The 56,564-nt window shown below is 65.2% G+C and carries 54 protein-coding genes and 1 tRNA gene (1 of these 55 only partly in view); 38 read left to right on the top strand and 17 right to left on the bottom strand.

Annotated elements, in window-relative coordinates:
- Positions 1–62: 62 nt before the first annotated feature.
- The 5 genes from H8B03_RS10280 (at position 63) to guaB (ending at position 6,630) form a co-directional block, all read left to right on the top strand.
- Positions 63–1,043 carry a carbohydrate ABC transporter permease gene (locus H8B03_RS10280; RefSeq protein WP_193141660.1) on the top strand — a complete coding sequence of 327 codons (981 nt, stop codon included), beginning with the start codon at positions 63–65 and terminating at the stop codon, positions 1,041–1,043.
- A gap of 1 nt (position 1,044) precedes the next feature.
- A complete protein-coding gene (locus H8B03_RS10275) occupies positions 1,045–2,178 on the top strand; it encodes a carbohydrate ABC transporter permease (RefSeq protein WP_193141659.1) in 1,134 nt (377 codons plus the stop codon).
- Positions 2,179–2,193: 15 nt separating this feature from the next.
- Positions 2,194–3,879: an alpha-glucosidase family protein gene (locus tag H8B03_RS10270; RefSeq protein ID WP_193141658.1), complete on the top strand. Its 1,686-nt coding sequence runs from the start codon at positions 2,194–2,196 to the stop codon at positions 3,877–3,879.
- Positions 3,876–4,964 (top strand): ABC transporter ATP-binding protein, encoded by a 1,089-nt coding sequence (locus tag H8B03_RS10265; protein ID WP_193141657.1) that lies wholly within the window; start codon positions 3,876–3,878, stop codon positions 4,962–4,964. Before H8B03_RS10270 ends, H8B03_RS10265 begins: the two co-directional genes overlap by 4 nt.
- A 214-nt stretch (positions 4,965–5,178) precedes the next feature.
- Complete coding sequence (gene guaB, locus H8B03_RS10260) at positions 5,179–6,630, top strand: IMP dehydrogenase (RefSeq protein ID WP_193141656.1); 1,452 nt, start codon at positions 5,179–5,181, stop codon at positions 6,628–6,630.
- Positions 6,631–6,703: 73 nt separating this feature from the next.
- Here guaB and H8B03_RS10255 read toward each other — a convergent pair whose 3' ends face one another.
- On the bottom strand, positions 6,704–9,844 hold the full coding sequence (locus tag H8B03_RS10255) for an efflux RND transporter permease subunit (RefSeq protein WP_193141655.1): 3,141 nt from the start codon (positions 9,842–9,844) through the stop codon (positions 6,704–6,706).
- Between the two features lie 6 nt (positions 9,845–9,850).
- Positions 9,851–10,993 carry an efflux RND transporter periplasmic adaptor subunit gene (locus H8B03_RS10250; RefSeq protein ID WP_193141654.1) on the bottom strand — a complete coding sequence of 381 codons (1,143 nt, stop codon included), beginning with the start codon at positions 10,991–10,993 and terminating at the stop codon, positions 9,851–9,853.
- A 188-nt stretch (positions 10,994–11,181) separates the two neighbouring features.
- Here H8B03_RS10250 and H8B03_RS10245 point away from each other — a divergent pair, with 188 nt between their 5' ends.
- The 5 genes from H8B03_RS10245 to H8B03_RS10225 all read left to right on the top strand — a co-directional run bounded on the left by H8B03_RS10245 (position 11,182) and on the right by H8B03_RS10225 (position 19,062).
- Entirely contained in the window at positions 11,182–12,351 is a 1,170-nt protein-coding gene (locus tag H8B03_RS10245) for an RsmB/NOP family class I SAM-dependent RNA methyltransferase (protein ID WP_193141653.1), read from the top strand.
- Between the two features lie 93 nt (positions 12,352–12,444).
- On the top strand, positions 12,445–14,748 hold the full coding sequence (locus tag H8B03_RS10240; protein WP_193141652.1) for an ATP-binding protein: 2,304 nt from the start codon (positions 12,445–12,447) through the stop codon (positions 14,746–14,748).
- Positions 14,749–14,909: 161 nt separating this feature from the next.
- Positions 14,910–15,980 carry a recombinase RecA gene (gene recA / locus H8B03_RS10235; protein WP_193141651.1) on the top strand — a complete coding sequence of 357 codons (1,071 nt, stop codon included), beginning with the start codon at positions 14,910–14,912 and terminating at the stop codon, positions 15,978–15,980.
- Between the two features lie 128 nt (positions 15,981–16,108).
- Positions 16,109–18,778, top strand: a complete 2,670-nt coding sequence (alaS, locus tag H8B03_RS10230; RefSeq protein WP_193141650.1) for an alanine--tRNA ligase — start codon at positions 16,109–16,111, stop codon at positions 18,776–18,778.
- On the top strand, positions 18,775–19,062 hold the full coding sequence (locus H8B03_RS10225) for a DUF1330 domain-containing protein (protein ID WP_193141649.1): 288 nt from the start codon (positions 18,775–18,777) through the stop codon (positions 19,060–19,062). Before alaS ends, H8B03_RS10225 begins: the two co-directional genes overlap by 4 nt.
- 34 nt (positions 19,063–19,096) lie before the next feature.
- Here H8B03_RS10225 and H8B03_RS10220 read toward each other — a convergent pair whose 3' ends face one another.
- Entirely contained in the window at positions 19,097–19,369 is a 273-nt protein-coding gene (locus H8B03_RS10220; RefSeq protein WP_193141648.1) for a hypothetical protein, read from the bottom strand.
- 236 nt (positions 19,370–19,605) lie between these two features.
- Between H8B03_RS10220 and fabF the strand changes: the two genes are divergently transcribed.
- From fabF to cysE, 21 genes are all read left to right on the top strand, one after another.
- On the top strand, positions 19,606–20,874 hold the full coding sequence (gene fabF, locus H8B03_RS10215) for a beta-ketoacyl-ACP synthase II (protein ID WP_193141647.1): 1,269 nt from the start codon (positions 19,606–19,608) through the stop codon (positions 20,872–20,874).
- Complete coding sequence (gene mltG / locus H8B03_RS10210) at positions 20,874–22,022, top strand: endolytic transglycosylase MltG (RefSeq protein ID WP_193141904.1); 1,149 nt, start codon at positions 20,874–20,876, stop codon at positions 22,020–22,022. Before fabF ends, mltG begins: the two co-directional genes overlap by 1 nt.
- A gap of 398 nt (positions 22,023–22,420) precedes the next feature.
- Positions 22,421–22,762, top strand: a complete 342-nt coding sequence (locus tag H8B03_RS10205) for a hypothetical protein (protein WP_193141646.1) — start codon at positions 22,421–22,423, stop codon at positions 22,760–22,762.
- Entirely contained in the window at positions 22,671–24,041 is a 1,371-nt protein-coding gene (locus tag H8B03_RS10200) for a DNA-packaging protein (RefSeq protein WP_193141903.1), read from the top strand. The genes H8B03_RS10205 and H8B03_RS10200 overlap by 92 nt, the downstream gene beginning before the upstream one ends.
- A gap of 83 nt (positions 24,042–24,124) precedes the next feature.
- On the top strand, positions 24,125–25,336 hold the full coding sequence (locus H8B03_RS10195; protein ID WP_193141645.1) for a phage portal protein: 1,212 nt from the start codon (positions 24,125–24,127) through the stop codon (positions 25,334–25,336).
- Between the two features lie 5 nt (positions 25,337–25,341).
- Complete coding sequence (locus H8B03_RS10190) at positions 25,342–25,602, top strand: hypothetical protein (protein WP_193141902.1); 261 nt, start codon at positions 25,342–25,344, stop codon at positions 25,600–25,602.
- Positions 25,599–26,162: an HK97 family phage prohead protease gene (locus H8B03_RS10185; protein WP_193141644.1), complete on the top strand. Its 564-nt coding sequence runs from the start codon at positions 25,599–25,601 to the stop codon at positions 26,160–26,162. The genes H8B03_RS10190 and H8B03_RS10185 overlap by 4 nt, the downstream gene beginning before the upstream one ends.
- 34 nt (positions 26,163–26,196) lie before the next feature.
- Positions 26,197–27,402, top strand: a complete 1,206-nt coding sequence (locus H8B03_RS10180; protein ID WP_193141643.1) for a phage major capsid protein — start codon at positions 26,197–26,199, stop codon at positions 27,400–27,402.
- Positions 27,403–27,568: 166 nt separating this feature from the next.
- Positions 27,569–28,165: a hypothetical protein gene (locus tag H8B03_RS10175; protein ID WP_193141642.1), complete on the top strand. Its 597-nt coding sequence runs from the start codon at positions 27,569–27,571 to the stop codon at positions 28,163–28,165.
- Positions 28,162–28,500 carry a head-tail adaptor protein gene (locus H8B03_RS10170; RefSeq protein ID WP_193141641.1) on the top strand — a complete coding sequence of 113 codons (339 nt, stop codon included), beginning with the start codon at positions 28,162–28,164 and terminating at the stop codon, positions 28,498–28,500. Before H8B03_RS10175 ends, H8B03_RS10170 begins: the two co-directional genes overlap by 4 nt.
- Positions 28,497–28,913 carry a DUF3168 domain-containing protein gene (locus tag H8B03_RS10165; protein ID WP_193141640.1) on the top strand — a complete coding sequence of 139 codons (417 nt, stop codon included), beginning with the start codon at positions 28,497–28,499 and terminating at the stop codon, positions 28,911–28,913. The genes H8B03_RS10170 and H8B03_RS10165 overlap by 4 nt, the downstream gene beginning before the upstream one ends.
- Positions 28,914–28,931: 18 nt before the next feature.
- Positions 28,932–29,345 carry a phage major tail protein, TP901-1 family gene (locus tag H8B03_RS10160; protein WP_193141639.1) on the top strand — a complete coding sequence of 138 codons (414 nt, stop codon included), beginning with the start codon at positions 28,932–28,934 and terminating at the stop codon, positions 29,343–29,345.
- Positions 29,345–29,671: a gene transfer agent family protein gene (locus H8B03_RS10155; protein WP_193141638.1), complete on the top strand. Its 327-nt coding sequence runs from the start codon at positions 29,345–29,347 to the stop codon at positions 29,669–29,671. The genes H8B03_RS10160 and H8B03_RS10155 overlap by 1 nt, the downstream gene beginning before the upstream one ends.
- Positions 29,668–29,862: a rcc01693 family protein gene (locus H8B03_RS10150; protein WP_193141637.1), complete on the top strand. Its 195-nt coding sequence runs from the start codon at positions 29,668–29,670 to the stop codon at positions 29,860–29,862. The genes H8B03_RS10155 and H8B03_RS10150 overlap by 4 nt, the downstream gene beginning before the upstream one ends.
- Positions 29,863–29,868: 6 nt before the next feature.
- Positions 29,869–30,531 carry a phage tail tape measure protein gene (locus H8B03_RS10145; protein WP_193141636.1) on the top strand — a complete coding sequence of 221 codons (663 nt, stop codon included), beginning with the start codon at positions 29,869–29,871 and terminating at the stop codon, positions 30,529–30,531.
- Positions 30,532–30,545: 14 nt separating this feature from the next.
- Positions 30,546–31,175: a DUF2460 domain-containing protein gene (locus H8B03_RS10140; protein ID WP_193141635.1), complete on the top strand. Its 630-nt coding sequence runs from the start codon at positions 30,546–30,548 to the stop codon at positions 31,173–31,175.
- Positions 31,175–32,062, top strand: coding sequence for a DUF2163 domain-containing protein (locus tag H8B03_RS10135; protein WP_193141634.1), 888 nt, complete (start codon positions 31,175–31,177; stop codon positions 32,060–32,062). The genes H8B03_RS10140 and H8B03_RS10135 overlap by 1 nt, the downstream gene beginning before the upstream one ends.
- Positions 32,059–32,499, top strand: coding sequence for a peptidase (locus H8B03_RS10130; protein ID WP_193141633.1), 441 nt, complete (start codon positions 32,059–32,061; stop codon positions 32,497–32,499). The genes H8B03_RS10135 and H8B03_RS10130 overlap by 4 nt, the downstream gene beginning before the upstream one ends.
- A gap of 2 nt (positions 32,500–32,501) precedes the next feature.
- On the top strand, positions 32,502–36,425 hold the full coding sequence (locus H8B03_RS10125) for a glycoside hydrolase/phage tail family protein (RefSeq protein WP_193141632.1): 3,924 nt from the start codon (positions 32,502–32,504) through the stop codon (positions 36,423–36,425).
- Positions 36,418–37,128 carry a DUF2793 domain-containing protein gene (locus tag H8B03_RS10120; RefSeq protein ID WP_193141631.1) on the top strand — a complete coding sequence of 237 codons (711 nt, stop codon included), beginning with the start codon at positions 36,418–36,420 and terminating at the stop codon, positions 37,126–37,128. Before H8B03_RS10125 ends, H8B03_RS10120 begins: the two co-directional genes overlap by 8 nt.
- A gap of 69 nt (positions 37,129–37,197) precedes the next feature.
- The gene (gene cysE, locus H8B03_RS10115) at positions 37,198–37,995 is read left to right on the top strand and encodes a serine O-acetyltransferase (protein WP_193141630.1); all 798 of its coding nucleotides are present in this window, start codon (positions 37,198–37,200) and stop codon (positions 37,993–37,995) included.
- A gap of 14 nt (positions 37,996–38,009) precedes the next feature.
- On the opposite strand, the gene H8B03_RS10110 is transcribed toward cysE, so the two are convergent.
- The 4 genes from H8B03_RS10110 to H8B03_RS10095 all read right to left on the bottom strand — a co-directional run bounded on the left by H8B03_RS10110 (position 38,010) and on the right by H8B03_RS10095 (position 42,065).
- Positions 38,010–38,300, bottom strand: coding sequence for a septum formation initiator family protein (locus H8B03_RS10110; RefSeq protein WP_193141629.1), 291 nt, complete (start codon positions 38,298–38,300; stop codon positions 38,010–38,012).
- An 88-nt stretch (positions 38,301–38,388) separates the two neighbouring features.
- Positions 38,389–39,597, bottom strand: a complete 1,209-nt coding sequence (locus tag H8B03_RS10105; RefSeq protein WP_193141628.1) for an MFS transporter — start codon at positions 39,595–39,597, stop codon at positions 38,389–38,391.
- A 251-nt stretch (positions 39,598–39,848) separates the two neighbouring features.
- Positions 39,849–40,775 (bottom strand): class I fructose-bisphosphate aldolase, encoded by a 927-nt coding sequence (locus tag H8B03_RS10100; RefSeq protein WP_193141627.1) that lies wholly within the window; start codon positions 40,773–40,775, stop codon positions 39,849–39,851.
- Positions 40,776–40,874: 99 nt separating this feature from the next.
- Positions 40,875–42,065: a phosphoglycerate kinase gene (locus H8B03_RS10095; protein WP_193141626.1), complete on the bottom strand. Its 1,191-nt coding sequence runs from the start codon at positions 42,063–42,065 to the stop codon at positions 40,875–40,877.
- A gap of 213 nt (positions 42,066–42,278) precedes the next feature.
- On the opposite strand from H8B03_RS10095, the gene H8B03_RS10090 reads away from it, so the two are divergent.
- The 3 genes from H8B03_RS10090 (at position 42,279) to H8B03_RS10080 (ending at position 44,197) form a co-directional block, all read left to right on the top strand.
- The gene (locus H8B03_RS10090) at positions 42,279–42,791 is read left to right on the top strand and encodes a peptidylprolyl isomerase (RefSeq protein WP_193141625.1); all 513 of its coding nucleotides are present in this window, start codon (positions 42,279–42,281) and stop codon (positions 42,789–42,791) included.
- Positions 42,784–43,341, top strand: coding sequence for a peptidylprolyl isomerase (locus tag H8B03_RS10085; protein WP_193141901.1), 558 nt, complete (start codon positions 42,784–42,786; stop codon positions 43,339–43,341). The genes H8B03_RS10090 and H8B03_RS10085 overlap by 8 nt, the downstream gene beginning before the upstream one ends.
- Before the next feature lie 490 nt (positions 43,342–43,831).
- Positions 43,832–44,197, top strand: coding sequence for a hypothetical protein (locus H8B03_RS10080; protein WP_193141624.1), 366 nt, complete (start codon positions 43,832–43,834; stop codon positions 44,195–44,197).
- Here H8B03_RS10080 and H8B03_RS10075 read toward each other — a convergent pair.
- Positions 44,161–45,132, bottom strand: a complete 972-nt coding sequence (locus H8B03_RS10075) for a GNAT family N-acetyltransferase (protein WP_193141623.1) — start codon at positions 45,130–45,132, stop codon at positions 44,161–44,163. The genes H8B03_RS10080 and H8B03_RS10075 overlap by 37 nt on opposite strands.
- Before the next feature lie 45 nt (positions 45,133–45,177).
- On the opposite strand from H8B03_RS10075, the gene H8B03_RS10070 reads away from it, so the two are divergent.
- Complete coding sequence (locus H8B03_RS10070; protein WP_193141937.1) at positions 45,178–45,327, top strand: hypothetical protein; 150 nt, start codon at positions 45,178–45,180, stop codon at positions 45,325–45,327.
- Between the two features lie 93 nt (positions 45,328–45,420).
- On the opposite strand, the gene tyrS is transcribed toward H8B03_RS10070, so the two are convergent.
- Positions 45,421–46,674 carry a tyrosine--tRNA ligase gene (gene tyrS / locus H8B03_RS10065; RefSeq protein ID WP_193141622.1) on the bottom strand — a complete coding sequence of 418 codons (1,254 nt, stop codon included), beginning with the start codon at positions 46,672–46,674 and terminating at the stop codon, positions 45,421–45,423.
- A gap of 99 nt (positions 46,675–46,773) precedes the next feature.
- Here tyrS and H8B03_RS10060 point away from each other — a divergent pair, with 99 nt between their 5' ends.
- From H8B03_RS10060 to H8B03_RS10050, 3 genes are all read left to right on the top strand, one after another.
- Positions 46,774–47,895, top strand: a complete 1,122-nt coding sequence (locus H8B03_RS10060) for an anhydro-N-acetylmuramic acid kinase (protein WP_226925850.1) — start codon at positions 46,774–46,776, stop codon at positions 47,893–47,895.
- Positions 47,896–48,000: 105 nt separating this feature from the next.
- On the top strand, positions 48,001–48,402 hold the full coding sequence (locus H8B03_RS10055) for a hypothetical protein (protein ID WP_193141621.1): 402 nt from the start codon (positions 48,001–48,003) through the stop codon (positions 48,400–48,402).
- Between the two features lie 30 nt (positions 48,403–48,432).
- Positions 48,433–48,606, top strand: coding sequence for a hypothetical protein (locus H8B03_RS10050; protein ID WP_193141620.1), 174 nt, complete (start codon positions 48,433–48,435; stop codon positions 48,604–48,606).
- A 28-nt stretch (positions 48,607–48,634) separates the two neighbouring features.
- Here H8B03_RS10050 and H8B03_RS10045 read toward each other — a convergent pair.
- The 8 genes from H8B03_RS10045 to H8B03_RS10010 all read right to left on the bottom strand — a co-directional run.
- Positions 48,635–48,708 (bottom strand) — tRNA-Gly (locus tag H8B03_RS10045).
- 304 nt (positions 48,709–49,012) lie between these two features.
- Positions 49,013–50,416 (bottom strand): M20 family metallopeptidase, encoded by a 1,404-nt coding sequence (locus H8B03_RS10040; protein ID WP_193141619.1) that lies wholly within the window; start codon positions 50,414–50,416, stop codon positions 49,013–49,015.
- Between the two features lie 8 nt (positions 50,417–50,424).
- Positions 50,425–51,831: an amidohydrolase gene (locus H8B03_RS10035; RefSeq protein ID WP_193141618.1), complete on the bottom strand. Its 1,407-nt coding sequence runs from the start codon at positions 51,829–51,831 to the stop codon at positions 50,425–50,427.
- A gap of 20 nt (positions 51,832–51,851) precedes the next feature.
- Entirely contained in the window at positions 51,852–52,856 is a 1,005-nt protein-coding gene (locus H8B03_RS10030; protein WP_226925849.1) for an ABC transporter ATP-binding protein, read from the bottom strand.
- Positions 52,853–53,830, bottom strand: a complete 978-nt coding sequence (locus tag H8B03_RS10025; RefSeq protein WP_226925848.1) for an ABC transporter ATP-binding protein — start codon at positions 53,828–53,830, stop codon at positions 52,853–52,855. Before H8B03_RS10025 ends, H8B03_RS10030 begins: the two co-directional genes overlap by 4 nt.
- Positions 53,827–54,750 carry an ABC transporter permease gene (locus H8B03_RS10020; protein ID WP_193141616.1) on the bottom strand — a complete coding sequence of 308 codons (924 nt, stop codon included), beginning with the start codon at positions 54,748–54,750 and terminating at the stop codon, positions 53,827–53,829. Before H8B03_RS10020 ends, H8B03_RS10025 begins: the two co-directional genes overlap by 4 nt.
- Positions 54,747–55,724, bottom strand: a complete 978-nt coding sequence (locus H8B03_RS10015; RefSeq protein WP_193141615.1) for an ABC transporter permease — start codon at positions 55,722–55,724, stop codon at positions 54,747–54,749. Before H8B03_RS10015 ends, H8B03_RS10020 begins: the two co-directional genes overlap by 4 nt.
- Before the next feature lie 60 nt (positions 55,725–55,784).
- Positions 55,785–56,564, bottom strand: the final stretch of a protein-coding gene (locus H8B03_RS10010; RefSeq protein ID WP_193141614.1) for an ABC transporter substrate-binding protein. 801 nt of this gene lie beyond the right edge of the window; 780 of the gene's 1,581 nt are visible here — the last part of the coding sequence; its start codon lies off the right edge, out of view — the gene reads right to left on this strand; it ends in the stop codon at positions 55,785–55,787.

Below are 56,564 nucleotides of genomic sequence, written 5' to 3'. Positions count from 1 at the left end.
GTCTCTGACGGGGCCGGCCTTTTCGGGCCGGTCCCAACCCTCTTTTCCCGAAAGGACAGGCCATGTCCCCGCTAGTGCAAGGCGCATTGACCATTCTTCTGGGGGTCGGCGGTTGTGTGGGCTATTTCTACGGCTCCAACCTGTTGCTCGACAAGGTGCTGTTCCCGGCGCGCGGCCCCAACATTGCCCGCAACATCAACCGGGCAAACCTGATCCGACCCTGGCTGTTCCTGTTTCCGGCCATCTTCGCGGCGGGTCTCTACCTGGCCTATCCGGTGGTCGGCTCGTTCATCCGGTCGCTTTACAACCGGGCCGGCACCGATTTCGTGGGGCTGGGCAACTACACCTTCCTGATGGGTGACGACGGCTTCCGCACCGCGTTGTTCAACAATTTCCTCTGGCTTCTGTTCGTCCCGGCCGCGGCCACCGGCTTTGGCCTGCTCGCGGCCCAGCTGACTGACCGGCTGCGCTGGGGCAACATCGCCAAGTCGCTGATCTTCATGCCGATGGCCATCTCTTTCGTCGGTGCCTCGCTGATCTGGAAATTCGTCTACGCCAATGACGCCGATATCGGCCTGATCAACGCGATCCGCGCGGCCCTTGGCGCCGAAAGCGCGGTGGACGTCCTGCAAACGCCGTTCTGGAACAATTTCTTTCTGATGTTCATCCTGGTCTGGATCCAGACCGGTTTTGCCATGGTGATCCTGTCGGCTGCCCTGCGCGGAATCCCCGAGGAAACCATCGAGGCGGCGATCATCGACGGTGCCAACCCGTGGCAGGTCTTCTTCCGCATCAAGGCGCCGCAGATCATGGGCACCATCGTGGTGGTCTGGACGACGATCACGCTGCTGACGCTGAAGGTCTTCGACATCGTCTACACGATGACCGGCGGCAACTTCGGGACCGAGATCCTGCCCAGCTACATGATGTCCTTCATGTTCCGCGACGACGGGCGGGCGACGGCGGTGGCCTTCGTCATCATGATCCTGGTTCTGCCGGTGATGATCTGGAACATCCAACAGTCCCGCAAGGAGATGCGCTGAGATGGACAATATCGCAGGACAGAAGTCCGGGCTGAGCTGGGCCGTCAATATTTCAGTGGTGGTCATGGTGGTGCTATGGCTGATCCCGACCGTGGGGCTGTTCGTGTCCTCCTTCCGGGACCGTGACCAGATCTCGGTCTCGGGCTGGTGGCAGGCGCCATTTTCCATCGAACAGACCTACCGGGGCCGGGTGTCCACGGACACGCCCACCCGCGAGGGCGATCTTTATGTGCTGACCGGCAACATCTTCGAGGAAGGGGAGGCCAAGGGCACGCTGAATGCGTTCGGCATCAACGGCCGCGCCCCGACCGAGTTTCCCGCCGGCACGACCGCTGATCTTGGCGACGGCGCAACCCTGACCATCGCGACCAACGGCGACTATCGCTTTGCCTCGCCCGAGGAACCCGGCAAGCGCGGCCAGAGGATCTATTTCGGGGCCGAGACACCGCCCGATTTCAGTCTTGATAACTACCGCACGGTGCTGAGTTCCGACGGCATGGACGTGGCCTTCATCAACACGCTGACGGTGACGATCCCGGCCACCATCATCCCGATCCTGATCGCGGCCTTCGCCGCCTATGCGCTGGCCTGGATGGAGTTTCCCGGTCGCGGTTTGCTGATCGCGGCCGTGGTCGGGCTGCTGGTGGTGCCGCTGCAACTGGCGCTGGTGCCTTTGCTGAACCTGCACAACAAGGTCGGCATCGGGCAAAGCTTCGTCGGCATCTGGCTGGCGCATACGGGGTTCGGTCTGCCGCTGGCGATCTACCTGTTGCGCAACTACATGGTCGGCCTGCCGCGCGACATCATCGAAAGTGCCAAGGTCGATGGCGCCACCGATTTCGAGGTCTTCACCAAGATCGTCCTGCCGCTGAGCTTCCCGGCGCTGGCCTCTTTCGCGATCTTCCAGTTCCTGTGGACGTGGAACGACCTGCTGGTGGCCAAGGTGTTCCTGCCCTCGGCGGACGAAAGCAAGGTGATGACCGTCAAGATTGCCGACGACCTTCTGGGTTCCCGCGGCGGGGACTGGGGCATTCTGGCGACGGCGGCCTTCGTGTCGATCGCCGTGCCGCTGGTCGTCTTCTTCACGATGCAACGTTATCTGGTGCGCGGTCTGCTGGCCGGCTCCGTCAAATAGGAAGGGCTCTGCCTGATGAGCTTCATCGACTCGCAACCCGGCCACGCCGGGCAATCGGACGGGCCGGTCGACAAGGACTGGTGGCGTGGGGCCGCGATCTATCAGATCTATCCGCGCTCCTTCCAGGACAGCAACAACGACGGTATCGGTGACCTGGCCGGGATCATCCACCGGCTGGACTACGTGGCGAAACTGGGCGCGGATGCGATCTGGATCTCGCCGTTCTTCAAGTCGCCGATGGCCGATTTCGGCTATGACGTCAGCGACTATCGCGACGTGGACCCGATGTTCGGCACGCTGGGGGATTTCGATGCGCTGATCGCGCGGGCGCATGATCTGGGCGTCAAGGTGCTGATCGATCTGGTGCTCAGCCACACCTCGGCCGAACATCCGTGGTTCCGCGAAAGCCGCTCCAGCCGCGACAACGCCAAGGCCAACTGGTACGTCTGGGCCGATGCCAAGCCGGACGGCTCGCCGCCCAACAACTGGCTGTCGATTTTCGGCGGTTCGGCCTGGGAATGGGATGGCGAGCGGATGCAGTATTATCTGCACAACTTCCTGACCTCGCAGCCGGACCTGAATTTTCACGAACCTGAAGTGCAGGAGCAACTACTGGACGTGGCCCGCTTCTGGCTGGAGCGGGGGGTGGACGGGTTTCGTCTGGATACCGTCAACTTCTATGTCCACGATCAGGAACTGCGGGACAATCCCCCGCTGGCGCCGGAAGACCGCAACGACAGCACCGCACCTGCCGTGAACCCCTATAACTTCCAGAACCATCTGTACGACAAAAGCCGGCCCGAAAACCTGGCGTTCCTGCGCCGTTTCCGCGCCCTGATGGAGGAATTCCCCGCCATCACCGCCGTGGGCGAGGTTGGCGAAGGTCAGCGCGGCATGGAAGTGCAGGCCGAGTATACCGAAGGCGATGACCTGCTGCACATGTGCTATGGCTTCGATTTCCTGTCAGGCGGCAGGCTGACCGGCACCAGGGTGGCCGATGTGCTGGGGCGCTTTGATGCCATTGCGCCCGACAGCTGGGCCTGCTGGGCCTATTCGAACCACGATGTGGAACGGCACGCCAGCCGCTGGGATCTGAGCGGTGATGCCTACAGGGTCTACACCGGCCTGCTGATGGCGCTGCGTGGCTCCATCTGCCTGTACCAGGGCGAGGAACTGGGCCTGACCGAAGCCTATGTCGGCTACGAGGATCTTCAGGATCCCTACGGCAAGCGGTTCTGGCCCAAGTTCAAGGGCCGCGACGGCTGCCGCACGCCGATGCCCTGGACTGCAGGTGCCAGCAACGGCGGGTTTACCGAAGCCAAGTCCTGGCTGCCCGTCGCCGCCGAACATCTCGACCTGGCGGTGCACGAGCAGGAGGCCGACCCCGACAGTACGCTGGCCTTCTATCGCGCCATGCTGGCCTTCCGCCGGGACCAGACCGCCTTGCGCAAAGGCAAGCTGGAGATTCTGGACGCGGACGACGGGCATCTGTCCTTCCTGCGCAGCCACGGCAACCAGATGATCTTCTGCGCCTTCAACTTGACCCCAGAGGAACAGCCGCTGAACTTGCCAGATGGCGACTGGACCATTGTCCGGGATCTGCCCCTGCACCCCGAAGACGGCGCAGACGGGCTGGTCCTGCCGCCCTATCAGGCCTGTTTCGCCCTTCGCCAGACCGATGAACCGGGAGAGTCCGCATGACCGAACTCAAGCTGAACGACGTTGCCAAGGCCTATGGAGATGTCCAGGTTCTCAGCAACATCAACCTGGACATCGCCGAGGGAGAGTTGATCGTTTTCGTTGGCCCCTCGGGCTGCGGGAAATCCACCCTGCTGCGGATGATCGCCGGGCTGGAAAAGATCACCGGGGGCACGCTGGAAATCGGCGGCGCGGTGATGAATGACATCCCGCCCGCGCAGCGTGGCATTGCCATGGTGTTCCAGTCCTACGCGCTGTACCCGCACATGACGGTGCGCGACAACATGGCCTTCGCCCTGAAGCTGGCCAAGAAATCCAAGGACGAGATTTCCGCCGCCGTCGACAAGGCCGCGCAGATCCTGCAACTGACCCCCTATCTGGATCGTCTGCCCAAGGCGCTGTCGGGGGGGCAGCGGCAACGTGTGGCCATCGGCCGGGCCATCGTGCGTGACCCCAAGGTCTTCCTGTTCGACGAACCGCTGTCGAACCTCGATGCGGCGCTGCGCGTGGCGACGCGGATCGAGATCGCCCAGTTGAAAGAGGCGATGCCCGACCGCACCATGATCTATGTGACCCACGATCAGGTGGAAGCGATGACGCTGGCCACGCGCATCGTGGTGCTGGCCGGCGGCGGCATCAGCCAGGTCGGCACGCCGATGGAACTGTACCAGAAACCCGAGAACACTTTCGTGGCACAGTTCATCGGCTCGCCCGCCATGAACCTGATGAAGGCCGAGATCGTGGCCACCGGGGAAAACACGCGGGTCAAGGTTGCCTCGGGGGCCGAGGTGGAAACCAATATTCCGTCGCGCGGCGACATGATGGGCGCCACCGTGGAACTGGGCGTGCGCCCCGAGCATCTGGCCATCGCGCCGGAAGGGCAGGGGTTCCTGGATTTCGAGACCGAGATCTCGGAACGGCTGGGCGATGTGACGGTGCTGTATTCCACCGTCGATGCCGATGGCGCGCAGATGATCGCCAAACTGCCGGGGCTGGTGCACAGCCAGCGCGGCTCGAAGGTGCGGCTGTCCGCCGAATCCGGCGACCTGCATCTGTTCCTGCACGGCAAGTCGCTGCTCTATCCCTGAGATGCCCGCAACGGCGCGCGGGGCTCACCAGAAGCCCCCGCCCGCGCGATTTTTTCCAACCTCGGAAAGCCCCGGCGCAGGTCGGGGCTTTTTGCCATGCAGCGATCCCTCTGCCGCGCGGGCCGAAACTGTGCCCGCGAGCGCATCCAAGCCTTTCCTTTCGGGGCGGTCCATGAAATAGGGACGTGCCAAACGACCCCTCCGGGAGATGATTATGGAGATTCGCGAGGCCCTGACCTTCGATGACGTGTTGCTGGTTCCTGCTGCCAGTTCGGTTCTGCCGTCCGACGCCAATACGTCGTCCCGTGTTACCCGCTCGATCAGACTGAATGTGCCGCTGCTCAGCTCGGCCATGGACACCGTGACCGAAAGCCAGATGGCGATCACCATGGCGCAATTGGGCGGCATGGGAGTGATTCACAAGAACCTCGATGTGGAAGAACAGGCCCGGCAGGTGCGCCGTGTGAAGCGGTTCGAATCCGGCATCGTCTACAACCCCATCACCCTGACCCCGGACCAGACCCTGGCCGACGCCAAAGAGTTGCAGGAACGCTATCGCGTGACCGGGTTCCCGGTGGTGAATGGCGACGGTCGAGTCGTGGGGATCGTGACCAACCGCGACATGCGGTTTGCCAGTGACGACAGCACGCCGGTCAAGGCCATGATGACCAGCAACAACCTGGCCATGCTGCGCGAACCGGCCGAGCTGGAAGAGGCCAAGAGCCTGATGAAGGCACGCCGGATCGAGAAGCTTCTGGTGGTCGATGGCAACGGCAAGCTGACCGGCCTGCTGACCCTGAAAGATACCGAACAAGCCGTGCTGAACCCCAGCGCCTGCAAGGATGATCTGGGCCGCCTGCGTGTTGCGGCGGCCAGTTCCGTGGGCGACAGCGGGTTCGCACGGTCCGAGGCGCTGATCGACGCCGGCGTGGACATCGTGGTGGTGGACACCGCACATGGCCATTCCGCCGGCGTGATCGAGGCCGTGCGCCGGATCAAGGCGCAGTCGAACCATGTTCAGGTCATCGCCGGCAATGTCGCCACCGGCGATGCCACCCGCGCGCTGATCGACGCGGGTGCCGATGCGGTCAAGGTCGGCATCGGGCCGGGCTCGATCTGCACCACCCGCATGGTGGCCGGCGTCGGCGTGCCGCAACTGACCGCCATCATGGATTGCGCCCGCGCGGCCAACGAGCTGGACGTGCCGGTGATCGCCGACGGCGGCATCAAGTTCTCGGGCGATTTCGCCAAGGCCATCGCGGCGGGGGCTTCCTGCGCCATGGTCGGCTCGATGATCGCGGGCACCGATGAAAGCCCGGGCGAGGTGATCCTCTATCAGGGCCGCAGCTTCAAATCCTATCGCGGCATGGGCTCGCTGGGCGCCATGGCGCGCGGCTCGGCCGACCGCTATTTCCAGAAGGATGCCGCCAGCGACAAGCTGGTGCCGGAAGGGATCGAGGGGCAGGTGCCTTACAAGGGTTCGGCCAACCAGGTGATCCACCAGATGGTGGGCGGTCTGCGCGCGGCCATGGGCTATACCGGCTGCGCCACGATCGAAGACATGCGCACGGCCTGCGAATTCGTCCGCATCACGGGCGCCGGGCTGAAGGAAAGCCATGTGCACGACGTGGTCATCACCCGCGAGGCGCCGAACTACTCGGCCTGACGCGGCGCAGCGCATCAGAAACGCCAAAGGGCGCGGGGATCATCCCGCGCCCTTTGCTGTTGGGGAAGGCCGGTTATTCGGCCGGGATCGGATCGGGACCGGGATCCTTCGGTTTGCCCTTGATCCGTTCGCGCAGGGTCTGCAGCAGGACATAGAGCACCGGGATCACGATGATCCCGACCACCGTGGCCGCCAGCATGCCGCCGAAAACCGCGATGCCGATGGCGCGCTGGCTGGCCGCCCCGGCACCGTCGGCCAGCAACAGGGGCACGACACCCAGCAGGAATGACAGGGCCGTCATCAGAACCGCGCGGAAGCGCAGCGCAGAAGCCTGTAGGGCGGCCTCGCGAATGCTCAGCCCGGCGGCGCGCTGCTCCATGGCGAATTCGACGATCAGGATCGCGTTCTTCGCCCCCAGTCCCACCAGCATGATCATCCCGATCTGCGTATACAGGTTGATGTCATTGCCCGTCGCGCCGACCACGGCCACAGCCCCGAACAGGGCCACGATCACTGACAGCAGGATCGCCGCGGGCATGGTCCAGCTTTCATATTGGCCGACGAGGAACAGGTAGGCGAAGACAACGGCCATCACGAGGATCACCTGCACCATGCCGGCGCTGTCCTGCTGCTGTTGTGCTGTCCCGGTCCATTCAAAGGAATAGCCCGGCGGCAGCGCGGTTCGGGATTCCTCCTCCAGCACGCGGATCGCATCGCCCGTGGACAGGCCCGGCGCCGGAACCGCCGTGACCGTGGCCGCACGGAACATGTTGAACCGCGTCAACAGGGTTGGCCCCAGCACGTTTTCCACGTCGATCAGCGTACCCAGCGGCACCATCTCGCCGGTTTCCGATCGCACGTACAGCGCCTCAAGATCCTCCACCGCGTTGCGATAGCTGCCATCGGCCTGGATCATCACCTTGTAGACCCGCCCGAACAGGTTGAAGTCATTGACGTAGTACGAGCCCAGATAGGCCTGCAACGTCAGGAAGACCTCGGACACGGCCGTGTTCAGGGACTTGGCTTTCTCACGGTCCAGATCGACGAAGATCTGCGGCACGTTCGAACGGAAGGTGGTATAGGCCTGCCCGATCTCGGGCCGCTGGTTGGCGGCATAGACCAGCCCGCCAAGAGTGGCAGAAAGATCCTGCGGAGAGCCGCCCCCGGTTTGCTGCACCATCATCTCGACGCCCGCGCTCATCCCCAGTCCGCTGATCGGCGGGGGGTTGAAGGCGATGATGCTGGCGGCGGCCTCCTGATTGGCGATGCCGAAGATCTGGGCGATGATGCCATCGGCATGCAATTCGGGCGTGTGACGCTCTTCCCAGTTTTCGAGGTTGACGATGATCATGGCGCCGTTCGACCCGGAGCCATTGAGCATCGAGTATCCGTTCACCAGAACGGTAGAGGACACGCCGGGGATCTGGAGGATCTTTTCCTCGACCCGGCCGGTCACGGTTTCAGTGCGGTTCAGCGCCGCCGCATCGGGCAGTTGGACATCGACGAACACATAGCCGTTGTCCTCGAGCGGCAGGAAGCCTTTGGGGATCGCGGTGAACAGGCCGCCGGTGGCGATGCCCAGCCCGATGACCACGACCAGTCCCACGATCGAGATCCGCACCAGTTGCCGGACCAGCCCGACATAGGCGCCGCGTCCGGCACCGATGCCGCGCTCGAACACCGCGAGCAGACCTTTCGGCGGGCCCGAGCGGGCGCGCAGAACGATCCCGCAAAGGGCCGGCGACAGGGTCAGCGCGTTGATCGACGAGATCACCACCGCGGTCGAGATCGTCACCGCGAATTGCGAATACAGCCGCCCGGTGATGCCGGGCATGAAGGTGACCGGCACGAACACCGCCAGCAGCACCAATGTGGTGGCGATGATCGGCGTTGTGATCTGGCCCATCGCCTTGCGGGTCGCCTCCTTGGGGCTGAGCCCCTCTTCGGCGATGATCCGTTCTACGTTTTCCACCACGACGATGGCGTCATCCACCACGATGCCGATGGCCAGCACCAGCGCGAACAGCGAGATGGTGTTCAGCGACATGCCAAGTGCCAGCAGCAGCGCGAAGGTGCCGATCAGCGAGACCGGAATGGCCACCATGGGAATGATCGTGGCCCGCCAACTGCCCAGGAAGATGAAGACCACGACCATCACCAGTGCAAAGGTCTGCATCAGGGTGGTCTGCACATCGGCCAGAGACGATTCCACAAAGGCGGTCGAATTGAACGGCACCTCGTAGACTACGTCGTCGGGGAAGGTGGCGGACAGGCGCTCCAGTTCGGCCAGCACGCTTTCGGACACCGACAGCGCGTTGGCGCCAGGTGCCTGATAGACCGCCATGACGGTCGCGGGTTGTCCGCCGAAACGGCCCGAGGCGTTGTAGTAGCTGGCCCCGCGTTCGATGCGGGCCACGTCACGCATCCGCACGATGGCGCCGGCATCGCCGGTGCGGATCACGATATCACTGAATTCCTCAGCCGTTGTCAGCCGGCCCTGTGCGGTGATCGTGTACTGGAACTGCTGGTCGCCGGGCACCGGCGGGGCCCCGATCTGGCCGGCCGAAACCTCGAGGTTCTGGTCGCGGATCGCGGCAATGATGTCGCCGGGCGTCAGCCCGAGACTCGCCATCTTGTCAGGATCCATCCAGATCCGCATGGCATAGGCGAAATCGGTCAACACATCGGCCTTGCCGACGCCGTTCACGCGCGCCAGCGCATCCTTGAGGTTGATCGAGGCATAGTTCGACAGGAACACTTCGTCATAGGTGCCGTTGGGCGAGGTCAGAACCGCCACCAGCAACATGTTGGTCGAGGCTTTCTGTGTCACAACGCCATTGGCATTCACGTCCGTGGGCAGCTGCGAGGACGCCTGTCCCACCCGGTTCTGCACGTTGACCGACGCGATATCGGGATCGGTGCCGACCTCGAAGGTCACGTTCAGGGAATAACCGCCGTTGTCGGCCGAGGTGGACTGCATGTAGATCATGTCGTCCACGCCGTTGACCTGCGCCTCGATCGGCGCGGCAACGGTGTTTTCCACGGTCTGCGAATTGGCGCCGGTGTAACTGGCGCTGACGTTCACCACCGGGGGTGTGATGTCGGGGAACTGTTCGACCGGCAGCACGGAATAGGCGATGCCGCCCATGATCGTCAGCACCAGCGAGATGACCAGCGCCAGTTTGGGGCGGTCGATGAAGACAGAGGAGAACATGGCTGTCTACTCCTCGGTGCCGGTCAGCACGGGATCGACGGGAACCCCCGGGCGTACCCGTTGCAGGCCCTCGACGATCACCGCTTCGCCTTCCTGCAGGCCACGGGTCACGATGACCGATGTCTCATGGTTGGGGCCGGTTTCGATGTAGCGTTGCTCGACGATCTGCTGGTTGGTGACAACCAGCACGAACTCGCCACGCTGGTCGCGCTGAACGGCGGCCTGTGGCACGGTCAGGGAAGGCGTCGGTTCTTGCGCCGTGATGTCGACGTTCACGAAAGAGCCATCGACCAGCAGGTGGTCGGCATTGTCAAAGATTGCGCGCACCGCGATGGTGCCGGTTGAAGGGTTGACCCGGTTGTCGCGAAAGGCCAGCCGGCCGACTTCATCCAGAACCGTGCCTCCGGGCAGAGTGACATAGACCGGGTAGCCGTCGCCGACGTCCTCGTTGGTCGCATCGTCGGCCTGCGCCTGTTGCCGCACATCGATCATCTGCCGCTCGCTGAGCGAGAAGGTGACGTACATGGGTTCCTGCCGGACGAGGGTGGCCAGCGTCCCGGTGGTCGGCCCGACCAGATCTCCGACGCTGCGTTCGGTCCGGCCAATGGCCCCGTCGAATGGCGCAACGATCAGGGTATAGCTCAGTTCCAGTTCCGCCTGCTTGATCGCCGCTTCCGCTGCGGCGATCTGGGCTTCGGCGACCTGCCGGTTGGCGCGTGCCACGTCCAGTTCCGACTGCGCCACCGCCTCTTTCTCGACAAGTTGCGATTTCCGGTCAAATTCGACCTGCGCCAGCGCAAGATTGGCATTGGCCTGGGCCAGATCCGCCTGCCGGGCCGCCAGCGTGGCCTCGTATTGTTCGGGTTCGATGTGGAACAGAATGTCCCCCTCGGACACCGTGGCGCCATTGGCCACGTTCACCTCGCGGATGAAGCCGGTGACGCGGGCCACCAGATCGACCTTATCCACCGCTTCGGCCCGGCCGATGAAAGTGATGTCGTCCAGAATCTCCTCGGTTACCGCCGCCGCGACCGAGACCTTGGGGGCTGGCTGCCCGCTGCCCGCGTCCTGTGCAAGGGTCATCGGGGCTGCCAGCAGGGCCAGTGACAAGGCCGAGATACGTAGTCCGGAATAAGGAGGAAATGGCATAAAGACGGGGTCCTTCAGGCAAGACTGACTGGCGCCGCGTGTATCGCGGGTCGACTCGTCCCCAAGGTAGGACTATTGACGCCGCGAATGCCACCGCAAACCGCGAGGCCAACTGCCATCAGGCGCGCGGCCCCGGATTTTTCGCAGCCACCCGTGCCCCCGGGCCGTGGCCAAAGCCCGGAGACGCGATGACCCCCGCCGCCAGAATTGCCTCAGCCATCGACATCCTTGACGATATCCTGTCGGGCACATCAGCCGAGAAAGCGTTGAAGGACTGGGCGCGGGGCCACCGGTTTGCCGGATCGAAGGATCGCGCGGCGCTGCGCGACCATGTCTTCGATGCGCTTCGACAGCGTCGCAGTCTGGCGGCCCTGGGCGGCGCCGACACCGGTCGGGGGCTGATGATCGGCTGGGTGCGGGCCTCTGGCGGGGATGTGGACCAGATCTTCAGCGGCGAAGGCTATGGACCCCTGGCCCTGAGCGACGCCGAACGGGATGCGGGCCGCACCCCCGACAGCCCGGCCGAGCGTCTGGATCTGCCCGACTGGCTGTATCCCGAGGTCACCGGGTCTCTGGGCGACGCCGCCGGGCCTTGTCTTGAATTGCTGCGCCAGCGCGCGCCGGTTTTCCTGCGGGTCCATTTGCGCAAGGCACCCCGGTCCGAAGCCATGACGCAGCTTGCCAGCGAAGGGATCACCACCGAGCCGCACGACCTGTCGCCATCGGCGTTGAGGGTGATCGAGGGCGCACGCCGGATCCGCACCAGCGCGGCCTATCTCGACGGGTTGGTCGAATTGCAGGACGCGGCCTCGCAGGCGGTGTCGGACAGGGTGCCGCTGGAAGAAGGCCAAAGTCTTCTGGACTATTGTGCGGGCGGCGGCGGCAAGACGCTGGCCATCGCCGGCCGGGTGCAGGGGCGGTTTGTGGCGCATGACGCCAATCCCGCGCGGATGAAAGATCTGCCGGCCCGTGCCGCCCGTGCGGGCCTGTCGGTGCGCTGCCTGACGTCCGATGAGCTGAAACTCGCCGGTATCTTCGACACGGTTGTCGTCGATGCCCCTTGTTCGGGCAGCGGCTCGTGGCGTCGTGATCCGGAAGGCAAATGGGGGCTGACCGCGCAGAAGCTGGCCGAGACGGTGGCGCTTCAGGCGCGGATTCTGGACCAGGCCGCGGCACATGTAGGGGTTGGGGGGCATCTGACCTACATGACCTGCTCTATCCTGCAGCGGGAGAACGCCGCGCAAGTGGCCGATTTTCTGGCCCGCACCCCGGGTTGGTCGCAGGCCGACAGCCACCAGTTCCTGCCTCAGGACGGCGGCGACGGCTTCTTTTTCGCCGACTTGACACGGAATGCCTGAAATCCAACCATTCCGGCCAGCACCGGAACCGTGCTTAAGCCGTGATTAACCCCCTGCGCGGTACGAAACCCCGGTAGATTGCTGGGAGGCATCATGACCCGTATCGCTGGTTTGTCGCAGCACGGTTTGGACGGTGTGCTGTCGTATCATCACAAGGAACGGGTGGCGCTCGGTCTGGCGCTGGGGCTGACCGCCCTGGGCATCCTTGTCGCCAGCGGCACGCCGCGGGTGTTGCTTCTGGCCGCCGGCCTGGGTGCCGCGGTCGCGCTAGTGATCGTCAAACTGGCCGAGGGACTGCGCGGACGCGTTGCGCGGGCCGAGTTGAACCGTGTCAGCCGGTTCTTCGCCCGCGATGCAGCGGTCTGGGTGGTCACGGATTTCTCGGGACGTGTGATCAGTTGCAATGCTGCCGCGCAGGGGGAGCTTGGCTTGTCCGAAGGGCAGATGCTCTCGGACAGGCTCGACCGCCTGTTCGCCGCCCCGGTGCGCCGCGTGGCCGAACTGCTGGACCGCGCGCGGGCCACCGGATCCTCGGCGCTTGACCGGGCCAGCCACAGCGGCAAGGTGCGCCTCGCGGCGACGCTGGCGCCGGGCAATCTGGTGGTCTGGCGGCTGGAAAACCTCACCTCCCGCTCGGCCTCGGTGGGGCGCGGCGAGGTCGGCTTGCCGGTGTTGGTCGCCGGCCCGGACGGGCGGGTGCTGGGTCAGAACGCGGCGATGACCGCGTTTCTGGGGCGTGAAGTTGCAGTATTGGACGAAGCCTTCGGCAAGCGCCCACTGGTGTCGGGCGGCATGTGCCAGGTCAAGGCCGAAAGCGGCCGCACCCAGGTGCGCGTGGTGGTGGTTGACGATGCCGAGACCGGCTGCCGCGAAGTCTTCATCCTGCCCGAAAATCTCGACGATGCTGCCGATGCGCGCAAACTGTTCGAATCCTTGCCGGTGCCGATGCTGAAACTGTCGATCGACGGCAAGATCATCTGGGCCAACCAGGGCGCCCGCAGCCTGCTTGGCCGGGACGTCCCGCCGTCGACCCATTTCAACGACCTGGTCTCGGGCCTTGGCCGCCCGCTGGGCGACTGGCTGCGCGATGCGAGCAGCGGCGGGGGGGTGTCGCAGTCGGAGTTCCTGCAGGTGCGCTGCAACGACAGTCACCGGTTCGTTCAGGTGTCGCTGAAAGCCGCCGACGAATTGGGCGAACCGGCGTTGCTGGCGGTGCTCAGCGATGCCACTGAACTCAAGACGCTGGAAGCGCAGTTCGTCCAGAGCCAGAAGATGCAGGCGATCGGGCAGCTCGCCGGGGGGGTGGCGCATGATTTCAACAACCTGCTGACCGCCATCTCTGGCCATTGCGACCTGCTGTTGCTGCGCCACGACGAGGGCGACCCGGACTATGGCGACCTCATCCAGATCAACCAGAACGCCAACCGGGCCGCCAGCCTGGTGGGACAACTTCTCGCCTTCTCGCGCAAGCAGACCCTGCGGCCGGAAGTGGTGGATCTGCGTGACGCCCTGTCAGACCTCACCCATCTGCTCAGCCGCCTGGTGGGCGAACGCGTGCGCCTGACTCTCAAGCACGATGACAAGGTGCCCGCCATCCGCGCCGACAAGCGGCAGTTGGAGCAGGTCATCATGAACCTCGTGGTCAACGCCCGCGATGCCATGCCCGAGGGCGGCGAAATCCTGGTGCAGACCTCGGCCGTCACGCTGGAGACCGAATTGTGCCGCAATCGCGCGGTGATTCCCGCAGGCTCCTATGCGGTGGTCAGCGTGCAGGACGAAGGCAGCGGCATCCCCTCCAGCCAGTTGCAGAAGGTGTTCGAGCCGTTCTTCACCACCAAGAAGACCGGCGAGGGCACGGGCCTGGGCCTGTCCACCGCCTATGGCATCATCAAGCAAAGCGGCGGCTTCATCTTTGCCGACAGCACGCCGGGGGTGTCGACGGTCTTCACCATCTATTTCCCGGCCTTCACCGAAACCCAGGTGTTGCCGGCCCCGGCCGCGAAAGAGGCCAAGCCCGTCCCTGCAACCCATCGCGACGGCGTGGTCCTGCTGGTCGAGGACGAGGCACCGGTGCGGGCCTTTGCCTCGCGTGCCCTGCAGCTGCGTGGCCTGACGGTGATCGAGGCGGAAAGCGCCGAAGAGGCGCTGGAACTGCTCGAAGATCCCGACCTGGATGTGGATGTCTTCGTGACGGATGTGGTCATGCCGGGCATGGACGGTCCGAACTGGGTGCGCCGCGCTTTGCAGGAACGTCCCGACACCCGGGTCATCTTCGTGTCCGGCTATGCCGAGGATGCGCTGAGCGATCATGAAACCAAGATCCCCAACTCGGTCTTCCTGCCCAAACCTTTCTCGCTGGAGGCGCTGACCTCGACGGTTCAGGCGCAACTGCATTGAGGCGCGCCGGGTAAGGGAAAATTTACCCTCGCCGCACCACACTGGGTCTTGCGAATTTTCATTGATTTGTGCGTGTTCTCTCGCCATACAGGGGAGAACAAGAGCAGAACATCTGGCAGCGTTGCCGCCCGCGTGCGGGTATGGAATAAGGATCAGGACCAATGGCTATCGCTAACCTTCTCGACCTGGGCGGATCACGGAAAATGGACAAGCAGAAAGCGCTCGATTCAGCGCTGGCGCAAATCGAGCGGCAGTTCGGCAAGGGCTCGATCATGAAGCTGGGCCAGGGCGCGGTGCAGGAGATCGAATCTACCTCGACCGGCTCCTTGGGTCTGGACATCGCCCTGGGCATCGGCGGTCTGCCGAAAGGGCGGATTATCGAGATCTACGGCCCCGAAAGCTCGGGCAAGACCACCCTGACCCTGCATTGCGTCGCGGAAGAGCAGAAAAAGGGCGGCGTCTGTGCCTTTGTCGATGCCGAACACGCGCTGGATCCGCAGTATGCCAAGAAGCTGGGCGTCAACCTGGACGATCTGTTGATCAGCCAGCCTGACACCGGCGAACAGGCGCTTGAGATCACCGATACGCTGGTCCGCTCTGGCGCCGTCAGCATGGTGGTGGTCGATTCGGTCGCCGCGCTGACGCCCAAGTCGGAACTGGAAGGCGATATGGGCGATCACCAGGTGGGTGCACAGGCCCGGTTGATGAGCCAGGCGATGCGCAAGCTGACCGGGTCGATCAGTCGCTCCAACTGCATGGTGATCTTCATCAACCAGATCCGCATGAAGATCGGCGTCATGTTCGGAAGCCCCGAAACCACCTCGGGCGGCAACGCGCTGAAGTTCTACTCCTCGGTGCGTCTCGACATTCGCCGCATCGGCTCGGTCAAGGATCGCGACGAGGTGGTCGGCAACGCCACGCGCGTGAAAGTCGTCAAGAACAAGGTCGCCCCGCCGTTCAAACAGGTGGAATTCGACATCATGTATGGCGAAGGCATCTCGAAAATGGGCGAACTTCTGGATCTGGGCGTGAAGGCGGGCGTCGTCGACAAGTCCGGGTCGTGGTTTTCCTATGGGGACGAGCGGATCGGGCAGGGGCGCGAGAACGCCAAGACCTATCTGCGCGAACACAGCCGTACTGCGCTGGAGATCGAGGACAAGATCCGCGCCGCCCACGGGCTGGAATTCGACATGCCGCCGGGCAGCGCCGAGGATGACGTCGTCGACAGCTGAACCGCCGTCGCACGATGCCCCGAACCCCGGCCCGATGGCCGGGGTTTTTTCGTTTGGGGCGCTGCCAGTGGACACCCGCGCGCCGCAGGGCTAAACGGGTCCGAACTTGACCTGACAGAGACCGGATCATGGCCAGCCTGAACGATATCCGAAGCACTTTCCTGGACTATTTTGGCAACAACGGCCACGCCGTGGTGGACAGTTCTCCACTGGTGCCGCGCAACGACCCGACGCTGATGTTCACCAACGCGGGCATGGTCCAGTTCAAGAACGTCTTCACCGGCGTCGAACACCGCGACTACACCCGTGCCGCGACCAGCCAGAAATGCGTGCGTGCCGGTGGCAAGCACAACGATCTGGACAACGTCGGCTATACCGCACGCCACCATACCTTCTTTGAAATGCTAGGAAATTTCTCGTTCGGCGACTATTTCAAGGACGATGCCATTCCGCTGGCCTGGAACCTTCTGACCCGCGAATTCGGCATCGACAAGGACAAGCTGCTGGTCACCATCTATCACACCGATGACGAGGCCGCCGAAATCTGGAAGAAGGTGGCCGGTCTGAGTGACGACCGCATCATCCGCATCCCGACGTCTGACAACTTCTGGTCCATGGGCGCCACCGGTCCCTGCGGCCCCTGCACCGAGATCTTCTATGACCACGGCGATCACATCTGGGGCGGGCCTCCGGGCAGCCCCGAGGAAGATGGCGATCGGTTCATCGAGATCTGGAACCTCGTCTTCATGCAGTTCGAGCAATTCGAGGATGGCAGCCGGGAAGACCTGCCCAAGCCGTCGATCGACACCGGCATGGGGCTGGAACGCATCGGTGCGCTGCTGCAGGGCAAGCACGACAACTATGACACCGACCTGTTCCGGGCGCTGATCGAGGGGTCGGCCAATGCCACCAGCACCGATCCTGCCGGTCCCGGCAAGGTGCATCACCGGGTGATCGCCGATCATCTGCGCTCGACCTCATTCCTGATCGCTGACGGGGTGATGCCGTCGAACGAAGGCCGCGGCTACGTGCTGCGCCGGATCATGCGCCGTGCCATGCGCCATGCCCACCAGTTGGGCGCACAGGATCCGCTGATGTACCGGCTGGTGCCGAACCTGGTGGCGCAGATGGGGCAGGCTTATCCGGAACTGACCCGCGCGCAGGCGCTGATCGAGGAAACCCTTCTGCTGGAGGAAACCCGGTTCCGCCAGACCCTGGATCGCGGTCTGCGGCTGCTGGATGACGAACTGGCCGGTCTGCCCGAGGGCGCCGATCTGCCCGGAGAGTCGGCCTTCAAACTGTACGACACCTATGGCTTCCCGCTGGACCTGACCCAGGATGCGCTGCGCGAAAAAGGCCGTGCGGTGGATACCGACGGCTTCGACGCGGCGATGGAAGAACAAAAGGCCAAGGCCCGCGCGGCCTGGGCGGGTTCCGGCGACACCGCCGATGCCGCCATCTGGTTCGACATCGCGGAAACCCACGGCACCACCGAATTCCTAGGCTATGACACCGAAACCGCCGAAGGCCAGATCCTGGCCATCGTTCGGGACGGTGCGGCGCAGGACAAGGCGGCCAAGGGCGACGCGGTGCAGATCGTTCTGAACCAGACCCCGTTCTATGCGGAATCCGGCGGCCAGATCGGCGATACCGGCGTGCTGAAGACCGACACCGGCAAGGCCACCATCACCGACTGCCGCAAGGTGGCCGGGGTGTTCATCCATTCCGCCGAGGTGACCGAGGGCGAGATCGCCAAGGCCACCGGTGCCGAACTGACCGTCGATCACGACCGCCGCACCAACATCCGCGCCAACCATTCGGCCACCCACCTGTTGCACGAAGCCCTGCGCGAGGCGCTGGGGGATCATGTGGCGCAGCGCGGCTCGCTGAATGCGCCGGATCGTCTGCGGTTCGACTTCAGCCATTCCAAGGCCCTGTCGCTGGAAGAACTGGACCGGGTGGAGCGCGAAGTGAACGCGTTCATCCGCCAGAACGACAAGGTCGAAACCCGGATCATGACCCCGGACGAGGCCCGCGATCTGGGCGCGCAGGCATTGTTCGGCGAGAAATACGGCGACGAAGTGCGCGTCGTGTCGATGGGCAAGCAGGCCGGCTCGGGCAAGGGCAGCGACAAGCAGACCTATTCGCTGGAGCTTTGCGGCGGCACCCATGTGCGGCAGACCGGCGATATCGGCCTGTTCGTGACGCTGGGCGACAGCGCTTCCTCGGCCGGGGTGCGGAGGATCGAGGCGCTGACCGGGGCGGCGGCCTTCGACTATCTGGCGGCACAGGATCACCGTTTGGCGGAAATCGCGCTGACCCTGAAGGCCAAACCCGAAGAGGTGCCGGACCGCGTCAAGGCGCTGCTGGATGAACGCAAGGCGCTGCAGGCTGAACTGGCCGATCTGCGCCGCGAACTGGCCATGGGCGGCGGCGCGCAGGGCAGCGGTCCTGCGGCGAAAGAGGTGGGCGGTGTGCCCTTCCTGGGCCAAAGCCTGTCGGGCGTGACCGGCAAGGATCTTCCCGCGTTGATCGATGCGCACAAGGCCAAGCTGGGCTCGGGCGCGGTGCTGCTGATCGCCGATACAGGCGGCAAGGCGGCGATTGCGGCGGGCGTCACCAAGGATCTGACCGACCGTGTTTCGGCGGTGGATCTGGTCAAGACGGCCGCGCAAGCCCTCGGTGGCAAGGGGGGCGGCGGTCGTCCCGACATGGCGCAGGCCGGCGGCCCGGATGCCACCAAGGCGGAAGCAGCCATCGCCGCTGTCGAATCTTTGCTGGAAGGAGGTGCCGCATGAGCACGGCTTTGTGGATCGCCCATGTGGATGTGAAAGACGCGGAGGCTTATGGCCGGTACGCAGCCCTGGCCACCGAGGCCATCGCCAAGCACGGCGGTGTCTTTCTGGCACGCGCCTCCCGCTATATCCAGAAGGAAGGCGCGGATCGCCCGCGCAACGTGGTGGCGCGGTTTCCGTCGCTAGAGGCGGCCGATGCCTGCTACGAATCTGCGGAATACCAGGAAGCGCTGAGCCATGCGCGCGGCGCGGCGGTGCGTGAACTGGTGATCGTGGAAGAACAGTAACAGCCTGGCGCCGGTCTGGTGCCGGGCTTGCCTCCTAGTTGCGCGCGGTCGGAAAGTCGGCCTTTGCCTTCGCGGCCTGGCCGACCCACGCGGGACGGGCCACGGGGTGTGGGGCCTGAGACAGATCCAGAAATTCGCTGGACATGAACCGCTGCGCCGTGGGGGGCGCAATGTCGGGCGCCCCGGTCGGGGCCTCTTCAAGCGGCAGAACGATCTCGGGGCCATCGTCCAGCAGCGTCAGCGATGCGGCCTGTCCCGCCCCCGCCGCGCCGCACAGCCACAGCACGCTGGCAACTACCTGTTTCATCGGAAACTCTTCCACAAATGACGACTCGACCTTGCCGCCCGGTGCGCGGGCGACTGCCGAAGTGTCTCATGCATCGGGGGCGCGGCGCACCGTTGAACCGGAACCATGATTAAGGCAGGGTTGACGGGCGAAACCCGGCCAAAGCGGGGGGGCACAGGTGGCGTTGCGCTTGCCCCACCCCCCTTGGCCAAGCTATGTGAGCAATTCAGGCAGGGATCCAAGTGCAGGAGCGAAATATGCGGCGAGTGGTCGTGACAGGTCTGGGAATGGTCTCGCCGCTGGCGTGCGGTGTGGAAACTTCGTGGCAGCGGTTGCTGGCAGGACAATCGGCGGCGGGGCCCATCACCCGTTTCGATGCCAGCCATCTGGCAACGACCTATGCGTGCGAAATTCCACTGGGCGACGGCAGCGACGGCACCTTCAACCCCGATGACTGGATGGCGCCGAAAGAGCGCCGCAAGGTGGATGACTTCATCCTCTACGGTCTGGCGGCGGCGGAAGAGGCCGTGAAAGACGCAGGCTGGATGCCCGAGGATGAGGAAGCCCGGTGTCGTACCGGCGTGATGATCGGGTCGGGCATCGGCGGGCTCAGCACCATCGCGGACACCTCGATCGTGCTGAAAGAGCGCGGGCCGCGGCGGGTGTCGCCGTTCTTCATTCCCGCTTCGTTGATCAATCTGGTCTCGGGCCAGGTGTCGATCCGTTTCGGGTTCAAGGGACCGAACCACGCGGTTGTAACAGCCTGTTCCACCGGCGCGCATGCCATCGGCGACGCGGCGCGGCTGATCCAGTGGGACGACGCGGACGTGATGATCGCGGGCGGTGCCGAAAGCCCGATCTGCGATCTCGGGATCGCGGGGTTCAACGCCTGCAAGGCACTGTCGACCAAGCGCGGCAATGAGCCGGAACGGGCCAGCCGCCCCTATGACGCGGATCGGGACGGGTTCGTCATGGGCGAGGGCGCGGGCGTCGTGGTTCTGGAAGAATACGAGCACGCCAAGGCGCGCGGCGCCAAGATCTATGCCGAGGTTCTGGGCTATGGCATGTCGGGCGATGCCTATCACATCACCGCCCCGTCCGAGGACGGCGACGGGGCCGAGCGGTCCATGCGCGCGGCGCTGAAACGGGCCGGGCTGGAGCCCGAGGCCATCGACTATATCAACGCGCATGGCACATCGACCATGGCCGACACCATCGAACTGGGCGCGGTCGAACGGATGATGGGGGAGGCAGCGTCGAAAGCGACGATGAGTTCCACCAAATCCTCGATCGGCCATCTTCTGGGCGCCGCGGGCGCGGTAGAGGCGATCTTCTCGATCCTCGCTATCCGCGATCAGGTGGCGCCACCGACCATCAACCTGGACAACCCGGCGGTCGAGACAAGCCTTGATCTGGCGCCCAATGCCAAGCGGGAGCGCGAGATCAACGTGGCCCTGTCAAACTCCTTCGGCTTCGGCGGCACCAATGCCTCGCTGGTGCTGGGGCGGGTTGCTGACGGATGCTGATCTGGCGCTCGGTTGCGTCCAATGCGTTGACGCTTCTTATCGTTCTGCTGGCCGGAGTCGGGATTGCCGTGGCCCTGGCGCAGAACTCCTATCGTGCCGAGGGGCCGTCCACCGAGGCGGTCTGCCTGAGTGTGCCGCGCGGGGCGACCATGACGTCCGTTAGCGACGACCTGGCCGAAAAAGGCTTGATCAAAATCCCCGCACTGATGCGCTTGGGCGCGGACTACGAGGAGAAGGCCGACCGTCTGAAGGCAGGAAATTTCCTGATCCCGCCGGGCGCCTCGATGCAGCAGATCGTCGATCTTGTGACCCGCAGCGGTCAAAGCACCTGCGGCAGCGAGATCAACCTGCGGATCGGCGTGGCCACCACCACGATCCGGGTGCGGGAACTGGATCCGGCCAGCTCGGAATACCAGATCACCGCCGATTTCACGCTGGGTGATCCCACGCCCGATGCCTATGACGACCTTCTCAGCCGGGGGTTTGCCCGCACGCGGGTGACCTTGGCCGAGGGCGTGACCAGCTGGCAGGTGGCCGACAGCCTGAACAAGGCGGGGTTCCTGGTTGGTGCGCCCGTGGAGGTTGCCCCGGAAGGCTCCCTTGCGCCGGGCAGCTACGATGTGGCCATGGCCTCGGACCGGGCCGAGTTGCAACAGCGCATGCGCGAGGAACAGGAAGCCATCCTGGCCGCTGCCTGGGCCGGACGCTCCGAGGGTCTGCCGCTGGAAAGCGCGGAAGAGGCGCTGATCCTGGCCTCGATCATCGAGAAGGAAACCGGCGTCGCCGAGGAGCGGCCCTGGGTGTCGAGCGTCTTCATCAACCGGCTCAACAAGGGGATGCGCCTGCAGACCGACCCGACGGTGATCTATGGTATCACCGGGGGCGAAGGGGTGCTGGGGCGCGGGTTGTTCCGCAGCGAGCTGGCCCGGCCGACGCCGTACAACACCTACACCATCGACGGGCTGCCGCCGACACCCATTGCCAATCCCGGACTGGAGGCGATCGAGGCTGCGGTAAATCCGGCCGAGACCGACTTCCTGTTCTTCGTGGCCGATGGCACCGGCGGGCATGTGTTTGCCCGGACATTGGATGAGCACAACATCAACGTGCGCCGCTGGCGCCAGATCGAACAGCAGCGCAGCCAATAGCGAGTCGCGGGCGGGACGAATCCCCCGCCCAGCCTGAAAATCGTCGTCATAAATTTGGGGATCCCTGCACCGATGGTGTGGGGATCCTGTCTTTTTGGGCTCGTGCCCTGGCAAGGCCCCGTTAATGTTCCTGAACACGCCGCGGGGTTTTCCATCGCCCGCAAAACAAGGGCGCCCGCGATGTCTCGGGCCCGTGTTAACCGATTCGAAGCCTTTGAAACCTTAACGGTTCGAACGGTTCCGTTTTGTTCTAAAAGTCTGTTTTCATTGACAAAACGGCCTGTTCCTTTTATCAATTACTGCAAGCTGGAAGACATGGACAAGACGCCGGAAAGACTTGGTGGATGTCGCGTTCATGGCTCTCTCGACGGGATACCGGGAGAGGCGGGTTAACAAGAATGGTGATGATCATCCCCGAAACGGGGGAGAACACCGCAGGGCATGTGCGCTCTGCGGCACGCAAGCAACTCGACCGCGCCACAAGCGCGCTCGACAAACTGGTGGACCAACTGGACGACGGCGAGATCGGCAAGATCGGAGAGGCGGGCAAGCTTCTTCGGGAGCTGAAGAACGCCCTGCAGTCGGCAATCGCGGAAAGGGAACGTCTTGAAAAGGAACAGCGGGAACAAGCTGGCATTGTCCACGACTATGCCCTCGACTTCGACGCCGCGAGACTTGAAATCGGGCGGCGTCTTGCTTGCCTCGGCGCCGCCGGAGGTGCGGGAGGCGTTTCTGAATGACCTGTCGCCGGGCACGCTTCTGGCCTTGCCCTATCTCTTCGAGTTCTGGGCGCTGGAGCACCAGTTGCCGCCAGAAGGCGAGTGGCGAACCTGGGTCATCATGGGTGGTCGTGGCGCGGGCAAGACCCGCGCCGGGGCCGAGTGGGTGCGCCGGGAGGTCGAAGGCTCCCGCCCGTTGGATCCGGGCCGGTCACGGCGCGTGGCGCTGGTCGGCGAGACCATCGAACAGGTGCGCGAGGTGATGGTGTTCGGCGACAGCGGCATCCTGGCCTGCTCGCCCCCCGACCGTAAACCGGTCTGGGAAGCGACGCGCAAACGCCTGGTCTGGCCCAACGGGGCCATCGCCCAGGTATTTTCGGCGCATGAGCCCGAAAGCCTGCGCGGCCCGCAGTTCGATGCGGCCTGGGTCGACGAGTTGGCCAAGTGGAAGAAGGCGGAGGATGCCTGGGACATGCTGCAATTCGGGCTGCGACTGGGCCAGACGCCCCGGCAGGTGGTGACTACCACGCCGCGCAACGTCGGCGTGCTGAAGCGCATCCTCGACAATCCGTCGACGGTGGTGACTGCTGCCGCGACCGAGGCCAACGCCGCCTATCTGGCCGACAGCTTCCTTGCGGAAGTGCGGGCCCGTTATGCCGGAACGCGGCTGGGACGGCAGGAGCTGGACGGGGTGCTGCTGGAGGAAGTCGAGGGGGCCATGTGGACCCAGCCGATGCTGCAGACTTGTCAGGTCGAGACGCTGCCGGATCTGGATCGCGTGGTGGTGGCGGTGGATCCGCCGGTGACCGGGCACAACACTTCGGACGAATGCGGGATCCTTGTTGTGGGGGTGCGCATGTCGGGGTCGCCGCAGGACTGGACCGCCTATGTGATCGAGGATGCCTCGCTGGGCAAGGCCAGCCCCACCGGATGGGCTGAAGCGGCACTGGCGGCCATGGCGCGGCACAAGGCCGACCGCATGGTGGCCGAGGTCAACCAGGGCGGCGACATGGTCGAGACCGTGATCCGCCAGGTCGATCCGATGGTGCCCTTCCGGGCGGTGCGGGCCAGCCGGGGCAAGGCCGCACGGGCCGAGCCGGTGGCGGCGCTGTATGAACAGGGGCGGGTGAAACACCTGCGGGGTCTGGGCGATCTGGAAGACCAGATGTGCCAGATGACCATACGCGGCTTCGAGGGGCGGGGCAGTCCCGACCGCGTCGATGCGCTGGTCTGGGCCCTGACCGACCTGATGATCGAACCTGCCGGGCGGTTCCTTCGCCCGCGCGTCCGGGGCCTGTAGCACCCCCCGGACCCGACACATCCGAGACCGAAAAAGTACACACCGCGGCGCAGGTCGCTTGCGGTCAAGGAGGGCCTTTGCCGATGATCAAGGAATTCTTCAAACGTGAGCCGAACCAGGCGCCGATGACCCCGCCCGCGCCAGAGCGCAAGGCGTCTGTCACCGGATCGGTGCTGGCGGCGGTGCAGGGGGCGGGGCGGTCGGTCTGGGGACCGCGCGATGCCACCAGCCTTATCCGCAACGGGTTCTCGGGCAATCCGGTGGGCTTCCGGTCGGTGAAGCTGATCGCCGAAGCCGCCGCCGCCCTGCCGCTGGTGGTGCAGGATGCCGAGCGCCGCTATGACGCGCATCCGCTGTCGGATCGGCTGGCGCGGCCCAACGGCGCGCAGGGACGGGCCGAGCTTCTGGAAATGCTCTATGGCCAGATCCTGCTGTCGGGCAACGGCTATCTGGAAGGCGCGGGCGGTGGTCTGGGCGTGATGCCGCTGGAGCTGCATGTGCTGCGGTCGGACCGGATGCGGGTGGTGCCGGGCGGCGATGGCTGGCCTGCGGCCTATGAATACTCGGTCGGCGGGCGCAAGCATCGCTTCGACATGACCGGCGATGTGCCTCCGATCTGCCACATCCGCAGCTTCAGTCCACTGGATGATCACTATGGGTTCTCGCCCTTGCAGGCGGCGGCGAACGCCGTGGATGTGCACAATTCGGCCTCGCGCTGGTCCAAGGCGCTGCTGGACAATGCGGCGCGGCCTTCGGGCGCCATCGTCTTCACCGGCCCCGAGGGGCAGGGGACCATGTCCAACGATCAGTACGAGCGGCTGGTCGACGAGATGGCCGCGAACTATCAGGGCGCACGCAATGCCGGGCGGCCGATGCTGCTGGAAGGCGGGCTGGACTGGCGGCCGATGGGGTTCAGCCCCTCGGACATGGAGTTCCAGAAGACCAAGGAAGCCGCCGCGCGCGAGATCGCCCTGGCCTTCGGGGTGCCGCCGATGCTGCTGGGGATCCCCGGCGATGCGACTTATGCCAACTACCAGGAGGCCAACCGCGCCTTCTATCGTCTGACGGTGCTGCCGCTGGCCACGCGGGTTTCGGCCGCCATCGCCGACTGGCTGGCGCGTTTCACCGGCGAGGCGGTGCGGCTGCAACCGGATCTGGACAAGATCCCGGCCCTGTCGGCCGAGCGCGAGGCGCAGTGGCGCCGGGTCCGCGAGGCCGACTTCCTGACCCGCAACGAAAAGCGCGGCCTGCTGGGTCTGCCGCCCATCGTCGAGGGCACGGGAGAGGGCGCGTGAGCGAGATGCCCAGACCAGCGCCCGGCGGTTCGCGCTTTCTGTACGAGCCCTTCGACCACAGTCCGGTGAAGGTGCACGAGGTGCAGGAGAAGCTTCTGGACCTGAAGTTTTCCGGCATCGACGGGCGGCTGGAACGGATCGAACAGATGATGGAGCGGCTGGAGCGCCGGTTGTGGCTGACCGTCTATGGGGTCGTCGCGACAATCCTGGCGCAGGCCATCCGCTCGCTTCTGACTTTGGCTCCCAATGGAGGATTTGGATCATGACCACGCAGAGCCCCTCGGGGTTGGAACACAAGTTCTGCCGGTTCGACGGAGAGGTCGCGCTGGAGGACGGTTGCCGGATCGAGGGCTATGCCTCGCTGTTCGGGCGCACGGATCAGGGCGGCGACGTGGTGGCGGCGGGGGCCTACGCAAGGTCGCTGGAGCGGCTGGGCAAGGCGGGCCGTGCGGTCAAGCTGCTGTGGCAGCATGATCCGGCCCAGCCCATCGGTATCTGGGACGAGGTCCGCGAGGACGCCACCGGCCTGTTCGTCAAGGGCCGCCTGCTGACCGAAGTGACCCGGGGCCGCGAGGCCGCCAGCCTGATCGAGGCCGGGGCCATCGACGGGTTGTCCATCGGCTACCGCACCGTCGCGGCCACCAAGGATGCCGAGGGCCGCCGGGTGCTGACCGAGCTGGAGCTGTGGGAAGTGTCGCTGGTGACCTTCCCGATGCTGCCCGAAGCCCGCATCGGCGCCAAGGCCGAGGATCGCAACGACACCCTTTGCCGGGAGCTGGCCGAGATTTTCGGCGCCGCCCGTCAGACCCTGGCCGCGGCGGACTGAGCCTCCGCGCCCAACTTATCAGAAAGGACATCGGATGATTGAACCCGAGACCAAGGCTCGGGGCGGGGAAGTTATGCCCGCCGCCCAGCCGGTGCCGCCCAGCGGGGTGGCCGAGATGAAGTCCGCCTTTGTCGGGCTCATGCAGGACCTGACCGAGTTCCGGCAGGGGATTTCCAACCAACTCAAAGCACAGGAAGAGAAACTGACCATGCTGGATCGCAAGACCGCTTTCGCCGGGCGCCCCGCCCTGTCCGTCACCGCCGAGACCGAGGTGCCGCACCAGAAGGCCTTTGAAGGCTACCTGCGCAGCGGCAACGAGGAGGCGCTGCGGTCGCTGGACCTGGAAACCAAGGGCATGACCACCACCAGTGAGGGCGTGCTGGTCGACCAGGTCACTTCGGAGGCCATCCAGAGCGTGTTGCAGTCGACCTCGTCGATCCGCTCGATCGCCACCGTGGTGCATGTGGAGGCGAACTCCTATGACGTGCTGGTGGATCACGAGGACATGGGCTTTACCTGGGCCAATGAGACCGCGACGCTGACCGACAGCAGCACGCCGCAGATCTCTCGCATTCCGATCAACCTGCACGAGCTGAGCGCCCTGCCGAAGGTCAGCCAGCGCCTGCTGGACGACAGTGCCTTCGACATCGAGACCTGGCTGGCCGGACGCATCGGTGAAAACTTTGCCCGTGCCGAGGCCGATGCCTTCATCAATGGCGACGGGGTCGACAAGCCGCGCGGGTTCCTGACCCATCCGATGATCGACAACGACAGCTGGGCCTGGGACAGCCTTGGCTATGTCTTTACCGGCGCGGCTGGGGATTTCTCGTCCACCAATGCCTCGGACGCGATCATCGAGTTGGTCTACGCGCTGGGAAGCCGTTACCGCGCCAATGCGAGCTTCGTGATGAACTCGAAAACCGCAGGCGCGGTGCGCAAGATGAAGGATGCCGATGGCCGCTTCCTGTGGTCCGACGGTCTGGCGGCGGGCGAGCCGTCGCGCCTGATGGGCTATCCGGTGCTGATCTCGGAGAAAATGCCCGACATCGCGACCGGCGTGGCCGCCATTGCCTTCGGTGACTTCGCGGCGGGCTATACCATCGCCGAGCGTCCGGACCTGCGGGTGCTGCGCGATCCGTTCTCGGCCAAGCCGCATGTGCTGTTCTATGCCACCAAGCGCGTCGGCGGTGACGTCAGCGACTTCGCGGCGATCAAGCTGCTGAAGTTCGACATCTCGTAACCGCAGCGCAGAACAAGGCCGGGCTCTGCAGGGGGTCCGGTCTTCAGGGGTGGCCGTTCAGGAATTGGTCGCGTTGTCCAGCTTTCCCATCCGTTCGAGCAGCGCGGCGGGAGGGCGGCCACCCTGCCTTGGCCTCTGGCCCAACCCCCCAAGTGGAGGACAGTTCATGAAGCTTGTCGAGCTAGCCCCGGTTTCCGTTTTCGATCTGCCCATGGCCGAATTGCGCGAGCATCTGCGCCTGGGCACCGGTTTTGCCGATGACGACATTCAGGATCCGGTTCTGGAGCGGGCCCTGCGGGCGGCGCTGGATGCCATCGAGGCGCGAACCGGCAAGGTTCTGTTCGCCCGCGCGTTCCGCTGGACGGTGTCGGCCTGGCGCAGCCCGGTGGTGCAGGCGCTGCCGGTGGCGCCGGTGACCCAGATCACCGCCCTGTCGCTGGTCGAGGCCACCGGTGCCGTGACGCCGCTGAGCCCCGCCGACGTGACCCTGGAGGAAGACTTGCACCGCCCGCAGCTTCATCCCGCCCAGGGCTGCCTGCCGACGATCCCGATGCGGGGCAAGGCCGAGGTGACCTTCGTGGCCGGGTTTGCCGCCAACTGGTCCGGGATCCCCGCCGATCTGGCGCAGGCGGTTTTGTTGATGGCCGCGCATTTCTACGAAGCCCGGCTTGACGGTGGTGACGACGGCAACCTGCCCTTCGGGGTTGGCGCGCTGATCGCGCGGTATCGCACCGTGCGCATCCTGGGAGGGGCCAGCGCATGAGCCCGCATCTTCTGAGAACGCGTCTGGGGCTGGAGCGTCCGGTGGCGCTGGCCGATGGCGCCGGCGGTGCCTCGGTCAGCTGGAGCCAGGAGGGTCTGTTGTGGGGCGCTCTGGAGCCGTTGTCGGGCCGTGAAGCCGGCCATGACGGTGCCGCGGTGTCGCGGGTGCGCTATCGCATCACACTGCGCGGGGCGCCGGTGGGCGCGCCGTCGCGGCCAAGGGTGCGCGACCGGCTGCGCGCCGGCGTGCGCTGTTTCGAGATCACCGCGGTGCGCGAGGCCGACCCGGCCGCCCGCTTCCTGATCTGCGACGCGGTCGAGGAGGTGAGCGCATGAGCTATACCACCGCTCCGGCCCTGCAGGCGGCAATCTATGGCCACCTGACCGCCGATGCGGCTTTGGCCGCACTGGTCGGCCCGGCCATTTTCGATGCGCCGCCCGACGAGGGCGCCTTGCCCGCCACCTATGTGCTGCTGGGCGACGAAGAGGCGCGGGACCGCTCGGACAAGGGCGCGCGCGCCACGATGTACCGGCTGACCCTGTCGGTGGTGACCGATGCCGCCGGGTTCCACCGCGCCAAGCAGGTGGCGGCGGCGGTGGATGCGGCGCTGACCGGTGCCACGCTGAACCTGGGCAGCGGCCATCTGGTCGCCATGACTTTCGAACGGGCGCGCGCACGGCGCACCCGCAATGCCTCCGGCCGCCGGATCGACCTGCGATTCCGCGCGCTGGTGGATGAGACCCCTTAACGAAACGGGAGAGTTTCCATGACGGTACAAAGCGGCAAGGATCTGCTGATCAAGATCGATTTCGACGGCAATGGCGATTTCCGCACCCTCGCGGGGCTGCGGGCCACGCGCATCGGGTTCAACGCCGAAACGGTGGATGTGACCAGCCTGGACAGCGCGGGCGGCTGGCGCGAGCTTCTGTCCGGGGCGGGGGTGCGTTCGGCCTCGCTGACCGGGGCGGGGGTGTTCCGCGACGACAGCACCGACCTGCGCGCCAAGGACATGTTCTTCGGCTCTCAGGTCACGGTCTATCAGGTGGTGATCCCCGACTTCGGCGTGGTTCAGGGGGAATTCCAGATCACCGCGCTGGAGTATTCGGGCAATTACGACGGCGAGGCGACCTATGAGATGTCGCTGGCTTCGGCTGGCGCCCTGAGCTTCACGGCGATCTGATGGCAAATCCGTGGCGAGGCGAGGTGGCGCTGACCATCGACGGGCAGGCGCGGGTGTTGCGGCTGACGCTGGGGGCGCTGGCGGAACTGGAGGCGGAGCTGGACAGCGGCTCGCTTCTGGATCTGGTCGGGCGGTTCGAGAGCGGCGCGTTTTCAAGCCGTGATGTGCTGGCCCTGATCGTCGCCGGGCTGCGGGGCGGCGGGTCCGATCTGGACCCGCGCGACCTGCTGCGCGCCGAGATCGACGGCGGGCCGCTGGCGGCGGCGCAGGCGGCGGCGCTGTTGCTGGCGCGGGCCTTTGCCCTGCCGCAGGAGCCGGGTGGATGAGCGGGCTGGACTGGCCCGGCCTGATGCGCGCGGGGCTGTGCGGGCTGGGGCTGACGCCGGACCGGTTCTGGGTCCTGACGCCCGCAGAGCTGTGGCTGATGCTGGGCCAGTCCGACAGCGCCGACGCCCGCATGGGGCGCGACCGCCTTGGGGCGTTGATGGCGCAATTTCCCGACACGACAACAGGATGATACAGGATGGACAGCTTGGAAGTGGAAGATTTCAACCGGCAGGTGGATGCGCTGGAAGACAGCCTGGCGGGGGCGCAAAGCGTGGCCTCGGTGTTCACCGGCGAGTTGCAGCAGATCCGCACCACCATGGCCGACACGGGACGCGAGGTGCGCAACCTGTCGGGCGGCATCAGTCGCGGTCTGCGCGGGGCGTTTGACGGGCTGGTCTTCGACGGGATGAAATTGTCGGACGCCATGAAGAAGGTCGGCGAGTCGATGCTGAGCGCCACCTATTCCTCGGCCATCAGCCCGGTGACCAAGCATTTCGGCAAGATCGCTGGGGCCGGGATCGAGTCGATGATCTCGGGAGTCTTGCCTTTCGCCAAGGGCGGCGCCTTCAGCCAGGGGCGGGTGACGCCCTTTGCGCGCGGTGGCGTGGTCTCGGGGCCGGTGAGTTTTCCCATGCGCGGCGGCACCGGGTTGATGGGCGAGGCAGGGCCGGAGGCCATCATGCCGCTGACCCGAGGGGCCGACGGCAGCCTGGGCGTCAAGGCCGAGGGCAGCGCGGCGCGGCCGGTCAATGTGGTCATCAACGTCTCGACCCCGGATGTGGCCGGGTTCCAGCGCTCGCGCACCCAGATCGCGGCGCAGATGGGCCGCGCGCTTGGTGCCGGGCAACGCAATCGCTGAACAGGAGACAGGCCATGGGCTTTCACGAGATCAGATTTCCGACCTCGCTGAGTTTCGGCTCGGCAGGCGGGCCGGAGCGGCGGACCGAAGTGGTGACGCTGGCCAACGGCTTTGAGGAGCGCAACACACCCTGGGCGCAGTCGCGCCGCCGCTACGACGCGGGCATTGGCGTGCGGTCGCTGGACGATGTGGCCGCGCTGATCGCCTTTTTCGAGGCGCGGCAGGGACGGCTGTACGGGTTTCGCTGGAAGGACTGGGCGGATTTCAAAAGCTGCCTGCCCTCGGCGGACCCGGCGCCGGGGGATCAGGTGATCGGCACCGGCGACGGGGCGACGGCGGTGTTCGGGCTGACCAAGCGCTATGTCTCGGGCAGCGAGAGCTATCAGCGGCCCATCGCCAAACCCGTGACCGGCACCGTGCGGGTTGCCGTGGCGGGCACCGAGGTGCCGCCCGGCGGGTTCAGCGTCGATGATGCCACCGGGCAGGTCACGCTGGGCGTGGCGCCGGGGGCGGGGCAGGTGGTGACGGCGGGGTACGAATACGACGTGCCGGTGCGTTTCGACACCGACCAGATTGTCACCTCGGTCGCCAGTTTCCAGGCGGGCGACGTGCCCGATGTGCCGGTGGTCGAGGTGCGGGTCTGATGGCGGTTTCGGCAGCCTTCCAGGCGCATCTGGACACCGGCACCACGACGCTGTGCCGCTGCTGGCGCATCCGGCGGCGCGACGGGCGGACACTGGGCTTCACCGATCATGACCGCGATCTTGGGTTTGACGGCACCACCTTCAAGGCCGACACCGGTCTGACCGCGCAGGCGTTGGAGCAATCCACGGGCCTGTCGGTGGACAACTCCGAGGCTTTGGGCGCGCTGAGTGCCGCCGCCGTGACCGAGGAAGATCTGGCGGCGGGCCGCTTCGATGGGGCCGAGGTCGAGGCCTGGTTGGTGAACTGGGCCGATCCGGCCACGCGCCACCCGGTGTTTCGCGGTCATCTGGGCGAGGTGCGCGCCGGCGGCGGGGTGTTCCGGGCCGAGTTGCGCGGGCTGACCGAGGCGCTGAACCAGCCGCAGGGCCGGGCGTTCCAGCCGTTGTGTGCGGCGCATCTGGGCGATGGCGCCTGCAAGGTGGCCCTGGGCAATCCGGCCAATTCCGTCACCGTCACCCTGACCGAGGCGCGCAGCCCGCAGGAGTTGCGCGTGACCGATCCGGGGGCGCATGCGGAAGGGTGGTTCACGCGCGGCGAGATGTCAGTGCTGAGCGGGGCGGCCAAGGATCTGTCGGTGCAGATCAAGGACGACCGTTTGACCGGGACGGGGCGCATTCTGCATCTGTGGGAAGACCTGCGCGCGCCTCTGGTGCCGGGCGATCAGCTGCGCCTGACGGCAGGTTGCGACAAGCGGCCCGCGACCTGCCGCGGGAAATTCGGTAATTTCCTGAACTTCCGTGGCTTTCCGGACATTCCCGGCGACGATTGGCTGATGGCCGTGCCCAAACGCGCGGGTCGCAACAACGGCGGGAGCCGGGTGCGATGAGCCGGGCACAGCAAAGCATCGCGGTTGCGCGTGGCTGGATCGGCACGCCCTATCTGCACCAGGCCACCACCTGTGGCGCGGGCTGCGATTGCCTTGGGCTGCTGCGCGGGATCTGGCGCGAGCTCTACAGCGCCGAGCCCGAACCGGTGCCACCCTACAGCCCCGACTGGTCGGAACCGCAGGGCGAGGAACGGCTGCTGGCCGCCGCCCGCCGCTGGCTGGTGGCGCGACCGCCGGGGTCCGAGGCGGCGGGCGATGTGCTGCTGTTCCGGATGCGTGACGGCATGGTGGCCAAGCATCTGGGGCTGCAATCGGCGACCGGACCGGAAGCGGCCTTCATCCACGCCTACGCGCGGCACGGGGTGGTCGAAAGCCCCCTGTCGCAGCCGTGGCGGCGGCGCATCGTGGCGCGTTTTGCATTTCCCGAAGGAGCCTGATCATGGCGACACTACTTCTTTCAGCCGCCGGTGCGGCGGCGGGCAGCGCGCTTGGCGGCTCGTTCCTGGGCCTGTCGGCGGCGGTCATCGGCCGGGCGGCAGGGGCGACCATCGGACGGGCGATCGACCAGCGGATCATGGGCAGCGGCTCGCAGGTGGTGGAGCGCGGGCAGGTGGACCGCTTCCGCGTCACCGGGGCCTCGCAGGGAGCGCCGATCCCGCAGGTCTTTGGCCGCATCCGGGTGCCGGGACAGGTGATCTGGGCGTCGAATTTCGAGGAAAGCCGCAAGGCCACCCGCGTCGGCGGCGGCAAGGGCGGCGCGCCGAAATCCAAGGTGCGGACCTACAGCTACAGTGTCAGCCTCGCGGTGGCCCTGTGCGAGGGTGAGATTTCCCGCGTCGGGCGGATCTGGGCCGACGGGCAGGAGATCCGCACCGACCAGCTGTCGTTGCGGGTCTATCGCGGCAGCGAGACACAATTGCCCGATCCCAAGATCGCCGCCGTGGAGGGAGGCGCCAATGCCCCGGCCTATCGTGGCACGGCCTATGTGGTGTTCGAGGATCTGCAACTGGAAGCCTATGGCAACCGGGTGCCGCAATTCAGCTTCGAGGTGATCCGCCCCGAGCAGCCCGCCTTTCAGGATGCCGACGGCGCGATGGTGGACGGGGTGCAGGCGGTGGCGCTGATCCCCGGGACCGGCGAGTACGCCCTGTCGCCCGAGCGGGTGCACTATGTCGAAGGGTTCGGGCTGAAACGGTCGGCCAATGTGAACAGCCCCGGGGGTCGCACGGATTTCACGGTGTCCATGGACGCGCTTGAAGAAGAGCTTCCCAACTGCGGGGCGGTGTCGCTGGTGGTGTCCTGGTTCGGCGATGACCTGCGCTGCGACCGCGCCAAGATCCGCCCCAAGGTCGAACAGAGGTTGGCCGATGGCGACCCGGATGCCTGGCGGGTTGCCGGGCTGGAGCGGTATCAGGCGCAGGAGGTGCCCAAGGATGGTGGCCGGTCGATCTATGGCGGCACGCCCTCCGATCGCAGCGTCATCGGTGCGATCCGCAACCTGAACGCACGCGGGCAGAAGGTGATGTTCTATCCCTTCATCCTGATGGACCAGATGGCGGGCAACGGGTTGAGCGATCCCTGGACCGGGGCGGCAAACCAGCCGCCGCTGCCGTGGCGCGGGCGGATCACGACCTCGAAAGCGCCGGGACAGCCCGGCAGCCCGGACAAGACGGCGGCGGCGGCAGGGCAGGTGCGGGCCTTTTTCGGCACGGCGCGGGCATCGGATTTCAGCATCTCGGGCGACACGGTCACCTATACCGGCCCCAACGAATGGTCGCTGCGCCGGTTCATCCTGCACAACGCGGCGCTGTGCAAGGCGGCGGGCGGGGTGGAGTCGTTCTGCATCGGCTCGGAAATGCGCAGTCTGACCCAGATCCGCGACAGCCAGAGCGGCTTTCCGGCGGTGGCCGAGTTCAAGGCGCTGGCGGGCGAGGTGCGGGCGCTGCTGGGCGGCGCGGTCAAGCTGGGCTACGCGGCGGATTGGTCGGAATATTTCGGCTACTCGCCCACGGATGGCAGCGGCGATCACCTGTTTCACCTTGACCCGCTGTGGGCCGATCCCGAGATCGATTTCATCGGCATCGACAATTACATGCCGTTGTCTGATTGGCGCGACGAGGCCGGTCATGCGGACGCGGGCTGGGGCTCGATCTATGACCTCGACTACCTGAAGGCCAATGTGGCGGGGGGCGAGGGCTATGACTGGTATTATGCCAGTGCCGCCGACGCGCAGGCGCAATTGCGCAGCCCGATCACCGATGGTGCCTATGGCCAGCCCTGGGTGTTCCGCTACAAGGATCTGCGCGGCTGGTGGAGCAGCCCGCATCACAACCGCATCGGCGGGGTGCGGGCAACGGGGGCGACGCCTTGGGTGCCGCGCAGCAAGCCGATCTGGTTCACCGAGCTGGGTTGTGCGGCCATCGACAAGGGCACCAACCAGCCCAACAAGTTCCTCGATCCCAAGTCGTCGGAATCGGTGCTGCCACGGGCCTCGACCGGCGCGCGGGACGATCTGATCCAGATGCAGTACCTGCGCGCCATGTTCGGGTTCTGGTCCGATCCGGCGCAGAACCCGGTGTCGGGGGTCTATGGTGGGCCGATGGTGGACATGAGCCGGGCCTTTGTCTGGGCCTGGGACGCGCGGCCTTATCCGTGGTTTCCCGGCCGCAGCGATGTCTGGAGCGATGGCGACAACTACTTGCGCGGGCATTGGCTGAACGGGCGGACGGGGGCGCAACTGCTGTCCACTGTTGTCCGCGAGATCTGCCAGCGCGCCGGGGTGGCCGATCCGGATGTGACCGGGTTGCACGGGTTGGTGCGCGGCTATGCGGTGGGCCAGCCCGAGAGCGCCCGCGCCGCACTTGAACCGCTGATGCTGGCGCATGGGTTCGACGCGCTGGAGAGTGAAGGGCGGCTGGTGTTCCGGTCGCGCGGCGGGGCGGCGGATGCGGTGCTGGGCAAGGACGACCTGGCGCAACATCCCGAGGAGGACGGCGATCTGTCGGTTCTGCGCGCCGCTGACAGCGAGGTGCCCGGAAGGGTGCGGCTGGACTATGTGGCCGCTGATGGCGGGTTTGACGTGGCCTCGATCGACGCGGCGGTGCCGGGGGGCGAGGTTGAAAACGTGGCCCGGTCCGAGTTGAACATGGTGCTGACCAAGGCCGAGGCGCGCGGGCTGGCCGAACGCTGGCTGGCCGAGGGCCGGATCGCGCGGGACACGGTGAAACTGGCGCTGCCGCCCAGTCGCATGGATCTGGGGGCGGGCGATGTGATCGACCTGCCGCATGGCGGCAGTATGGGCCGGTTCCGGGTGGATCGCTGCGAGGACGTGGGCGTGCATCTGCTGGAAGCGGTGCGCGTGGAAACCCCGGTCTACCAACCGGCCCCGGCCATCGAGGAGTTGTCGCGGATCGCTGCCTTTCCCGCGCCGGTGCCGCCGTCGCCGGTGTTTCTGGACCTGCCCTTGCTGCGGACCGAGGATGTGCCGCACGCGCCTTATCTGGCGGTGGCGGCGCGGCCCTGGCCGGGAGAGATTGCGGTCTATGGTTCGGGCAGCGACAGCGACTATGACCTGAACACGCTGGTGGACCTGGGCGCGCGGGTCGGGCTGACCCGGACTGAATTGCTGCGTGCGGCGCCCGGGCGGCTGGATCGCGGCGCGCCGCTGACGGTGGAAATCCCCGATGGCGCGCTGAGTTCGGTGAGCGAGGCGGAATTGCTGAACGGCGCCAACGCGCTGGCCATCGGTGACGGCAGCCCCGGCAATTGGGAAGTGCTTCAGTTTCGCCGCGCCGATCTGGTGGGACCGGATCTATTCGATCTGTCCGAGCGGTTGCGCGGCCAGTTGGGCAGCGACGGGATGATTCCGGATATCTGGCCGGCGGGCAGTCTGGTGGTGGTGCTGGACGCGGCTCTTGTGCAGATCGCGCTGGCCTCGGGCGCGCGGGGTCTGACCCGGCACTATCGCATCGGGCCGTCGGACCAGCCCTATACCGATCCCAGTTTCGTGCATCAGCAGGCGAGTTTCGCGGGCAACGGGTTGCGGCCCTATGCGCCGGTGCATCTGCGCGCCGAGGTCACCCTGTCGGGCGATCACCGGCTGCGCTGGATCCGCCGCAGCCGGATCGACGGCGATCTGTGGTCGCTGCCCGAGATCCCGCTGGGCGAGGCGCAGGAGCGGTATTTGCTGCGCATCCGGCAGGGCGCGATCAAGCGCGAAGTTACGGTGACCAGCCCGCAATGGACCTATGACGCCGCCAGCCGCGCAGCGGATGGTGTCAGCGGACCTTACACGCTGGAAGTGGCGCAATTGTCGGACCGTTTCGGTCCGGGACTTTTCGGAAAGGTGACGATCAATGGCTAATACGGCAAACCTTGGGCTGCCCCTTGTGATGGAAGCGCAGGCCCAGAAGCATGTGACGGTGAACGCAGCGCTGGCGCGGTTGGATGCGGTCTGTAAGACCACCCTGCTGTCGGTGACGCAAACCACGCCGCCGGTCAGTGCCGTCGATGGTGCGGCCTATGGCGTGCCGCAGGGCGCGAGCGGGGTCTGGGCGGCGGAAGTCGGCAAGCTGGCGGTGTTCGACAATGGCGGCTGGGTCTATGTGACCCCGGCGGCGGGCTGGCGCGGCTGGGTCGCGGATCAGGGCGTGCCGGTGTTGCACGACGGGCAGGGATGGGTTGCACACGCGGTGGCGGTTTCGCCCAATGGGGCGGCCAGCCTGATGCAGGTGATCGAGGTGGATGTGCCGGTGGGGACGGGGGCGTCGGTGACCACGGCGGCCATTATTCCGGCGCGTTCCGTGGTGCTTGGCGTCACCGGGATCGTCACCTCGGCGGTGAGCGGCGCGTGCAGCAGCTGGCGGCTGGGCGTGCCCGGCGGGTCGGGGCAATACGGCACCGGGCTGGGCCTTGGACTGGGGTCCCGGGTCGAAGGGCTGAGCGGTCAGCCGCAGGCCTTTTACGCCGACACACCGTTGTTGATCGAGGCCGAGGGCGGCAGTTTTGCGGTAGGCAATCTGCGGCTTGCCGTGCATCTGATGCGGCTGCAAGTCCCGCGAGTGTGAACGGGTCGGGGTGGAAACCGGCGGTCAATCGGCTTAAGTTGCTTCGGTACGCAACGTCGGGAGGCCGCCATGTCCAACCCAAAGACGCAGTTCGCTGCCTTCGATCCTGTCTGGGCACAGGTGACCGAAGAAGCGCAGGCGACCATCCGTGACGAGCCGCTTCTGGGCGGGCTGGTGCATTCGAGCATCCTGCATCACCCGTCGCTGAGCCGCGCGCTGTCCTACCGGTTGTCCATGAAGCTGGCGTCGGCGGAAATGCCGGACCAGCTTTTGCGCGAGATCGTCGAGCAGGCTTTCATCTCGGATCCCGGGATCGAAGAAGCCGCGCGCGCCGACCTTGTGGCGGTCTATGAGCGCGACCCGGCCTGCCATCGCATGATCCAGCCGATCCTGTTCTTCAAGGGCTACCAGGCCATCCAGGCCTACCGCGTGGCCCATTGGCTGTGGCAGGAGGGCCGCCGCGACATGGCCTATTTTGTTCAGATGCGGGTGTCGGAACTGTTCGGCGTCGATGTGCATCCGGCCGCACGGCTGGGCAAGGGGATCATGATCGACCACGCCCATTCCATCGTCATCGGCGAAACCGCCGTGGTCGGCGACAACGTCTCGATGCTGCATTCGGTGACCCTTGGCGGCACCGGCAAGGAAGATGACGATCGTCATCCCAAGATCAGCGACGGGGTCTTGATCGGGGCCGGGGCCAAGGTTCTGGGAAACATCCGGGTCGGCCATTGCTCGCGCATCGCGGCCGGGTCGGTGGTTTTGGACGAGGTGCCGCCCTGCACAACGGTGGCCGGCGTGCCGGCGAAGATCGTGGGCGAGGCCGGCTGCGATCAGCCCGCCGTCACCATGGATCAGCATATTTGAGGACGGGCGCGGCCCTAGCGGATGATCAGATCATCGGCGCGCATCAGGCCCAGAACCTCGCGCGCGCGCTCGTCCAGCAAATCCAGATCCAGGAAATTGTCGGACAGGCGGTGGGTCTTGTTCTTCAGGGCATCCACCTGTGTCTGAAGCGCGTCGCGTTGCGCTTCAAGTCGGGTCTGGTCGGCCTCGATCTCCAGCCGGCGCAACACGCCGAGATCGCCTTGCAGGGCTGCAAAGGCGAAGTAACCGCCCAGCATGACGGCGACGGTGGTGTAGATCAGGAAGCCGAAGCCCGAACCCTGCATGTGACTGCCTCAGATATTTTGGACCGACATTGCCACAGGATGTGTGCCCTGTGAATCCCAAATCGGCGGGCGCGCGCGGGTCGGGCGGCTAGGACGCAGACACCGACCGGCGCCGGACCAGCAGCAGGATGGTGCCCAGGACCGTCAGATTGACCAGTCCGGCGATGACCGCGTTGGCGTAGGTCCAGTAGTAGGCCCCGGTCAGGTCAAAGAACAACCCGCCCTGCCAGCCGCCCAGGGCATGACCCAGCCAGGCCACGGCCAGAACGACCCCGGTGGACATGGCCCGCCGCGCAGGGGGGGCGAAGGCCTGAACCGTGACCAGAACGCCGGTCATCACGCCGCCGTAGCCAAAGCCATACAGCGGCGAAAACAGCCAGAACGCCTGCATTGATCCCAGCAGGACGAAGCCCATCATCAGGGTCGTTTGCCAGGCCGTCGCGGCCATCCATGACCGGGCGGCGCCGATCTTGTCGGCCAGCATGCCAAAGAAGATGCGTCCGCCGATGGCGGCGATCAGTACGACCAGCAGCGGGCCGCCCGCCTCGGCGCCGACGCCGCAGACCTCCTGGATCAGTGGCACCAGATGCATCAGCGGCACCGCCATGCCGGTGCAACAGCCCAGAGCCGCCAGCGACAGGGCCGGCAGGATGATCCAGGCGGGCAGGACAGGGGCGGTTGCCGTTGCCGCCGTGGCGCGACCTTGCGATTGCGGCGGGGATCGCATCAGGAACGACAGCGGCACCACGGTCACGGCAACGACCACCCCGAGGATTGTCATCGCCGACTGCCAGCCGGAGGCCTGTATCAGATGCCCCGCCGCGAAGGGCACCATGCCCTGACCCAGCGCCTGACCGGCCGACGCGATGCCAATGGCCAGCCCGGTGCGGGTTCGAAACCAGCTGCCAACCAGGGCGATGACCGGGGCGAACAGGCTGCCGCCGCCGACGGCGCCCGCAAAGAAGAACAGGGTGTAGAACTGGGCCAGCGACTGCGCATTGGCGGCCAGCATCAGCGCGCCGGACAGCGACAGCGCGCCGATCAGGCAGATGGTGCGCGTGGCGATCCGGTCGGCCAGAAACCCCATGACGATGCCGCCGGTGGCAATGCCGATCAGGCCGAAGGAATTGATCGCCGAAACCTGTGCCCGTTCCCAGCCGAAATGGACTTCCAGCGGCACCAGGAACGCCGACAACCCGTTGACCAGGGTGCCCATGGAAATGCCCAGGATGAGGGCTGCCGCAGCGACAATGGTCCAGCGATACGCAGGTTGGGAAATGTCGGTTCCAGCCGTCATGGTCAGCCCTTCTCATACAGCATTCGGCCGCCCGAAGACGGCCATGGCTGATCCCTGCCGGTCCAGTCTATGCGCGCCCTGTGTCATTTGCCACGAAAATGCGGGGCAGGGGGCGTCGCTGGGCGTCGCTGGGGCGGTCCTGAACGCGCAGCCGCCCGGTTGTTTGCATTGCGCCGTCGGCCTGTCGGCGGGCGACGCGGAAAACGCCCGAAGCAGGCTCCGGGCGATTCTTCAGGGCTTAGCGCCTGGGATCAGGCTTCGCCCTTGTAGATGGCAATCAGCTTGCCCAGCATGTCCAGCGCGTCGGCCTTGGTGCGCTGGAAGCTGTTGCGGCCGATGATCGAGCCGTTGCCACCGCCGTCGCGGATGGCGCGGGCGTCGTCATAGACGCTGTCGGCGCCTTTCTTGGCACCGCCCGAGAAGACGATGATCCGGCGACCGTTCATCGAGGACTGCACGCAGTGGCGCACGCGCTCGGCCTGTTCGGCGATCGAGATCTGCTGCTCTTCATAGACCTTCTTGGCCTCGGGCAGCATCAGATGATCGGTGGACAGTTTCACCTTGATGACATGGGCGCCCAGCAAGGCGGCCATATGGGCGGCATAGGCGGCCACGTCGATGGCGGTTTCGCCGTCCTTGGTGACACCTTCGCCCCGCGGGTAGGACCAGATCACCGTGGCGATGCCCTTGGCGGCGGCCTCTTTGCGCATCGCGACGATCTCTTCCATCATCGAGATGGCGCAGTCGGAGCCGGGGTAGATGGTGAAGCCGATGGCGGCACAGCCCAGACGCAGCGCGTCATCGACCGAGGCGGTCACGGCCTGATCCTTGCCGGCGGAACCTGACATCAGCGAGTTGGCCGAGTTGCACTTCAGGATGGTCGGGATCTGACCGGCAAACGTGTCGGCACCCGCTTCCAGCGGCCCCAGCGGCGCGGCATAGGCCGAAAGCCCCGCGTCGATGGCCAGCTGGTAGTGGTAATGCGGGTCATAACCTTCGGGGTTGGGCGCAAAGCTGCGGGCAGGGCCATGTTCGAACCCCTGATCCACGGGCAGGATGATCATCTTGCCGGTACCGCCAAGCGCCCCCTGCATCAGCATGCTGTGCAGCTTTGCCTTCACGCCGGGGGTCTCGCCCTCGTAGTTCTTCAGGATGTTCTTGACGATTTCAGTGGTCATGCGTTTGCACCTTTCACGGGTGAGGACTGGTTAATCTGATAGGCAAGCGCCCTCGGCGGTTCAACGTCTGTGACCGCTAACAGGCACAATATATCGCGTTCAGCCTTCCAGAGCAGCCACGCCCGGCAGGGTCTTGCCCTCCATCCACTCAAGGAACGCGCCGCCTGCGGTGGAGATATACGAGAAATCCTGCGCCGCGCCGGAGGTGTTCAGGGCCGCCACGGTGTCGCCGCCGCCGGCCACCGAAACAAGCTTGCCGTCGCGGGTCAGCTCTGCCGCCGCAAGAGCGGCCGCGTTGGTGGCCGTGTCGAAGGGCGGGATTTCGAAGGCGCCGAGCGGGCCGTTCCAGATCAGTGTCTGGGACTGGGAAAAGACGGCCTTGATGGCTTCGACAGCCTCGGGGCCGGCGTCCAGGATCATCGCATCTTCGGGGCAGGCGTCGCTGGACACGGTTTCGCTGTCGGCCCCGGCCTTGAATTCGCGTGCCACCACCACATCGGCGGGCAGCAGGATCGTGCAGCCCTCTTCGCGGGCCTTCTCGACGATTTGCAGCGCGGTTCCGGCCATGTCGGGTTCGGCCAGGGAATTTCCGATCTGGGCGCCCTGCGCCACCAGGAAGGTGTTGGCCATGCCGCCGCCGATCACCAGCGTGTCGACCTTGGCCACCAGGTTGCCCAGCAGATCCAGCTTGGTCGAGACCTTGGCCCCGCCCACAACCGCCGCCACCGGGCGCCTGGGGGTTCCAAGCGCGCCTTCCAGCGCCTCAAGCTCGGCCTGCATCAGACGTCCGGCGCAATTGGGCAGCAGTTTCGCGATGCCCTCGGTCGAGGCATGGGCGCGGTGGGCGGCGGAAAAGGCATCATTGCAATAGACATCGCCAAGGGCGGCCAGCGAGGCGGCGAAACGCGCGTCGTTCTCGGTTTCCTCGGCATGAAAGCGGGTGTTTTCCAGCAGCAGCACCGTGCCCTCGGCCAGGCCGCCCACGGCCAGTTTCGCGGGCAGGCCGATGCAATCCTCGGCGAAGGCGACCGGCACGCCCAGAATTTCTTCGACCGCGCCGCGGATGTGGCTGAGCGACATCTCCGGCACCACCTGTCCCTTGGGTCGGCCGAAATGCGCCAGCAGGACCGGTTTGCCGCCCTTGGCGAGAATGGTGTCGACGGTGGGCTTGATCCGTTCGATGCGCGTGGCGTCGGTGACCTGGCCATCAGCCATGGGGACGTTGATGTCCACCCGGGTCAGGACCACCTTGCCGGTCAGATCCATGTCATCGAGTGTTTTCCAGGCCATCCGGCATCTCCCTTAACTGGTCTGCTTTCCTTTCACCCTGAAACCGGCAAGAGGTCAATCGCCTCCTCTCAAGGGGGCCGTGGTCGCGGCATTGCGTCTCAAGCACACAACGGTGATCTGGCGCTGAGGCGGATCGGGTCTGGACCTTCGGGGCGGACCCGGCCTAGGGTCGCGCGGATTCATTCTAGTCGAACCACACGAACGGAGATCGGTATGGCCGAGATCAAAGACCCTGAAAACACCATCCTGATGGAACTGAAGGGCGGCACCGTGGTGATCGAACTGCTGCCGGACATCGCGCCGATGCACTGCGATCGCATGAAAGAACTGGCGCGCAGCGGCGCCTATGACAACGTCGCCTTCCACCGGGTGATCGACGGCTTCATGGCCCAGACCGGGGACGTGCAGCACGGCAACATGGAAAAGGACTTCAACATCCGTCGCGCCGGAACCGGCGGCTCGGACCTGAAGGATCTGCCGGCGGAATTCTCGGGCATCCCGCATGATCGCGGGACGCTGGGCGCGGCGCGGTCGCAAAACCCGAATTCGGCCAACAGCCAGTTCTTCATCAACTTCACCGACAACCACTTCCTGAACCGCCAGTACACGGTCTATGGCCGGGTGATCGACGGGATGGAGCATGTGGATGCCATCACGCGGGGCGAGCCTGCGGCCAACCCCGACCGGATGATCAGCGTCAAGGTGGCGGCCGATGCAGATGCGTAACACCGCCTTTGCCGTTGCGTTGAGCCTGTGCGCCGCGCAGGCCGGCGCCACCGGCCTTGTGATCGAGGTCGATGGCGAGGCCCAGGGCACCATCACCATCGACCTGCTGGAAGACGTGGCGCCGAAACATGTGGAGCAGATCACCGCGCTGGCCTCGGAAGGGGCCTATGACGGGGTGGTGTTTCACCGCGTCATCGACGGTTTCATGGCGCAGACCGGCGATGTGAAATTCGGCAAGACCGGTGATGATTTCAACATGCGCATGGCGGGGCGCGGCGGGTCGGACCGGTCCAACCTGCCGGCGGAATTCTCGGACGTGCCGTTTGAGCGTGGCACGGTGGGCATGGCCCGGTCGCAGGATCCCGACAGCGCCAACAGCCAGTTCTTCATCATGTTCGGGCAGGGCAGTTTCCTGAACGGCCAGTACACGGTCGTGGGTCGGGTCACCGACGGGATGGACGTCGTTGACGCCATCAAGCGCGGCACCGGCGCCAATGGCACCGTGGTCGGCGCGCCCGACCGGATGGTGACCGTCAAGGTCACCGAGTAAGCCAAACCTGACCCGTCCCGGTGCAAGGGGCGGGTCTTTTGGCTTCGCAAATCCCTCAGAAAATGGTACAACTTCCCCTGCGTCAATGGCCTGATCGGGTGCTGGCGCACAGGGAGGAGACCAGGATCAGACGTGTTTGAGCGGCCTTTTTTGGCGGCCCCTTCGGCGCTGTGCTGAGTGCGTTGTTGCAGGCTTGTGCCGAGGTCAACGCCAACGTGCCATTCGGGTGGCCTCACAGTTTGGGCCGACCGGAATGCCCCGGCCAAGGGGCGGGCGTCCATGACGGTCAAAACGTACTGATTGCCTCGTCCCTGGAGTTTCACGATGCCATCCCCACCAGCGACGTTCCGTTGCCGGCGGGGCTTGGCCTGGTTGCCTCGGCCCTCGCGGGTCTGGGGTTGTTGCGCTATCGTCGCCGGACTGCCTGAGCCGGTGGCGCGCGCACGGGGCGTCGCCATCGCGTGACACCCCCTTCGCATGGGCCCTCTTTGTGGCCATCCTGATCCCAAAGCGGTTCGAGGAGTGTCCATGCGAAGCACTATCCAAAAAACCCACGTACCGGCCCGGAATGGGGGTGTTGGCCCGTGTGGCCGCGACCGATCCGGTGCGCCGGTTGCGGATTTTTTCCGCTGTGCAGCTTCGGCATGGCCGTCGAACGCCGGGTGGAGCGGCCGGTGTTGAGGGTGCGCGGGTTGGGGTGCTGACGGGACCCGACCTGGCGCTGCTGCCGGTGCAGTTGGAAAGCAGGGCCGACCTTTCCGCCCGCGGGCGCGACGCGGCCACGGACCGGGATGTGAGCAAAGGTGTGCTGCCTGCGTTTCATGCCTTCTGGCCCGACGGCACCTGGATGCGCTGACCTCTGGGCCACAGCCGCGCCACCAGCCGCGTGCCCGGCGCGTCGATCCAGGTGTGCCCCAGTGCGCGGGGGATCGCCCCGGTGCCCAGCTTGAACCGCGCCAGTCCCGGGGCCGTCTCGGTGTCCACCAGATCCAGATCCAGCCGCGTGCAGCCCTGCGCCGCCGCCCAGAGCATCGCCCGCCACAGCAGCAGGTTGGCCGCCCCGGTGTCGCGCCCCTGCGGCGAGGACCATGCCATGTGATAGCTGGCGGTGGGCGCATGCAGCAGCAGCAGGATACCGGCCACGCGCACCCCCGCAAGATGGGCCGTGAACACCTGCGCCGCACCGGGAGAGGCCGCCGCGAAAGCCGCCGTGAACCCCGGCGGCAATCGCCGATAGCCGCGCGCCCGGGCCTGCTGCGCCTCGGCCCGCAGCAGCCAGTGGCCGGTGTCGCCGGTCATTGGCGTCTGCTGCACCTCAAGGCCCGAGGATTCAGCCCGCACCAGCCGGTTGCGCCATTTGCCCCGCAGCCGCGCCCGCATCGCCGCCGGGCCGCCGCGCAGGTCCAGTTCCGCCACATGCGCTGGGGTCATCATCGGCAGGTAGCCGAAGCCTTCCAGCGGATCACCCTGCGCCCCGATCTCGGGCGTGGCGATGAGGCCCGCATGTTCAAGCCGCAGCCGCGCCAGCAAATCCCGCAACGCGGGTCTTCGCGCAGCCACCGGAACCTGCGCGCCCCAAACCGGCCCGCGCGACAGAAGCGCCACCCGGCCAAGCCCCGGCCAGCGCCGTACCAGCACCTGCGCGGTGGCCAAAGGGGCGGCCGCGTCGCCCAGCACGAAACTGCGCACCTCGCGCCCCCACACCCGGCAGGCGCGCGCATAGGCCGGATGCTGCTGCAAGGCGGCCTCGGCCACGGGATGTTTGAAAGGGGTCTCGCGCCACTCTGCCATGCCCCTGTTAACCCCGATGCAAGCTAAGCCGGGGTTAATGCGGCTATGAAACCCCGCCTGACATCGGTGTTCGGTCACCGCATCCCCAGCCCCCGCGCCACGCCGGCGGGGCTGTTCTGGCTGGCGGCCCTGATGTCGGTGCCGGTCTTCGTGCTGCTCAGTCTGCTGGAAGCGGTGCTGCGCTGGCTCTTGTAATGCCGGGGATCACCGCCTGTCCGCGCCCGTGCAACGCAAAACAGGCGCCCGACCCGAGGATCGACCGCCTGCCTGATCGCCGCCCATGGCGGGTCAGTTTTGCAGAACCACCAGCGCGTGCCGCTTCTTGCCCGCCGACAGTTTGATCGGGGCCGAAAGCGCGCCCGCGTCGATCATCAACCCGGCGTCGGTCAGCGGCGCATCGTCCAGCTTCGCGCCATTGTCCGAGATCAGACGCTTGGCCTCCTTGCCCGATTTTGCCAGACCGGTTTTCACGATCAGCTGCACGATCGAGATGCCATCGCCCAGATCGGACGCGCTGAGGGTCAGGGTTGGCAGGTCGTCGCCGGCACCGCCCTTTTCGAACACCTCGCGCGCGGTGGCCTCGGCCGCCGCCGCCGCTTCGGCCCCATGCAGCAGGCCGGTGACTTCGTTGGCCAGACGGATCTTGGCTTGGTTGATTTCCGAGCCTTCCAGCGCGCCCAGACGGTCGCATTCGTCCAGCGGCAGTTCGGTGTAAAGCTTCAGGAAGCGGCCCACATCGGCGTCGGTGGTGTTGCGCCAGAATTGCCAGAACTCATAAGGGCTGAGCATGTCGCCGTTCAGCCAGACCGCGCCGCCCTGGCTTTTGCCCATCTTCTTGCCGTCCGAGGTGGTCAGCAGGGGCGAGGTCAGGCCGAATATCTGGTTGTCCAGCACCCGGCGGGTCAGGTCGATGCCGTTGACAATGTTGCCCCATTGGTCCGAGCCGCCCATCTGCAACCGGCAGCCGTAGCGGCGGTTCAGTTCAAGGAAGTCATAGGCCTGCAGGATCATGTAGTTGAACTCAAGAAAGCTGAGCGATTGTTCACGGTCCAGCCGCGATTTCACCGATTCAAAGCTCAGCATCCGGTTGACCGAGAAATGACGCCCGATGTCGCGCAGGAAATCCAGGTAGTTCAGGCTGTCCAGCCATTCGGCATTGTTCAGCATCAGCGCGCCGGTGTCGCCCACACCGTAGTCGAGGTAGCGGTCGAACACCTTCTGCATGCCGGTGATGTTGGCGTCGATCTGCTCGGGGCCCAGCAGCGGGCGTTCATCCGACCGGAACGACGGGTCGCCCACCTTGGTGGTGCCGCCGCCCATCAGGGTGATCGGCTTGTGCCCGGTCTTCTGCAACCAGCGCAGCATCATGATGTTCAGCAGATGGCCGACGTGTAGAGACGCCGCCGTGGCGTCATAGCCGATATAGGTCGGCACCACCCCGGCCAGCATGGCCTCGTCCAGTCCTTCAAGATCGGTACAGTCCGCCAGAAAGCCGCGGCTGACCATCACGTGCAGAAACTCTGATTTCGGGTGGTAGGTCATATCGGATCGGTCCATCTTTGCGCAGGGGCGCGCGTGTTGGCGTGCGCGGAAACAAGGATGGCGCGCGCGAGTTGCCGGGCGCTTATACGGGGTAGGCCGATGAAGGGAAAGACCATCACAGCGGGCCGTGCGGTGCGCGCCATCGGCTGCATGACCGGCACCTCGCTGGACGGGGTGGACGTGGCCGGTCTGGACACCGATGGCGAGCGGATCTTCGGCTTTGGCCCATCCAGCTATCGCGGGTTTTCGGACAATGAAACGGCGGTGCTGCGCGCGGCGCTGGGGCGCTGGCCGGGCGATCCGGGGGTGGCCGAAGCCGCACAGGTGATCGAAGCAGCGCATCTGGATCTGCTGCGTGATATGGGCGGCGATCTGATCGGCTTTCACGGCCAGACGCTGGCCCATGATCCGGGCCAGCGCGGCACCCATCAGACCGGCAATGGCGCGCGGTTGGCCCGCGAGCTGGGCCTGCCGGTGGCCTGGGATTTCCGCAGCGCCGATGTGGCCGCCGGCGGACAGGGGGCGCCGCTGGCCCCGGTGTTCCACTTCGCCCTGGCGCAATGGATCGGGGCTGTGTCCCCGGTGGTGTTCCTGAACCTGGGCGGCGTCGGCAACATCACATGGGTCGATCCACGGGCCGAAGCGCCCTTTGCCCCCGGTGCGATGCTGGCCTTCGACACCGGCCCGGCCAATGCGCCGATCAACGATCTGATGCGCACGCGGCGCGGGGTGGGGCAGGATGCGGGTGGCGCACTGGCCGCACAGGGCCGCCCCGACCGCCAGATCGTGGACGCCTTCGGCGCGCATCCGTATTTTCGCAAACCGCCGCCGAAAAGCCTGGACCGCGACGATTTTGCCGGGCTGGCCGAGGCGGTGGCCGGGCTGGACGATGCCGATGCAGCGGCGACCCTGACCGAAGCGGCGACGCTGGCCGTGGCCCGCGCGCTGCAAATGGTGCCACGCCCGCCGTCGCGGGTCATCGTTTGCGGGGGTGGCCGGCGCAATGCCACGCTGATGGACCGCCTGCGCCACCATCTGTCCTGCGACACGGCTCCGGCCGAGGATGCCGGGCTGGATGGCGACATGATCGAGGCGCAGGCCTTCGCCTATCTGGCCGTGCGCTGTGCCCGCGGCCTACCGATCAGCGGGCCGGACACCACCGGCGCTCCGGCCCCGATGAGTGGCGGACAGCTCTCATGGCCTGCAACGGGGCGGCCATAGCCCCCTGTTTTCACCGTGCCTGCCTTTCCTTGTGCCGGTGCGCTGCTATCCTCATCGCGGAGCGCGCATGTGTTCCCCAACAACGCCCTACTGCGAGGAGATCCCATGTTTCGCATTCCCCTGCTGGCCGCCGCCCTGGCCCTGGCCAGCCCCGCTTTCGCGCAGATGTCCGAGGACGTGCATTTCCAGAAGGGCAACTTTGGCGCGATGGTCACGGGCACCATCAAGGGCCACGACTATTTCGATCACAAGCTGCGTGCGAAGGGTGGGCAGCAGATGTTCGCGGAATTGCGCGTCGCCGAGACCAACGGCAACGGCACGATCTATTTCAACATCCTGCCGCCGGGCAGCGATAGCGCGGCAATCTACATCGGGTCGCGGGACGGAAACACCGCCCTCATCGACCTGCCCAAAGACGGCGTCTACACGATCCGCACCTACCTGATGGGCAACGACAGGGACAGCGGCAAGACCGTGAGCTACAACCTCGATCTTTCAATCCAATAGTCTCTAGACACACAACACCAGGAAACAACCATGCATATCGACCTCGTCCACGCCGCCATCTCGGCGGTGCTGATCCTGCTGACCATCGCTGGCATGCGCCACTTTGGAATCGTTGATCGCGAGCACAAGAAGTGGGACTGGAAACTCTTTGCCGGGGTCTTCGTGGTGATGCTGGTGTTCAACCTCATCTGGCCGGCCTTCTGAGGCGGCAAGGGGTCTGACACGCAAGGACTGGAGCGGGTGAAGGGAATCGAACCCTCGTCTTAAGCTTGGGAAGCTCCTGCTCTACCATTGAGCTACACCCGCAGCGGTGTTCCGATTATCACTTGGTGCGAACCGGCTTCAAGCCGAAAGTGTATCGGCGGCCCATACAGATCGAAATCCCCGCGATCACGGACAATCAGGCGTGACGCGCAGCCACCACATTTCACCAAAGAACTGCGGGACCGAGGTTCCGAGATCTCAGTCGCGGCGTCCGGCGCTCTTTCGGGGTCATGTTTGTTCGCTGCATCGCCAGGGCGCGCGCCGAATGGGTCGCCCGCCCTGGCGACGAAGCCCTGGTTGCCAAAGCCGCTGGCCTCGATTTGTTCGCGCCACTTTCTGTTGTGTTCTAGGCAGGCGCTGCGGTTCGGGCGGGCCCGCCCGTGTGACCGATATCCCAGAAAAGACCGGCCATCAGGGTCAAGGCGTCGTGCGAGACAGACTTCAGAACATGCTCGTTCGGGGCATGCTGGGAACAGCCGCGGTAAGAGTGCGGCACCCAGACGGTCGGAAGGCCCAGGATATCCGCGAAAACCTCGTTGGGAAGCGACCCGGCCAGGTTGGGAAGGACATGCGGTGCTTTGCCAGAGGTGTGTTCCAGCGAGCGCGCGACGAACTTCACCCATGGATGATCCGGGGGCAGCCGCGTGGCGTTGAAGAACGCGCGTTCGTGCGGGACGATCTGAATGTCCTTGAACCCATGCTCATCAAGATGCCTGCGCAACGCAGGCAAGATGTCATCCAGATTTGTGCCGACGACAAAGCGCAGCTGACACGCCGCTTTGGCATGACCCGAAATCGCGTTTACGGGTGCTTCTGGGACGCCGCTTTTCATGGCAAGCACTGCGAAGCTGTTCCAGCCGAACACGCGCTCGGCGGGTGTCAGGTCTTCCTGTCCCCAGTCCTCGTCGATCTCGGGACCACCGTCCCCCTTGAGCGGCAGGTCTCGCAGAGCGGCGCGAATATCGTCGGTCAGGCTGGTGGTGCGCCATTCCGGCACCTGAATTTGCCCGCGCGCATCCGTGATTGTCGCCAAGGCCTGTGCAAGGATCATGGCAGGATCAGCAAGCAAACCGCCCCAATTGCCGGAATGGTGTGCCCCGTCTCGCAGATCCACGATGAGGTCGAACGATATGCCGCCGCGTGCGCCCATGAACATCGTGGGGGTGTCGGACTGAAGGCGAGGGCCATCGGAGGCAATCAGGACATCTGCAGCCAAGGCATCGGTGTTTGCCGCGCAGAATTCTGACAGTCCCGGAGAGCCCATTTCCTCGCCCATCTCGACAAGGATGCGGCTGTTGAACCCGAGCGATCCGCGGGTGTCGATGACGGCTTTCAAGGCCGCCAGGTTGATCAGATGTTGTCCCTTGTTGTCGGCCGTGCCGCGCCCGTAAAGCCGGTTCCCCTCGTCGACAAGGCGGAACGGGTGAAGGCCGTCGCGCCACTGATCGGTTTGCGCTCGGATCACGTCACCATGGCCGTAAGTCAGGATGGTAGGGAGTGTGTCGCCCTCGATACGTTCGGCGACAAGGAACGGGCCAGCGTCCGGAGCCGGGTTTTCATGGATCTGGCATGTGAAGCCCATGGCGTTCAGGCGCGGTATCAGCGCTTGTTCCAGGTATCGGGGCAGTTCGGCGGCCTTGTCGGGCGTCTGGCTCTCTGTTTCATGGCTGACCAACGCGCCCAAATCGCGGGCGAAGCCGCCGGTTTCGAAGTACCGGGAGGCGGCGTGAATGGCGGCTGCGCGTGTCATGGTATCTGTCAGACCGGAGGGCGCACATCATCCGGAATCGGACAGGTATAGGGCGTCTCCTCAAGGTGTTCCTGATGGGTCTCGCGCGCGGCGGCGAGCAGGGCCTGGTTTTCGACCAGTCGGCACGCCGTGGCCGCCATTGTCTTGGCCGCATAGATCATCCCCTTGTGGGCGGCTGGGGCCTTGCCTTGCGCGACGGTTTGCCAGGTGTGGAACGGCGTGCCGATGGCACAGGTGGCCACGCGCGCCTGCACTGTGGGCACCGCCCAGCTTACGTCACCCACATCCGTTGAACCCTCACCGCCGTCGCTGTGACGGTCGAGCGGTGCGATGAAATCGCAAAGCGCGAGGTCTTTCACCGGCTTCGCGCCGATCCGCTTGAAGGTCGTGTCGATGTCCGCGGCCGTCAGTGTTGTCTGGATTTCGCGGGCAAAGGCATCATCGGCGTCATCAAAGGGAACCGGTCCGAGCTTTTCAAGCTCGAGTTGCATCGCTTCTTCCAGCGGGCGGTTTCCAAGCAGGTTGGAGACGCCGGAGAACACCTGGCTTGTAACCTGGGTGCCGGTCATCAGGGCCGCGCCATCGGCAATGTTGCGGACGCGTGTGACGAGATCAGTCAGTTCTGGTAGTGAACTGGCGCGAATGAGCTGTCGTACGGTGGCTTTCGCCTGAACCACGTTCGGCGCGACACCCCCCGCATCAAGATAGGCGTAATGCACGCGCGCGCTGTCGGGCATGTGCTCGCGCAGGTAGTTGACGCCGATATTCATCAATTCGACAGCGTCGAGCCCGGACCGGCCCAATTCGGGTGCGCCGGCTGCGTGCGCGGCCTTTCCGTGGAATGTGAAATCGATCCGGGTGTTCGCGAGCGATCTTGCTTCGTTCACACCGGTAAAGGTCGCAGGGTGCCAGGAGATGGCCGCGTCCACGTCATCGAACAGTCCTTCGCGCACCATATAGGTCTTGGCTGCACCCCCTTCTTCGGCAGGACAGCCATAGTAACGGACGCGCCCCTTGATGCCGTTCTCGGCCATCCAGTTCTTGACGGCAGTCGCCGCCAGAAGGGCGGCGGCACCAAGAAGGTTGTGCCCGCAGCCATGGCCATTTCCGCCTTCTTCAAGCGGTTGATGCGAGGCCACACCGGGGGATTGGCTGAGATAGGGCAGCGCGTCGAATTCGCCGAGGATGGCGATGACGGGACCTTCGTCGCCGGCCTCCCCGATCACGGCGGTCGGGATGCCAGCGGCGTTTTCGGTGACCTTGAAGCCCTGCGACTCCAGCATCCGCGTGTGCTCTGCTACCGACTTGTATTCAGCGTAGAGAGTTTCGGGCGTGTCGAAAACGCGATCTGACAGGTTGATGAATTCATCGCGATGACGGTCGACGTGGTCCCAGATTGGATCGGCGTTCTTCAAGGGTGTCTCCATTTTCAAATTCAAACGGTCTCGCCGTGTTCCAACAGGCAGGCGGTTTCGCGTCCGCCGCGACCAGGTTTGAGGTCGGGAACGGTGGAACGGCATTGGGCCGTTGCAACAGGACAGCGTGGGTGAAACGTGCATCCCGGCGGCGGGTCGAGCGGCGAGGGAATTTCCCCCGTGATCGGTTCGAACGCGCGGCGGCGTTGATCAAGGCGGGGGGCTTCGGCCAGAAGCGCCTTGGTGTAGGGATGGCGCGGATCAGAGAAAATCTCTTCGGTCGTTGCGCTCTCGACGATCCGGCCCAGATACATGATCGCGACACGGTCGGCGATATGTTCGACCACGCTCAGGTCATGGCTGATGAACAGATAGGTCAGGCCCAGTTCCTCGCGCAGGTCCATGAACAGGTTGATCACCTGCGCCTGGATCGAAACATCAAGCGCGGCGATGGCCTCGTCGCAGACCAGGAACTTCGGCTTCACGGCCAGTGCCCGCGCGATGCCGATCCGCTGGCGCTGGCCGCCGGAAAACTGGTGCGCATAGCGCTTCTTCAACGATGGGTCGAGCCCGACCTTGCGCATCACGTCATCTACGTACTGGGGAATTTCGGCCTTGCTGACGATCCCCTGCATCCGGGGCGCTTCACCGATGATGTCCTCGACCCGCATCCGCGGATTCAGGCTGGCGAACGGGTCCTGAAAGATCATCTGGATGGCCAGCGTGGCCGCGCGTTTGTCTGCCCCGGTCAGCGTGGCGACGTCCTTGCCTTCATAGAACATTTGCCCGTCGCTTGCCGCATGAATGCCGGCAACGACGCGCCCCAACGTGGACTTCCCGCAACCGGACTCGCCCACAAGGCCCAGCACTTCGCCCTTCAGGATCGACAGGTTGACGTTGTCGACCGCGTGAACGGTTTCTTCGCGAATGTTGGCGCCCAGCCGCTGGGCAATCTTGCCCGCCACGTCCAGCCGCTTTGTGAAACGTTTTGAAACGCCGCGAATTTCGACCAATGGTTCCGTCAAATCACGCTCTCCGCCGCTTGCTGCGGATTGAAACACCGCAGGCTCCGACCGTCGATGTCTTCGATGGAAGGCCGGCGGCCACACGCCTCGGTCCGGGCATGGCAGCGCGGCCCGAACGCGCATCCGTCTGGAAGTGCGAGCATGTTCGGCGTCATGCCTTCGATCTGGAACAGGCGCTTGCCGCGACGGTTCGCTGTCGGTACCGACCCGAGAAGGCCAGCGGTGTAGGGATGCAACGGGCGGTCGATCACGTCGTCGATGCCGCCCTGTTCGACGATCCGCCCGGCGTACATGACCGAAATCCGCTCGGCCAGACCGGCGACGACGGCCAGGTCATGGGTGATCCAGATCATCGCGGTGCCGGTCTGCTTCGTCAGCTTTTGCGCCTCATGGATGATTTGTGCCTGAATGGTCACGTCGAGCGCCGTGGTCGGCTCGTCGGCGATGATAAGATCCGGCTTGTTCAGGAAGGCCGTAGCAATCGCCACGCGCTGCCGCATCCCGCCTGAAAGCTGATGCGGATAGGCTCGCAGACGCTCTTCCGGTGACGGAATGCCGACCAGGCCAAGTGCATCGCGGCTCCGCTCCCACGCGGCGTGCTTGGATACGGACTCATGCGCAAGGATGGCCTCGATCATCTGCGTGTCCACCCGCAGCACCGGGTTGAGGGTCATCATCGGATCTTGAAAGATCATCGAAATGCGGTTGCCGCGGAGGCTTTGCAGACGATCCTCTTTCGCGTTCGCGATCTCTTCGCCGTTGAACTTGATGGAGCCTTCGACGATCCGGCCCGGCGGGTCGATCAGGCCGAGAATGGAAAAGCCGGTGATCGACTTGCCCGAACCGGACTCGCCGACCAGACCCATGATTTCGCCCTTGGAGACGGTGAAATCCACCCCGTCCACGGCCTTCACCACGCCGGCATGTGTGAAGAAGTGGGTCTTCAGCCCGCGAACGTCGAGAACCGCACTCATTTCTTCAACCTCGGGTTCAGAACGTCGCGCAGATGGTCGCCCACAAGATTGATCGAGACGACCGTCAGCAACAACGCCAGCCCCGGGAACACGGAAATCCAGTAGCGCCCGGAAAGCATGTATTCGAACCCGTTGGCGATCAGAACGCCAATCGACGGCTCGGTCTGGGGCAGGCCCACGCCAAGGAAGGACAATGTCGCTTCCAGCGAGATTGCGCTTGCCGTCTGGACGGTGCCCACCACGATCAGCGGGGCCATGCAGTTGGGAAGAATGTGCCGGAAGACAATCCTGAAGCGTGAAATGCCAAGGCATTGCGCCGCTTCGACATATTCCTTGCCACGCTCGACCATTGCGGTCGCGCGCACCGTTCTGGCGTAGTAGGCCCACTGCGCGATCACCAGTGCAAAAATGATCTTGTCGACCCCTTTGCCCAGGGCCGCAACCATCATCAGCGCCACCAGCGACGCCGGGAATGACAGTTGAAGATCGACGATGCGCATGATGATCGCCTCGATGCGTCCTCCCGCGTATGCCGCGATCAGCCCGATCGCCATGCCGATCAGAAGTGCAATGACACCAGAGGCAAGACCGACCGTCAACGAGATGCGCAGGCCGTACAGAATGGCCGAATAAAGATCGCGCCCGGAGCCATCCGACCCCAGCCACATCGTGTATCCATCAAAGGATTCTGAACCCGGCGGCAAACGCCCGTCCATGACGCTGACTTGCGCAAGGTCGTAAGGATTTTGCGGTGTGATCCACGGCGCGAGGACAGCGAGAAGCACGATGATCAAAAAGACAGCCAGCGCCCCTGTCGCGATCCTGCTTTCGAAGAACTCGGCGCGAAAACGCTGGAACGGCGTTTCAACCTTGGCAGGCAGGCTGGAACTCAGCGCGGGATCTGTAGCCGTGTCGGTCATGCGCCTTGATCCTGCAAACGGACCCTGGGATCGAGGATCGAATAGAGGATATCCACGATCAGATTGATCAGGACGAAGAAGAGCACGATGATCATCAGATAGGCGACAACAACAGGCCTATCGAGTTGCAGGATCGCGTCGATCAGAAGCTTTCCCATCCCGGGCCAGGCGAAGATCGTCTCGGTCACGACGGAAAAGCCGATCAGGCTTCCGAATTCCAGTCCCATCACCGTGACAACCGGGATCATGATGTTCTTCATCACATGCACAAGGATGATGCGTCGGGTCGATAGCCCCTTGGCGCGGGCATATTTCACATAGTCCAGCCCCATTGCCTCCCGGACACCCGCGCGTGTCAGCCGGATGGCGAGCGAGATCTTCAGGAGTGCCAGGTTCAGTGCGGGCAGGAAAATATGGCTCAGGCCGTCCAGTGTGAAAAGGCTGCTATGGATGCCGAGAAGGGTTCCGAGATCGCCACGACCCGTCGCCGGAACCCAGCGAAGTTCGACAGCGAACAGCATGATCAGCATGAGGCCGACCCAAAACGTGGGCAGTGAAAAGCCGAGGATAGAGGCCGCCATGATGCCCTTGGATATCCCGCTGTCCGGGTAAAGTCCGGCAAAGAGCCCCAGGGGGATGCCGATGACAATCGCCAGGATAAGGGCCGAGAAGGCCAGTTCCATCGTCGCCGGCATATGGTGCAGGATCAGTTTCAGCGCGGGCTCGCCGAAAATGAAGCTGTTGCCGAGATCCCCCTGCGCGGCACCTTTCAGGAACAGCCAGTATTGCTCGAGGATCGGCCGGTCCAAGCCAAGCCGGCTGATCGCGGCTTCGATGTCGGCCTGATCGGCATCGGGACTGACCAGCATATAGACGGGATCGCCAATGATATTGACACCGAAGAAGACGATCACCGACATCATGAAGACCACCAGCAAGGCCTGCAGTAGTCTGCGAATGATGAAAACGGTCATGCGGTCTTACCCTGGAATTGGGATCCGGGCCACCGTGCAGGCGGCCCGGATGCCGTGCGATTACTCTTTCACAACGCCTGTCGCGAGCGTGTATTCGTCGGTGCGCGCGATGTAGCTGAGGCCTTTCTTGGCCGCCCAGGTGTTGACCTGGAAGTGGGTCGGAATGATCGCCACGTTTTCGATCGCCCGCTCGGTTGCCTGCGCCAGAAGCTCCTGGCGTTTGGCGTCGTCAACGGTGCGCAGAGCTTCTTCGATAAGCGCATCGGTTTCCGCATCCGAATGTCGGCCACGGTTGGACGAACCAAAGCCCGCATCCTTGTCAAAGGTGTGGATCAGCGATTTCAGCGGCGAAGATGCTTCGCCGGACCCGGCACCCCAACCCACAAGGATGAAGCTGAATTCCGGCAGGCCTTCAGGCGAACCTTTTGAGGCGCGCCCGAAATACACGGAACGGGGCATCGTCTCGACCGCGGTCTTGATCCCGACGCGCGTCAGCATCTGGGCAATCGCCTCGGCGATCTTTGCGTCGTTGATATAGCGGTCGTTCGGTCCGTGGATGGTCAGTTCGAAACCGTCAGGGTACCCGGCTTCGGCCAGGAGCGCTTTCGCGCCGTCCGGATCGTAGGCCACCACGTCAAGATTGTCCGAGACGCCGAAGAACCCCTCGGGCAAAAGCTGACCGGCGGGAAGGGCGACACCCTCCATCACCCGATCGACGATGGCGTCACGGCTGATCGCCATGCTGATGGCCTTGCGGACGCGGACATCCATCAGCGGGTTCTTGATGTCTCCTCCGCCATTGGCCTTCACGAAGGGCGAGTTTTCGCGGAACTGATCCAT

Source organism: Meridianimarinicoccus sp. MJW13, assembly GCF_014901205.1.
GTDB lineage: Bacteria > Pseudomonadota > Alphaproteobacteria > Rhodobacterales > Rhodobacteraceae > Meridianimarinicoccus.
The sequence above is the reverse complement of the archived record's forward strand: the minus strand, read 5'-3'. Positions and strand labels throughout refer to the sequence as shown.

Coding starts and splice junctions, on each gene's coding strand:
- H8B03_RS10125 (WP_193141632.1), top strand. CDS start 32,502: ATGGCGACACTACTTCTTTCAGCCGCCGGTGCGGCGGCGGGCAGCGCG.
- H8B03_RS10070 (WP_193141937.1), top strand. CDS start 45,178: ATGAAACCCCGCCTGACATCGGTGTTCGGTCACCGCATCCCCAGCCCC.
- H8B03_RS10175 (WP_193141642.1), top strand. CDS start 27,569: ATGAAGCTTGTCGAGCTAGCCCCGGTTTCCGTTTTCGATCTGCCCATG.
- H8B03_RS10225 (WP_193141649.1), top strand. CDS start 18,775: ATGAGCACGGCTTTGTGGATCGCCCATGTGGATGTGAAAGACGCGGAG.
- alaS (WP_193141650.1), top strand. CDS start 16,109: ATGGCCAGCCTGAACGATATCCGAAGCACTTTCCTGGACTATTTTGGC.
- H8B03_RS10095 (WP_193141626.1), bottom strand. CDS start 42,065: ATGGCCTGGAAAACACTCGATGACATGGATCTGACCGGCAAGGTGGTC.
- H8B03_RS10180 (WP_193141643.1), top strand. CDS start 26,197: ATGATTGAACCCGAGACCAAGGCTCGGGGCGGGGAAGTTATGCCCGCC.
- H8B03_RS10245 (WP_193141653.1), top strand. CDS start 11,182: ATGACCCCCGCCGCCAGAATTGCCTCAGCCATCGACATCCTTGACGAT.
- H8B03_RS10220 (WP_193141648.1), bottom strand. CDS start 19,369: ATGAAACAGGTAGTTGCCAGCGTGCTGTGGCTGTGCGGCGCGGCGGGG.
- cysE (WP_193141630.1), top strand. CDS start 37,198: ATGTCCAACCCAAAGACGCAGTTCGCTGCCTTCGATCCTGTCTGGGCA.
- H8B03_RS10105 (WP_193141628.1), bottom strand. CDS start 39,597: ATGACGGCTGGAACCGACATTTCCCAACCTGCGTATCGCTGGACCATT.
- H8B03_RS10160 (WP_193141639.1), top strand. CDS start 28,932: ATGACGGTACAAAGCGGCAAGGATCTGCTGATCAAGATCGATTTCGAC.
- H8B03_RS10265 (WP_193141657.1), top strand. CDS start 3,876: ATGACCGAACTCAAGCTGAACGACGTTGCCAAGGCCTATGGAGATGTC.
- H8B03_RS10205 (WP_193141646.1), top strand. CDS start 22,421: ATGGTGATGATCATCCCCGAAACGGGGGAGAACACCGCAGGGCATGTG.
- H8B03_RS10165 (WP_193141640.1), top strand. CDS start 28,497: ATGAGCTATACCACCGCTCCGGCCCTGCAGGCGGCAATCTATGGCCAC.
- H8B03_RS10280 (WP_193141660.1), top strand. CDS start 63: ATGTCCCCGCTAGTGCAAGGCGCATTGACCATTCTTCTGGGGGTCGGC.
- H8B03_RS10050 (WP_193141620.1), top strand. CDS start 48,433: ATGCATATCGACCTCGTCCACGCCGCCATCTCGGCGGTGCTGATCCTG.
- H8B03_RS10060 (WP_226925850.1), top strand. CDS start 46,774: ATGAAGGGAAAGACCATCACAGCGGGCCGTGCGGTGCGCGCCATCGGC.
- H8B03_RS10025 (WP_226925848.1), bottom strand. CDS start 53,830: ATGAGTGCGGTTCTCGACGTTCGCGGGCTGAAGACCCACTTCTTCACA.
- H8B03_RS10155 (WP_193141638.1), top strand. CDS start 29,345: ATGGCAAATCCGTGGCGAGGCGAGGTGGCGCTGACCATCGACGGGCAG.
- H8B03_RS10145 (WP_193141636.1), top strand. CDS start 29,869: ATGGACAGCTTGGAAGTGGAAGATTTCAACCGGCAGGTGGATGCGCTG.
- guaB (WP_193141656.1), top strand. CDS start 5,179: ATGGAGATTCGCGAGGCCCTGACCTTCGATGACGTGTTGCTGGTTCCT.
- H8B03_RS10195 (WP_193141645.1), top strand. CDS start 24,125: ATGATCAAGGAATTCTTCAAACGTGAGCCGAACCAGGCGCCGATGACC.
- fabF (WP_193141647.1), top strand. CDS start 19,606: ATGCGGCGAGTGGTCGTGACAGGTCTGGGAATGGTCTCGCCGCTGGCG.
- H8B03_RS10100 (WP_193141627.1), bottom strand. CDS start 40,775: ATGACCACTGAAATCGTCAAGAACATCCTGAAGAACTACGAGGGCGAG.
- H8B03_RS10185 (WP_193141644.1), top strand. CDS start 25,599: ATGACCACGCAGAGCCCCTCGGGGTTGGAACACAAGTTCTGCCGGTTC.
- H8B03_RS10190 (WP_193141902.1), top strand. CDS start 25,342: ATGCCCAGACCAGCGCCCGGCGGTTCGCGCTTTCTGTACGAGCCCTTC.
- H8B03_RS10135 (WP_193141634.1), top strand. CDS start 31,175: ATGGCGGTTTCGGCAGCCTTCCAGGCGCATCTGGACACCGGCACCACG.
- H8B03_RS10110 (WP_193141629.1), bottom strand. CDS start 38,300: ATGCAGGGTTCGGGCTTCGGCTTCCTGATCTACACCACCGTCGCCGTC.
- H8B03_RS10020 (WP_193141616.1), bottom strand. CDS start 54,750: ATGACCGACACGGCTACAGATCCCGCGCTGAGTTCCAGCCTGCCTGCC.
- H8B03_RS10015 (WP_193141615.1), bottom strand. CDS start 55,724: ATGACCGTTTTCATCATTCGCAGACTACTGCAGGCCTTGCTGGTGGTC.
- H8B03_RS10240 (WP_193141652.1), top strand. CDS start 12,445: ATGACCCGTATCGCTGGTTTGTCGCAGCACGGTTTGGACGGTGTGCTG.
- H8B03_RS10275 (WP_193141659.1), top strand. CDS start 1,045: ATGGACAATATCGCAGGACAGAAGTCCGGGCTGAGCTGGGCCGTCAAT.
- H8B03_RS10170 (WP_193141641.1), top strand. CDS start 28,162: ATGAGCCCGCATCTTCTGAGAACGCGTCTGGGGCTGGAGCGTCCGGTG.
- H8B03_RS10040 (WP_193141619.1), bottom strand. CDS start 50,416: ATGACACGCGCAGCCGCCATTCACGCCGCCTCCCGGTACTTCGAAACC.
- H8B03_RS10270 (WP_193141658.1), top strand. CDS start 2,194: ATGAGCTTCATCGACTCGCAACCCGGCCACGCCGGGCAATCGGACGGG.
- tyrS (WP_193141622.1), bottom strand. CDS start 46,674: ATGACCTACCACCCGAAATCAGAGTTTCTGCACGTGATGGTCAGCCGC.
- H8B03_RS10200 (WP_193141903.1), top strand. CDS start 22,671: ATGCCCTCGACTTCGACGCCGCGAGACTTGAAATCGGGCGGCGTCTTG.
- H8B03_RS10055 (WP_193141621.1), top strand. CDS start 48,001: ATGTTTCGCATTCCCCTGCTGGCCGCCGCCCTGGCCCTGGCCAGCCCC.
- H8B03_RS10130 (WP_193141633.1), top strand. CDS start 32,059: ATGAGCCGGGCACAGCAAAGCATCGCGGTTGCGCGTGGCTGGATCGGC.
- H8B03_RS10075 (WP_193141623.1), bottom strand. CDS start 45,132: ATGGCAGAGTGGCGCGAGACCCCTTTCAAACATCCCGTGGCCGAGGCC.
- H8B03_RS10120 (WP_193141631.1), top strand. CDS start 36,418: ATGGCTAATACGGCAAACCTTGGGCTGCCCCTTGTGATGGAAGCGCAG.
- recA (WP_193141651.1), top strand. CDS start 14,910: ATGGCTATCGCTAACCTTCTCGACCTGGGCGGATCACGGAAAATGGAC.
- H8B03_RS10140 (WP_193141635.1), top strand. CDS start 30,546: ATGGGCTTTCACGAGATCAGATTTCCGACCTCGCTGAGTTTCGGCTCG.
- H8B03_RS10150 (WP_193141637.1), top strand. CDS start 29,668: ATGAGCGGGCTGGACTGGCCCGGCCTGATGCGCGCGGGGCTGTGCGGG.
- H8B03_RS10085 (WP_193141901.1), top strand. CDS start 42,784: ATGCGTAACACCGCCTTTGCCGTTGCGTTGAGCCTGTGCGCCGCGCAG.
- H8B03_RS10255 (WP_193141655.1), bottom strand. CDS start 9,844: ATGTTCTCCTCTGTCTTCATCGACCGCCCCAAACTGGCGCTGGTCATC.
- H8B03_RS10250 (WP_193141654.1), bottom strand. CDS start 10,993: ATGCCATTTCCTCCTTATTCCGGACTACGTATCTCGGCCTTGTCACTG.
- H8B03_RS10090 (WP_193141625.1), top strand. CDS start 42,279: ATGGCCGAGATCAAAGACCCTGAAAACACCATCCTGATGGAACTGAAG.